Genomic DNA, 56,893 nt, shown 5'->3' on the forward strand with positions numbered 1-56,893 from the left:
AATATTTGTGGAACCAGAAGGATGGAATACAGTAGAAATATACGTGAATGGCTTCTCTACATCTTTACCAGAAGACATCCAACACAAAGCATTAAGATTAATACCGGGCTTCGAAAACGCAAAAATGTTTAGACCTGGATATGCTATTGAGTACGATTTCTTCCCTCCTACACAATTAAGCTTAACCTTAGAAACTAAACTGGTTAAAAATCTATTCTTTGCTGGCCAAATAAATGGAACAACTGGATATGAAGAAGCGGCAGCACAAGGTTTTGTTGCAGGAATAAATGCACACCAAAAAGTGCATGATAAACATGAGCTCATTTTAAAAAGGTCCGAGTCTTACATTGGAGTTCTTATAGATGATTTAGTAACCAAAGGAACTGAAGAGCCTTATAGAATGTTTACTTCTAGAGCAGAGCATAGATTACTTTTAAGGCAAGATAATGCAGATGAAAGACTCTCTCCTATTGGTCATCAACTAGGGTTAATATCCGAGGAACGTTTAAATATTGTAAAAGAAAAAATTAATAATGCACAAAGCATTATAGAACTAGCCAAAGAAATTAAAATAGATAAAGAAATTGCCAATCCTATTTTAGAAGAACTAGGAACAAGCAGTATCAGCCAAAGCTATAAATTACACAATTTACTAGGCAGACCTCAGCTTGAAATGAAAGACCTTAGAAGAATGAGTAAACACTTTGATGAGGCACTAAACAAATACAATAAAGAAACTATTGAACAAGCCGAAATAAAAATCAAATACGAGAGTTATTTTGATAAAGAAATGGAGATTGTAGAGAAAATGAAAAAGATGGAAGACAAGGAAATCAATCCGGAATTTAATTATCATTCGTTAAATTCTATCTCCAAAGAGGCTAGAGAAAAATTGATGAAAATAAAACCGAGAACTTTAGGTCAGGCTTCAAGAATTTCTGGTGTATCACCTTCGGATATATCAGTTTTAATGGTTCACATGAATAAGTAATTGATAATCAATATTTTAAATAAATAAAACTTCGATTTTAAAATATTCGATATAAACGACTTTTTTAAAATTTTAATGATAATCTTCATAAAAATGATAAAATGTCTTAAATCGCATAAAAATGCTTTCAAATAAAAAGATAGTAAAAAATATCCATTTTGTTATTCTTTTATGGGTAACTCTATTTATTCAGGCTTGCGCAAGTATGCAACCTCCGCAAGGTGGACCAAAAGATGAACAGCCTCCAAAGATTTTAAAGGAGACACCTAAAAATCTATCTACAAATTTTATCAATAAAAGAATACTTATAGAATTTGACGAATATTTTAAACTGAATAATGAATATACAGAGATAGCTATTTCACCAGCTCAAGAAATTCCGCCAGTATATAAAATCAAACAGAAAAGTTTAGAGATCGAGTTAAAAGATACTTTGGAAGCCAATACCACTTATACTATAAATTTCGGAAATGCCATAACTGATGTTAATGAAAGTAACAAGTTGGTAAATTACAGTTATGTTTTTTCTACAGGTTCACAAATAGATTCCTTACAAATATCTGGTAAAGTTTTAAGTTCTGATGATAACCTTCCATTTAAAGGGGCAACCGTTTTTATCTTTCCTATTGAACGGGATACTTTATTTGGCAAAAAAAGACCAGCAATTTTTACAACTACTGATTCCTCTGGTGTATTTGCTATCAAAAATTTAAAAGAGGCTACTTACAAACTCTATGCTTTAAAAGAAGAATCAGGAGATAGGATATATAACTCGCCCAAAGAGGAAATAGCCTTTGTAGGCGAACCCATAAAACTTAATAAAGACACTGGAAATATCATTTTAAAACTGTTTAAAGAAATACCTGAAAAATTTAGAGTACTCGACAAAAAGATAGAAAGTGATGGTAGAATAACGCTTATTTACAATAAAGGAATCAAAAATCCATCACTTAAATTTCTAGATAATACCATTAAAAATCCTATTATATCATACTCAAAAAACGCCGATACCACTTTAATATGGTTAAGAGAACTAACTTTTGACTCGCTTAAAATAGTAGTTAACGAAGAAAATAAAATCCTAGATACCATCAAACTAACTCGGAATAAAAAAGAGAATTATACCCGAAATATAAAGTTTGAAAACAACCTATTATCAGGTAAGATAAAACCTGGTACATCTTTAGAATTAACTTCTAACCTCCCTTTGGCTAGTATCAATAAATCTTTAGTACAACTCATGGTAGACTCTGTAGCACAAACAAATTTTAATTTTGAAATTATTGATGCTAACAATAGAGTTGTTAAAGTAAATTACCCTTGGCGTATTAAAAAGCGTTATAGTTTAACGTTTAAAGAGAATGCTATTACAGATATTTATGGTAGCAAGAATAAAGAAATAAACCTTGAAATTGAGTTAGATGAAATAGAGAACTATGGAAACTTAACTTTAAACATAGATAGAGCTGATAGCAGTAAAAGTTATATCATACAGCTATTAAATGAAAAAAAACAAATCTTAAAAGAATCTCCCATTAATGTAAATACCTTACTAAATTATAATACCATTAGTAATGGTAAATACTTTATCAAGGTTATTGAAGACGCCAATAAAAACGAAATCTATGATACTGGGAGTGTTAAAAATAATACACAACCAGAAAAGGTTTGGCTTTATGATAAAGAACTCATCATCAGACCCAACTGGGATAGGGAAGAAAAAATTACTATACCTAAAGAGTTTCCTTAAACCAACTAGAATATAAAATATAATTGTTTGGTAACTTATCTAATAAAGCCTTTTGCTCATTTGTTAAAGGCTTTATTTTCTTTGCTGGCATTCCTGCATATAAATAACCTGATTCGCAAACTGTATTCTCCAAAACAACAGCACCTGCAGCAATAATAACATATTCTTCTACTACAGCATGGTCCATTACAATCGCACCCATACCTACTAAAACTTTATCTTTTAGTGTACATCCATGTACCAAAGCATTATGCCCTATAGAAACTTGATTACCTATGGTAGTTGACGCTTTTAAATAAGTTGCATGTATAACAGCACCGTCTTGTATGTTAGTATCATTTCCTATAGAAATACTACTAACATCACCTCTTATAACCGCATTAAACCAAACAGAACAATTATTACCCATGTTAACATCACCAACTATGGTAGCATTTGGTGCAATAAAACAATTGGTACCCCACTTGGGTGATTTTCCTAAAACTGGTAATATTAATGGTTCCATTATAATATCGTATCTTTTAATTCTTTAGCATGCTGAGGATAATCTGTTGTATAATGCAAACCTCTACTTTCTTTACGTTCTGTTGCAGATTTTATAACAATATAAGCCACTTGAATAAGATTTCTTAATTCGCACAACTTTACAGATAACTTTGTTTTTTTATAGAATTCTTCGGTTTCTTCATATAAAAGACGTAACCTTCTCATGGCCCTTTCTAACCTAAAATCCGAACGAACAATACCTACATAGTCACTCATCATTTTTTGCATCTCACGGATATTATGTGTCACCAAGATATCCTCATTAGAAAGCTGTGTGTTTTGATCATTCCAATCTGGAATATTTGAAGGAATGATAAACTCGTTTAACTTGTCTTTAGCATCTAAATAAATTCTATGAGCATATACCAATGCTTCTAGTAAAGAATTAGAAGCCAATCGATTAGCACCATGCAAACCAGTAGAAGTAACCTCGCCACAAGCATATAAACCTTTTATAGATGACCTTCCAAACTCATCAACCAAAACACCACCACACATATAATGGCAAGCTGGCGTAACCGGTATCATATCTTTGGTCATATCAATACCAATAGATAAACACTTAGCGTAGATATTTGGAAAATGAGAGAGTAAATCTTCCTTTTTACGATGTCTGATATCCAGATAAACAAAGTCATCACCAGACTTTTTCATCTCCGCATCAATAGCTCTAGCAACAATATCACGAGGAGCTAAAGAACCACGCTCATCGTATTCATACATAAATTCTTCGCCGTTTCTTCTTTTTAAAACACCACCAAAACCTCTTACAGCTTCAGAAATTAAAAAAGATGGGTACTCACCAGGATTATATAAAGCAGTTGGATGAAATTGAATAAATTCCATATTTCTAACTTTTGCTTTAGCTCTATAAGCCATAGCTATACCATCACCAGTGGCAATAGTTGGGTTAGTTGTAGAACTATAAATATGACCAGCACCACCAGCAGCTAAAACTGTAATTTTGGATGTTATTTTCTCTATAGTATTATCAGCAGTATTTAAAGCATAAATGCCATAGCACTCAATATTATCAGAATGTCTGTTAACAAACTCTCCTGTATGATGTTGAGTAATTAAATCAACTGCAAAATAATGCGTAAGTATTTCTATGTTAGGATTTTGGTGAATTTCTTCTAGCAAAGAACGTTCAATCTCAAAACCAGTAATATCTTTATAGTGCAATACACGATGCTCAGAATGACCTCCTTCTTTAGCTAAATCATAAAAACCTGTTTTATTCTTATCAAACTTGGCTCCATATTCAATAATTTCTGAAATTCTATCTGGACCCTCAGTAACAACAATCTCTACAATATTTTTATCACATAAGCCATCACCAGCAATCAAAGTATCATTAATATGCTTTTCAAAAGAATCTTCCTTTTTATCCACAACTACAGCAACACCACCTTGTGCATACTTCGTGTTAGATTCATCTTCATTAGACTTTGTAACTATCAGAACTTTACCATGTTTTGCAGCCTTAAGGGCAAAACTTAAACCAGCAATACCAGATCCTATAACCAGGAAATCAACATTTCTCATATTAAAATGGCTATGTTTTAAACAAGCCTTAGTTTTATGTGTATAAAAGTAAAAAAGATGTTAGTTTAATGTATGTAATAAATTAAAAGTATTTCAAAATGTTAACAAAGTAACTAAAACTGAAAGTCAATATTAAATTACCATTTATTTACTGCTAACAAATCAACACTTATTAACGTTTTAAATTTACTTAATAATAAACAGAATAATTTTATAAACTTTTTATTGATATTTATAATACAACTGATAATCAATAAGATAAACACCTACAAATGTTAATAAATTGTTAGTACTATTAAAGTAAATTAAAAATCAATATAAATCTCTTTAAAGATATACACCAAACTAACACCTTAATAAACAATAAGAATTTTATTTATAAATAATTAGTTATTATTAGAAAGTGGAGAAACCATTATTTTGAAATTTATACCTTTGGATAAGGAAAAAAAATGAACGTACTAGAAGAAATTAACATAAAAGGTTTTGTTGATGAATATATTGACCCAACCTTAGATTTATTCGCAGAAATAGAGCGATTAAAAAAAGAGAAAAATGCAGTAATTCTGGCTCATTATTACCAAGAAGCTGATATACAGGATATTGCTGATTATATTGGTGATAGTTTAGGCTTATCACAAGAAGCTGCTAAAACAGATGCTGCTATAATCGTATTTGCTGGTGTACATTTTATGGCAGAAACAGCCAAAATATTATCGCCAAATAAAAAGGTATTATTACCAGATAGTAAAGCTGGTTGTTCTTTATCTGATAGCTGTCCACCGCATTTATTTAAAAAGTTTAAAGAGAAATATCCAGATCATTTGGTTATTACTTATGTAAACTGTACAGCAGAATTAAAAGCTTTAAGTGATATTGTTTGTACATCTAGCAATGCAGTACAAATCGTAGAAAGCTTACCTAAAGACCAAAAAATCATTTTTGGACCTGATAAAAACCTAGGTGCTTATGTGATGAAGAAAACAGGCAGAGATATGGTTTTATGGAACGGTGCTTGTATGGTTCATGAGATTTTTGCACAAGAGAAAATTACCAAGTTAAAAGAGCGTCATCCGCAAGCTAAATTTATTGCACATCCAGAGTGTGAAGACCATATATTAGCTATGGCTGATTATATAGGCTCTACAACAGGTTTATTAAATTATACTGTAAAGAGTGATGGTAAGGAGTTTATTGTAGCTACAGAATCAGGAATTATCCATCAAATGGCTAAAGCAAATTCTGATAAAACTTTTATTCCGGCACCTCCAAATAATACTTGTGCTTGTAATGATTGTCCGCACATGAAGCGTAATACTTTAGAAAAGTTGTATTTATGTTTAAAAAATGAACTACCTGAAGTAGATGTTCCACGTGAAATTATAGAAAGAGCAAGACAACCTATTGAAAGGATGTTAGAAATATCAGCCAAATTAGGCCTTTAAAAATTTATGAAGAGTCAGTATGTATTATTAACTACTGGCTCTTTTTTTCGCTCTCTATTTTAAAAATAATGATGAAAATCTTGAAATTATTGATGCTATCTGTTATAGTCTTAATGGTTTCTTGTACATCAAAGAAAAAGTATAATCAAGCTTTAATTGTTGAACATCCTGTTGAAGCATTAAAAAAAGATTATCAAATTTTAAAAACTTCTTTATTAGAAGCTCATCCTGGTATTTATTGGTATATAGATAGTATTGTTTTAGCACAAAAGTTTGATAGTGTAGAAAACCTCTTGAATAAACCATTAACTTCTTTAGCGTTTTATAGATACGTTGCTCCTTTAATAACAGAAATTAAATGCGGACATACACGTTTAGTTTATCCTAATAAAAAATATACTTTAGCAGAAAAGCAGGCTTTAAAAGCAAAAGGAGTTCATCCCTTTAATCAGTTTAAAATAGCTTTAGACGAAGATAAAGTGTTTATTAAATCTGTAAGGGATTCTTCAAGTCATCCGTTAAAACCTAAGATGCAAATTCTAAGTATTGATGCTTATCCGGTAAATACAATTATTAAAAAAGCCAATCAATTATTTAGTTCTGACGGTTATAATAAAACTTTACAACCCTATATCATTGAAAATAATTTTGGTTATTACTATCAGTTAAACTTTAAAAAAAGCGATTCTATTCTTTTAAAAATTAAACAAGATACATTAATAAAAGATGTCAATTTAGGCTTTAAAAAGATAAAATCATCATCAAAAAAGATAGATAAAAAACTAGTTTATTTAGGTAAAGATGCTGATGGTAAACCCATATTAGATTTAAAAATTGATACACTAACAAAAGTAGCTATCTTAAAAGTCGGCAGCTTTAGTTTTGAGCAAGCTAATTTCAGTAAGTTTTATCGTCAGTCATTTAAAAAGCTTAAAGAACAAAAAATTAACAATCTAATTCTTGATTTAAGAGGAAATTCTGGTGGTAGATTAAGTGCTTGCAATAAATTATTTAGGTATTTATATGATCAGCCAGCGATATTTAACCAAAGGGTTGAGGTTAAAGAAAGGTACATTTCTACGCGTAAATATTTCCAAAATAGCTGGTTTTACAATTTCCCTTTTCCACATTTAACCATAAAAAAAGATAGTTTGGGTTATTATACTCCCTTAAGAACCCATAAATATTTAGAGCCTAAAAATAATGTTTATCAGCAGAATTTATTTGTATTGATAAACGGTTTATCATACTCTGCAACTTCTTTATTAGCAGCAAACTTACAAGGTGTAAAACGTGGTTTTTTTATTGGTGAGGAAACAGGTGGTGCTTATAACAAATGTACAGCAGGTATAATACCCTATGTTAACCTACCAAATACAAAAGTTAAATTGCGTTTACCATTAAAAGTTATGAAACCAAATACGTCACAAAGTATAGTAGGAAGAGGTGTTTTTCCACATCATGAGGTACATTCTAATTTGTTAGATGAGTTGGAAGGAAAAGATAAACAACTAGAAAAAGCTTTACAGCTGATAAAGAGCAGGTAAAACTTAATGAGTAATTTTTTGCACTTTTGTATTTCAAATAGGATTTAAGCATGTTCGAGAATACGCAGAAGACAGAAATAGCAAATTTAGGAGAGTTTGGTTTAATAGACCATTTAACAAAAAATATAAAATTAAACCTTGATACCACTATTAAAGGCGCTGGTGATGATGCAGCTGTTCTAGATTTTAAAGATAAAAAGACCCTAATATCTACCGATTTATTACTAGAAAACATACATTTTGATTTAGCATTTACCCCTTTAAAGCACTTAGGTTATAAGGCTATCCAAGTTAATTTAAGTGATATTTATGCCATGAATGGGATGGCCTCTCATGTAACTGTATCACTAGGTTTTTCTAGTAAATTTCCATTAGAAGCCATAGAAGAATTATATGCTGGGATGTTACTGGCTTGTGATAAATATAATATTGATTTAATTGGTGGCGATACCACTTCTTCAAGACAAGGTTTAGTTATCAGCGTTACCAGTATAGGTTATGCCGATGAAAGTGATATTGTTTACCGTAATGGCGCACAAGAAGGAGATTTAATTTGCGTTTCTGGCGATTTGGGTGGTGCTTACGTAGGTTTACAATTGTTAGAAAGAGAAAAACAAGTATTTTTAGCAAATCCTAAAATACAGCCTGATTTAGAAGGCAAAGATTACATTATTGAACGTCAATTAAAACCAGAAGCAAGACTAGATATTGTTGATTTATTGAAGAAAATGGAAATTAAACCAACTTCTATGATAGATATATCAGACGGTTTAGCTTCAGAAGTATTACACATTACCAAGCAATCTAAAAAAGGTTGTAAGTTGTATGAAGAAAAATTTCCTATAGACCCACAAACTGTAGAAATGGCTCGAGATTTTGGCTTAGACCCAACCGTGTGTGCATTAAATGGTGGTGAAGATTACGAGCTATTATTTACCATTAAACAAGCAGACTACGACCGCTTAAAACACGATGTTGATATTTCTGTGATAGGTTATATTACAGAAGAAAACGCTGGTAATTACTTAATCACGAGGTCTGGAAATGCTCACGAATTAAAAGCACAAGGTTGGAACGCTTTTAAATCTACAGAAAGCTAATGATGTTTATTAGAAAAGGTTCTTTAGCAGACAAAGAAGCACTTTTTAATTTATATCTGGATGTTTCTAAAAACCAAAATGGCATTGCCAGAGCACCAGAAGAAATTGATGTAACCTTTATAGATGATGTTTTTAACAATATCATTAAAAAAGAAGGTTTATTATTTTTAGGAGAAGAAAGAACAACAGAAAAAGTTATTGCTGCTATTCATGCTCATAAATATGGCATAGGAATTTTTGATCATGTCTTAACTCATTTAACCATTTTGGTACATCCAGATTATCAACAACAGGGATTAGGGACTGAACTTTTTCAAAAATTTTTGGGTGAGATAGAAAAGCATCGGCCAGATGTTAAAAGGGTAGAGTTAGAATCAAGAGCATCTAACAAAAAAGCCTTAAGAGTTTATCAAAAACTGGGTTTTAAACATGAGGGTATCTTGTATCAAAAAACAAGAAATATAAATGGTTCTTTTGAGGATAGTTATGTTTTTGCTTGGGAGAATAAAAACTTCTTGTACTAATTTTCCTCTTCTGGTTTAAACATTAAGAGGTTTAATAAATCAGGTTTAAAAACTTCATTGGCTATTTCTAAAATTTCTGATGCACTAACAGCATTTAATTTATCAAATACCTCTTCTAAAGAATCTACCCTATTAAAATCTATTAAACTTTTTGCCATAGATATTAAAACTCCCATACGGTTTTCTTCTCCTAACGCAATCTGACCAATAAATTTTTGTTTAGCTTGTTGTAATTGCAGCGTACCTAATTTTTGTTCTCGTAGTTTCTTTAGTTCTTTATGCACCAGTTTTAAAGCTTTATTTGCTTTTTCCTCATCGGTACCAAAGTAAATAGAAAAGATTCCAGAGTCACTAAAAGCTGTATAATTAGATTCTATGGTATAAGCAATACCATACTTTTCTCTTATTTCCAAATTTAACCGAGAACTCATGCCGTTACCACCAATAAGATTATTTAACAGTAATAAACCATGTTTTTTATCATCATGAAAAGAATAAGCATGGCTACCTAAAATACAATGTGTTTGGTTAATAGGTTTGGCTATAATAAGCTCTTGTTTAGAGTTAGGAATTGGTTTTAAACGCTGTTTTTCTTTTGTATTTTCTTGGATGATACCAAAATATTTATCGCATAGAGCCCAAACTTTAGATGTTTTATAATTTCCACTAACAGCAAAAACTATTTCATGCGTATTATAAGTTCTAGCTATAAAATTTAAAATATCTGTTTTTTTGAAGGCACAAACAGAATCTTTTGTTCCTAAAATGTTTTCCCCTAAAGTATTTCCTTTAAATAATAAGCTTTCAAAATCATCATTTATAGCCTCTTCGGGCTGATCTTCATAGCTTAATATTTCATCGATAATAACGCCTTTTTCTTTTTCCATTTCTTTTTCTGGAAACGTAGAGAAAAAGGCAATATCTTGTAATAAGTCTATAGAGCGCTCTAAATGTTCTTTTAAAAAAGATGCATGTAAGCAAGTATATTCTTTAGTTGTATAGGCGTTTAAATCTGCTCCTACTACTTCTAAACGATTTAAAATCTGATTGGTATTACGTTTTTTGGTTCCTTTAAAGAGTAAATGCTCAATAAAATGAGCTAAACCTGGTTTACCCTCCTCTTCATCTCTTGCGCCAGCATTAATAATTAAACAACAATGCCCAATAGGCGAAACCGTTGGTTTAAATAATATTCTAATGCCATTTCTTAATCTGTAAACTTCGTGATCCATAAAAGAGCCACAAAGATAATTAATAAATAGAGCAATTGATTTTTAAAATGAAACAGCATTTGAATTTTCAAATGCTGTTTAAATACTTACATAGAGTCTGTAGGATTAGTAGTACCACCACCACTTGGGGCAGTTATGGTAGTATCTGTTCCAGACGGATTAGTAGTACCCGTAGAATCTGTTGTGTTTGTCGAGTCTTTGGTAGAGCTACATCCTGTAACTATGGCTCCAATTAATGCAAAGCCCATTACCAGTTTTAAAAATTTGCTTTTCATATCTTCATTAATTTAATAGATATGAAAGCTAGGCTAATTTAATGCCAATTATATAAAATGATATAAGAAAACAGCCTCACCACTATAAGCTGGTTTTTTTTGGTCTTTAACCTCAAGTTCTAATCCAATAGTTGCTTTTGTAACACCACGTAAATTAGCAATATCAACCAATTTAACCACCAACCTTACTTCGCTATTTACGGTAACAGCTTGTGCAAAGCGTAATTTTTCTATGCCGTAATTAATCTCCATTTTCAGGTTTTGGATATCAACAATTTGTTTCCATAAATATGGAATCAAAGATAAAGTAAGGTAACCATGGGCAATGGTGGCCTTAAACGGACTTTCTGTTTTTGCTCTTTCTGTATCAGTATGTATCCATTGATGATCTAAAGTAGCATCAGAGAATAAGTTTATTTGCTCTTGGGTGATGGTATGATAATTAGAAAAACCTAGTTCTTTTCCTAAATGAGACGCAAACTCGTCGTGGCTCTTAATTACTAACATGGTATTATATTTTAGATAAATAAAATTTGAATATACAGATTATATAAAATCTAATAAATGAATTATAAAACAATAATAAATGCTTTTTTAAAATTAAATTTGTTGAAATAAGCCACATCATGAATTTAACCATAGACGATAAAACCTTCGAGCCTTTTATAGATGCTAACATGATAGAAAAACGTGTGCGTTTAATAGGTATACAAATCAATGTTGATTATGAAGATAAAGTGCCTGTTTTTATTGGAGTTTTAAATGGTAGTTTTTTGTTTATGGCTGATTTGATGAAGGAAATCAATATCAGTTGTGAAATGGCTTTTATAAAGGTTTCTTCTTACCATGGCGAAACACAATCTTCTGGCAACATGATAGAAGAGTATCCTTTAAGTATCGATATAGAGAATAGAGATATTATTATTGTAGAGGATATAATTGATACCGGAAGAACCTTAAATTATCTGATAGAAAAGTTTAAAACCAAAAATCCTGCAAGTATTAAAGTTGCCAGTTTACTGTTAAAGCCAGATGCTTTACAAGTTAAAATAAATGAAATTGAATACGTTGGCTTTGAAATAGCTAATGACTTTGTTGTAGGTTATGGTTTAGATTATAAAGGTCTAGGAAGAAACACGAAAGATATTTATAGGTTATGTGGTGAGTTATAATGGAAGAACTCTAATTCTCATTTTATAATCGTCTATAATAATCATTGCGCCTTTCTCTAACCAATTATTATACTCTTTTATAGTAGAAATAACTTTTTCACTTAAATGTTTAACAGTTACATTTTGAGTCCTAACCTGTATAACGCTTGGTTTTTCAGCTTTATTTAAGGCTAATGCTGTACCAAAATCTAAATCATGTGTAAAGATTATATAATCATGAGCCTTAGCCCAATTTATTAATTCTACATCTTGAGCATCAAATTTTCCGACATTAGACCAGTGTACAGCGTGTATATTTTTTAAATTGAATTCATGAACCCATTGAGGGGATAAATTCATATCTATTAAGATTTTCATGCAGTAGCAAGAGGAGCTTCAAATTCTTCAGAACGCCATGCCGCATAAGCAAGAGCTTCTTTTAAATCTTCTTCAACCAAGTAAGGATACATCTCTAAAACATCTTTAAAAGAAAGTCCAGATGCTAAAAGACCGATGAGTGTACCTACAGTAACCCTTAAACCTTTAATACAGGGCTTTCCGCCCATAACGTTAGGATCTAAAACTATTCTTGTTAAATTTTTCATTTGTTTAGAATTTCATAAGTAAATATACGAAATATAAAATTGCTCAAAAACCTTCTTAAACTCTTATATTTTCACTTTAGAGGCTGTAATAAAGTAAACACTTTAATAAGATTTTTTATCTTCGTGTCCTACATTAAAATAAATCAAAGAAAATGCATAGAACTCATACGTGTGGCGAATTAACAATTGCCAATTTGGGAACTCAAGTTGTGTTAAGTGGTTGGGTGCAAAAATCCAGAGACTTAGGAGGCATGACTTTTATTGATGTTAGAGACAGATACGGTATTACCCAATTGGTTTTTAATGCTGATGATAATGCTGAAATGAGAGCTAAAGCCCGCGAGTTGGGGAGAGAATTTGTGATAAAAGTTAGCGGTACTGTTATAGAGAGAACTAATAAAAACCCTAAAATAGCTACCGGAGATATTGAAATTAAAGTTTCTGAATTAGAAATTTTAAACGCTGCAAAGCTCCCTCCTTTTATGATTGAGGATGAGACAGACGGTGGAGATGAGTTAAGAATGAAATATCGTTACCTGGATTTAAGAAGAAATCCAGTACGTAATAACCTAGTGTTGCGCCATAAAATGGCTCAAGAAATTAGAAGATATTTAGATGCCCAAAACTTTTTAGAAGTAGAAACACCTGTTTTAATTAAATCTACTCCAGAAGGCGCCAGAGATTTTGTGGTACCAAGTCGTATGAATCCGGGTGAGTTTTATGCTTTACCACAATCTCCACAAACCTTTAAGCAATTGTTAATGGTTTCTGGTTTTGATAGGTATTTCCAAATTGTAAAATGTTTTAGAGACGAGGATTTAAGAGCAGATAGACAGCCAGAGTTTACTCAAATAGACTGTGAAATGGCTTTTATCGAGCAAGAAGATATCCTAAACCTGTTTGAAGGTTTGGTACGCCACATGTTTAAAAACGTAAAAAATCTAGATATTCAAGATTTCCCAAGAATGTCTTATGATGATGCTATGCGTTTATACGGTTCTGATAAACCAGATACCCGCTTTGGGATGCAATTTGTTGAAGCTACAGATTTTGTAAAAGGAAAGAGTTTCCCTGTTTTTGACAATGCAGGTTTAGTTGTAGGTATCAATGCAAAAGGTTGCGCTTCTTATACGCGTAAACAAATAGATGAATTAACAGACTTTGTTAAACGCCCTCAAATTGGAGCAACAGGCTTAATTTACATGCGCCATAACGAGGATGGTACCTTAAAATCATCTGTAGATAAATTCTTTAACGAAGAAGAATTAAAAAAATGGGCAGCAGCATTTGCTACAGAGCCTGGCGATTTAGTATTAATTCTGGCAGGAGAAAACCCTGATAAAGTACGTAAACAGTTAAACGAATTACGTTTAGAGATGGGTAACCGCTTAGGTTTAAGAGATAAAAATAAATTTGCACCACTTTGGGTATTAGATTTTCCTTTATTAGAGTGGGACGAAGAAACAGAGCGTTACCACGCTATGCACCATCCTTTTACATCGCCTAAACCAGATGATATATCTAAACTAGATACAGACCCAGCCGCTGTTAGAGCCAATGCTTACGATTTAGTTATCAACGGTACCGAAATTGGTGGTGGTTCTATCCGTATACATGATAGAGCGTTACAATCTTTAATGTTTAAGCATTTAGGATTTAGCTCAGAAGAAGCTCAAAAACAATTTGGTTTCTTGATGGAAGCTTTTGAATATGGCGCACCTCCGCATGGTGGTATTGCTTTCGGTTTTGATAGGTTGGTGTCTATATTTGCAGGCTTAGATACCATTCGTGATGTTATTGCATTCCCTAAAAATAATTCTGGAAGAGATGTTATGATAGACTCCCCTTCTACCATAGATGATAAACAAAAGGTAGAGTTGCACATCAAAACAACGGTATAACATAAAAAAGGAGAACTAAACAGTTCTCCTTTTTCTTTTAGCTATTATCTTCTAAATCCTTCTTCACTCTCCGTTCTATCAAAATTTTCTTTTTGCCTATTTCGGCATTGTTTAAAGTATCCAAAGTATTATCGGTTACCATAATTTCGTGGTCTTTTTCCTTTTCGCTGTTGTGTATGGCTACGCTTTCTATATTTTGTAGGGCAACATCGTAAGGACCTTTATCAGACATTAATTTCACAAAAACAGGTAAACATTCTAGTAAGATGAATAAAAAAGAGATAAAAGATATGGCCAAATAAGTATCTACATCTCTGCTACCATCGGGGTTAAAAGAAAGCTGTCCAAGAGCATAATTTCTATCCGCAAAGCCAGCAACATTAGCCAAGCTATCCAGTTGTTTCTCGTTAAAAAGTAGCGTACTATTTAAGCCCTCCATTTCTTTACGCCGGTTAATGATATCATCTATACGTTGTATATCATTTCTTACTTGTATCAAACGAGCTTCTTTTTGATCTATAATAGCCTGCTTTTGCTTGGCATAAGTACCAAAGCCTGTTACACCACTGGTTTGATTGGTTTTATCGCCAAAAACCTCTTGATTCAAAATATATCTAGAACGATTGATATCTTTCTCTAAAGAATCTTTCTCTGATTTTAGCTCTTCAAACTTCGCAAGCTCAATACTATATTTATCAGAGAAGGCTCTGTTTAAAGTATCAATTTTAGAGCGTTGCCCATTTAAATAACTGGTTTTAAGTTTTTGTCTAATTTCTTTATCAAAAATTTTTAGCTCCAAAGGTCTAGATATCACAATACCAATCATGATAGCTAATAATATCCTGGGTAAAGCCTGCAAGATTTGTTGGTTAGCATCTCCGGTTTTTTTGATACTGGCTACTATATAGCGGTCCATATTAAAAATAGCTAAGCCCCAAATAATACCAAACAGCATCGCAAATAAAACGGCGGCACTACTTCCAGAAAACACAAAATACATAGCGTAACCACCAGATAAACAAGCAAATAAAGCAGTAAAGAAAATAGTAGCTCCTATGCCAACGTATTTATTATGTTCTGTAGGATATTTTTTAAGTGTTTCTATGTGTGCGCCAGAGCAAAACCAAAAGAAATCGGTTATTTTTTTCATCTTATAATTATCAATAAATCGTTTTCTCTTATAGCAAAATTTATGCTCAAAATAAACAAGCTATAACGCATATAAGACATGTTTAGGTATAAGCATGTTACAACATAAAAGTTTATAAAGGGTAAACTTTTATTATTAAGTTTTAAAACCTGCTATTTTTACTATTTTTGATAAGCATAAAGTATTTTATTATGAACGAAATAACCGTAGCAGAGCTAAAAAAATGGAGAGATGAAGGTAAAGAATTTCAATTGATTGATGTTCGCGAGCCTTTTGAATATGAAATGTCTAATATCGAGGGAGAAAATATTCCGCTAGCCAGCGTTGTGTTAGAGGCCGATAAAATATCAAAAGATATTCCTGTAATTATGCAATGCCGTAGTGGTGCCAGAAGTGCTGCTGCTTTAAACCAATTGCAAAACTTAGGTTATACCAATCTTTACAATTTAAAAGGCGGTATTTTAGCTTGGGCTGCAGAAATTGAACCTGGCATGAAAGTATATTAATCATGTTTAAAAAGGTATTATTCAACGTTATTTTAAACTTAATCATTATTTGCTCTGCCATTGGAGCTGTAATGGCTTTTAAGGCTGGTAATTATTTCTTGCCCTTACTTTTAATAGCGGCATTTGGCCTAAGCTTATATTATAAAATTAAGTTGATGAAACAGGTACGAGAAGAAATGAAACTAAAGGCAGAAGAAAAGCTTAAAAATAAAAACCCTAAAAAGCGCTCTTAAGGCGCTTTTTTCATAACAAATCTTTTTATTAAATAAGAGAACCAATTTTAAGGCGTTTTTGTAATTTGGTATGAATATGAATCCCTACGAAAGAAAACGTCGCTGGAAATATCTCTTACTTTTTTTCGCAATAGTTATTGCTGTTTCCTCCCTTTGGTATACTGATTTTTTGGTGCAAAATATTGCAAAATCAGAACGTACCAGGGCCGAGCTTTGGGCGCAAAGTCTTAAACGTATGTTTGAAACAGATAACGATGAGATGATGAATTTCCTTTTCACCATTAGGGATAGTTTGCCTGTACCGGCAATTGTAACTAGCGAAAAAGATTCTATCATTACTTATCAAGGCTTAGACACTGCAAAAACATATTTTCAGATAGAAAGCAATAAAAAATACGATCCAAAGTATTTTTTAAAAGAGCTACGTGAAATGAAAAACCAGCATAACCCTATTCCAGTTGAGTTTTACGGTAAGAAGAACCTCATTTACTATAAGGATAGCGATTTACTAAGTCAGCTTAAAGTTTTCCCTTACATCCAACTCAGTTTAATTGCTGTTTTTCTGATGTTGGCATATTTTGCTTTTAATTCGGCAAGAAAATCAGAACAAAATCAGGTTTGGGTTGGTTTAGCTAAAGAAACAGCGCATCAGTTGGGTACGCCCATATCTTCTTTAATGGCCTGGGTAGAGCTTTTGAAAGAAAGGTTTAAAGCCGATGATTCTTTGATATTGGAAATGGAAAATGATGTTAGAAGACTAGAAGTTGTGGCCGATAGGTTTTCTAAAATTGGTTCCAAACCCATCTTAAGCAGTCATTCTGTTTACGATGTTGTTAAAGATTTTGTTGATTATTTTAAAGTTAGGGTATCAGATAAAATTACATTTGAGGTTAACGGAGATGAGCAGCTTGAAGCTCTTATCAATGTACCTTTATTTGATTGGGTGATAGAAAACATTCTTAAAAATGCGGTAAATGCTATTGATGGAAAAGGAATTATCAGCGTTAATATCAAAGAAAACATCGTTAAAGAACAAATTATTATAGACATCACAGACACCGGAAAAGGTATCCCACGCTCAAAGTTTGATACCGTTTTTCAGCCTGGTTTTACTACAAGAAAAAGAGGATGGGGTTTAGGCTTATCATTAACCAAAAGAATGATAGAAAACTACCACGGCGGGCAGGTTTTTGTAAAAGAATCTGAACTGGGTAAAGGCACCACATTTAGAATTATACTTAAAAGCAGCATAAATTATGTACCAACCATTTAGTAACGAATACGCTCCATATTACGAAGGATACATCAAATTAGTATCTGGTCAAAACATCCTCAGAAAATTAAAAAACCAATTGAATGAAGTTGATGATTTCTTAGCAGAAATACCTGCAGAAAAGCATGATTACGCTTACGCTGATGGTAAATGGACCGTTAAAGAAGTTGTTGCCCATTTAATAGATACAGAAAGGGTGATGGCTTATAGAGCTATGCGCTTTTCAAGAAATGATTTTACGCCGCTTCCGGGGTTTGACCAAGATTTTTACATGCAAAATGTTGATGTAAGCAAACGTTCTTTTAGTGATTTGGTAGATGAATTATTGCTTATGAGACAGGCTAATCTTTACTTTTTTAAATCACTAACCGAAGAAGATTACAAGAAAAAAGGTATAGCAAGTGAAAGAGAGGTAAGCGTTGGTGCTTTATTATTTATTATGGCGGGCCATATAGAGCATCATTTTAATGTTTTAAAGGCAAAATACTTAAAATGATTTGGTTTAAAAATTATACACCAGAAGAATTAAATAATAGACCAAAAAACCATATTGGGGCTTTATTAGGAATAAGTTTTACCCAAGTTGGTGATAACTTTTTAGAAGCCACTATGCCGGTTGATGAACGCACCCATCAACCGGTAGGTATTTTACATGGCGGAGCCTCGGTGGTTCTTGCCGAAACATTGGGTAGCGTTGCTAGTAATTTGGTTTTAAACCCCGATGAGAAAATGGGTGTAGGTTTAGAAGTAAATGCCAACCATTTACGTCCAGTTAAATCAGGTTTTGTAAGAGGTGTTTGTACGCCAATACATATTGGCGCAAAAACACATATTTGGGATATTAAAATTTACGATGAAAGAGGTAAAATGAGTTGCATCAGCAGGCTAACGGTAGCTGTAGTTCCGTCTGTTAAATAGCTAAAGCTTTTGTTGTTTTTCTTTTTTCTCTATCATATAAGAAACAAACAGTCCCAAACCACCAAAAAGCGTAATCAAAGAGAAATAAATAGCCTCGTTTTTGGTATTTCCCCACTCGTTAACATTATGTGCAAAAACGGTATTATCTAAAACAAAAGCTAAAAATAAGCCTAAACCAGCTCCCATTAACAATAAAGCTATTTTAAGATAATAATTAGATTTTGATTCTGGCTTTTCTGGTATCGGGTTTAACCCTCTCTCTATTAAAGCCATTCTTTCTTTATTGGTTAAATATCTCCAACCAAAAATTACGGCAAAGCTTCCTATAAATATGGTAAGCGGAATTAAGATGTCTGCATTGTTCATAATCTTCTATTTTAATGTTTAATAATATTGTTAAATCTTATGGTTTGGAAGCTAAGACTATAACATTTTTAAACAGGTTACACCAAAAGTATAATTTTTGTGCTATCTATTTCCTTTAAAGACATTTTGAGTTAGCTGTAACCTAAAGCTTAGATGGCTTGTCTTAACATCAACACATGCAACAAGAACTAACAGACATAGCTATTATAGATGCAGTATTGGCTGGAGACCAACAAGCCTATGCACTTTTGGTTAAACGCTACCAACGTTATGTTTTTACATTGGCTTTACGTTTTACAAAAAGCAGAGAAGATGCCGAGGAAGTAGCTCAAGATTGCTTTGTGAAAGCTTTTAAATATTTATCCGGATACGAGAGAAAAGGGAAGTTTACCACTTGGCTTTATCGTATAGTTTATACTACCGCCATGACTTATTTGCGAAAAAAGCAGGTTGATGTTCTTTCTATTGATGATGAAAATCATCAAAACGTTTTAGATAGCCATCAAGCAAGTACGGATTTAAATACCGAGCGGAAATCCAGAGATTATTATTTAAATTTAGCTATAGAAAGTTTGTTACCTGATTATGCCAGTATCATTACCTTATTTTACAAAGGCGAGCAATCTTTAGAAGAAATAGCTCAGATAATGGGAATTGAAGCCAATACAGCTAAAGTTAAACTACATCGGGCTAGAGGCCGATTAAAAATTAAACTAGAACAACTTTTAAAAAGTGAAGCGGAGGATTTAATATGAAAAGTGCAGAAGAAAAAATTTGGAATTATATAGATGGTTTATGCAGTAAAGAGGAGGCTCTAGAAATAGAGCGATTACTGCGAGAAGATATTTCTTTTCAAAACCTATATCAAGAAATTTTAAGTTTTGATGAACATCTTAAATCAACAGATTTAGAAGAGCCTTCTATGGGTTTCAGCTTTGCGGTGATGGATAAAATAAGGCTACAAGCGCAACCACTATCTCTTAAAGCACAAGTTGATAAAAGAATAATCTACGGTATAGCGGCATCTTTTATACTGATACTGAGCGTTATTATGGCTGTAGCTATTGCGCAAACCAATTGGTCTGCTTCAAGCGGTTCTTTTGATTTTAATATGAACTACGATGCTTTTAAAATTAGCGAAGGATTTTCTAGAACGGCTATTCAAGCTTTCTTGTTTTTTGATATCATCATCATGCTTTTAACAGTAGATTATTTTCTTAGGAAAAGGAGCAAATTAAGCTAAAAACCTTTCTTTTAATTCTGGAGTAGGGATCATACAATGGGTGTCTTTCCCAAACCATTTATAGCGGTTTTTAGCGATGATATCATAAACAAAGTCTCTTATAAATTTAGGGATGATGATGAAAATATAAGCGGCTTTCCAAAAACCATTTAATTGCGATGCTATTTTTAAAGCTGCGGTAGATTTAGTAAAAACACCCTTTTCTGTAAGTAGTATAACTGAGCTTAATTCCTCAACAGTAATATTCTTTTTTGAAAGTTCTTGTTTGGCAAAAACTGATTGTAAGGTAGCGAATCTAAAATTAGCTTTTTTATCATGCTTGATGATAAACTGTACAAAACCATTGCAGAGGTTGCAAACACCATCAAAAAAAATTACAGGTTTATCAGTCATATCAAAATCTAAAACAACAAACCTGTAGAGATTCTCTCTGATTAAGAAAGTGTAGCTAAAACGGTTACACCGCCTTTAACTTTATCTCCAAGGTTTACATTAACTTGGGTTCCAACAGGTAAGAAAACATCAACCCTCGAACCAAATTTTATAAAGCCAAACTCTTTGCCTTGTTCTACTTGATCTCCTTCTTTTACGTACCAAACAATTCTACGAGCCAAAGCACCAGCTATTTGTCTAAATAACACTGGTACGCCATTACTGTTTTCAACAACAACCGTAGTACGCTCGTTATCTGTAGAAGATTTAGGATCCCAAGCAACCAAATATTTTCCTGGGTGGTATTTAAAAAATTTTACGATACCGCTTATTGGGTTTCTGTTTACATGCACATTAATGGGCGACATAAAAACAGATATTTGAAGTCTTTTATCTTTAAAATACTCGTTTTCTTGAGCTTCTTCTATCACAACAACTTTACCATCTGCCGGGCAAATAATTTGGTTTTCTCCTAAAGTTAAGTTCACCACTGGATTTCTAAAGAACTGTAGAACAGTGATAAATAAAAGTAAAGAAACTAGATACCACAACCATACAAACCAGGTAACATGTGGCAGGTAATAATTGATGAGGGCATTAGTAACAAAAACAAACAGAACAGTTAATGCAATAGAGGTATATCCTTCTTTGTGGATGGTCATTTTTTTAAATTTTTACCAAAACTACTAATAAGTAATCAAATATATGTAAACGAAAACAACAGGTGCCGAAAGTAGTAAACCGTCAAAGCGGTCTAACAAACCGCCGTGGCCAGGTAATATTTTTCCAGAATCTTTAATTTCTATACTTCTTTTGAACATAGATTCAACCAAATCGCCCATGGTACCAAAGCAAGAGATAAGTGTTGCCATGGTTATCCAATTTAAAAGACTGTATGAAGTAAAATATTGAGCTAGTATACAAGCAACAGCTATACTTGTGGCAACACCACCAAAAAAGCCTTCCCAGGATTTCTTTGGTGAATGTCTTTCAAAAAGACGCTTTTTACCAAACTTAACTCCAAAAATATAAGCGCCAGTATCATTAGCCCAAAGCATCAGAAAAAAGCCCAAAGCTAGTTGATAATTATAAGATCCAGAAATAAAGGCAATACTATGGAAAAATATAAAAGGTACTATGGTATAAAACAAGCCTAGAAAAGTATAAGCGATATTACTAAATGGTATTTTAGACTTTTTATAGAGTTCTCTTACAAAAATCCCAAAAAACAAAGGAATGTTTATCAATAACCATTTGGTCTCAAACTGAATGAAATATCTACCCGCAACTGATGCAAAGATGATTAATGCAGCTACATAACCAATAGATCTGTGTGGTCTAATTCCTGTGGTTTTAACCAAAGCAAAAAACTCCATCAAACAAATTAAGCTTAAAAATATATAAAACCCTGTAAAAACATAAGGTCCTAAAAATATGGAGCATAGCATGATAAGGATAAAAATAACTCCAGTTATAGCTCTGGTTTTCATAATCTTTTAGGGTGGTTTAAATTAAAGGTCGTTTTGGATAATAATTTCTAAAGCTTTATCAAAGTTAGATTGATGAATATAAACCTCAACCCCGCCAAATTTATAGGCTGTATCTTGCTTATTCATCAAAACAGCTTCTATTTCGTGGTCCACTAGCACTTGCCTCACAATCTCAGACTTCATGAACTGATGTGAAGTATAAATTTTTACCCAAGTACTATTCATAAATGTCTGCTTGTTTATCCTTTTTACTATTTTGATAAAACTTAATCAGCAAAACTAAGGTAATTATCGCACTTAATAAATATCCCCATATTTGAAAGGTGTCTGTTTTTTCAATTTCATCAATACTTTTACCTTGTAATTGTAGTATATAAGCCATAGTTACAGCTAAACCATTATTAAGAAAATGTGCCCAAACAGCTAACCACAAGCTTTTACCCCACCATAAAAAGTATCCAAAAAGTACGCCCAAAAGCATCCTTGGGAAAAAGCCAAAAAACTGTACATGTATAGCACTAAATATAATGGCGCTTATCCAAATGGCAACATGTGGGTTATAAAACCATTTGTAAAATATGTTCTGTAAAGCTCCTCTAAACAAAAGCTCTTCACCTATGGCGGGTATAATAGCAATCATCAATAAGTTAAGTAAATAATCGCTAAAGCTTTTCATCTCCAAAAGCTGTTTGGTTAAAACGGCGGCTTGTTGTTCTTTTTCTCGCATCCATTGTTCTAAACCTTTTAAAAATTCTGGTAAAACCATTTTTTGGTTAGCATCGTTTATCAATTCAAGAAAAGGTAAACCTACAAACATAATAGCCGTTACAATAAGGATTAATTCTGGAGCTTTTAGTGGGTTGTATAAGTGATAATAAGATTTTAAAGGTTGTTTTGTGGCTAAAGCAAAAGTTAACGGGCCGGCTATAAAAATGCCTAAAGAGCTTGAGATTTGTATTGTTCTGATGAAATTGATATCCATATTGGTTTCATCACCAGTTAAAAGCGCAGAGAAATTATTACCAGTTAAGCTGTATATAAAAAGGCCAATAATACTAAATACAATACCACCAGCTATAACATAAAGTAGCAAATAAATTAATTGTAGAGTTGGGTGTTGATGTGTTGACTTTTGCATGTCACTCATAATTAAGGATATTTAGTAAATTTGCGTTCAATTTAATGATTTGATTTTTAAATGTCTGTTAAAATAGGAAATATAGATTTAGGTGATTTTCCCTTGTTGCTTGCGCCGATGGAAGATGTGAGTGATCCACCTTTTCGTTTTGTTTGTAAACAAAACGGAGTGGATATGATGTATACGGAGTTTATTTCCTCAGAGGGTTTAATACGTGATGCCGCAAAAAGTAGACAAAAATTAGATGTTTTTGAGTACGAGCGTCCTATCGGGATTCAAATTTTTGGTAGCGATATAGAGCACATGCGTGAAGCTACAGAAATAGCAACACAAGCAAAACCCGATTTAATAGACATCAACTACGGTTGCCCGGTAAAAAATGTGGCCTGCCGTGGTGCTGGCGCTAGCTTATTACAAGACATAGATAAAATGGTAGCCATGACGGCTGCTGTTGTTAAAGCAACGCATTTACCGGTTACAGTTAAAACTCGTTTAGGTTGGGATGATAACACTAAAAATGTTTACGAGGTTGCAGAGCGCTTACAAGATGTTGGTATACAGGCTTTAACGATACATGGGCGTACCCGTTCTCAAATGTATAAAGGTGTTGCTGATTGGACTTTGATTCGTGAAATTAAAAGAAACCCTAGGATTCAAATTCCAATTTTTGGTAATGGCGATGTTGATTCTCCTGAAAAAGCCGCTAACTGGCGTTTGGAGTACGAAGTAGACGGAATTATGATTGGTAGGGCTGCCATTGGTTACCCTTGGATTTTTAGAGAAGTAAAACATTTTTTTGAAACAGGTACTTTCTTAGAAGGACCAACCATAAACGAAAGAGTTGATGTTTGTGCCACGCACCTAAGAAAATCTATAGAGTGGAAGGGACCAAAAACAGGTATTTTTGAAATGCGAAGACATTACGCTAACTATTTTAAAGGCATACCAAATTTTAAAGAATACAGAATGAAACTGGTAAGCTTAGAAAGCGTAGAAGACATAGAAGACGTACTACATGAAATTAGAAACAAATTTGATACAGTAGCGGTCTGATTTTTGATTTTATATTTTTAATCTCTAAATTGTTAAAAAATTAAAGAAATGGTAGCGCAAATAACCGACGGAGTAAAAGTTTCTGTTGAAACCACCTACCAGCCAGAATACTCAAATCCGGCTAATGAGCATTTTATGTTCGCTTATAAAATTAAGATTGAAAACCTAAGCCATTATAGCGTTCAGCTGATGAGCAGACATTGGAATATTTTTGATTCTAATGGTACAAAAAGAGAGGTAGAAGGAGAAGGTGTAGTTGGGCAACAGCCCATTATAGAGCCAGGAGGCATGCATGAATATGTATCAGGATGTAACTTACAAACAGATATGGGAACTATGCATGGTAGTTATGAAATGAGAAGATTGGTTGATGATGAAGCTTTAACAGTTTTAATCCCAAAATTTGCATTAATTGCCCCTTTTAAACTGAATTAATTTTAATCGTTAATAAATAGTCGAAGCCTCTTCATTTTTGGAGAGGCTTTGTTGTTTAGAGGGTTTTGTAAAGTGTCGTGAATTGATTTTTGGTTAAAACCTTTGTTCTTGTAAAAGGGTTGTATTTTTAGGATTTTGCTTGTTTTAAAAATTTTGGGGGATAGGATTTTCATGTCCCAAAATGTCCCATGTTTTAATAACGTGTCCGTTTTTTCGATTTTTTTACCCACGTTAATAGAACATGGGAGTTTTTTACCCACATCTTATTACCCCTTTTTTAGAAGCTCATAAAGCTTCAAATTGATATAAATAACCTCTTTCCCCTTATTCTCAGAAGCTAAAATCCCTAAATCTTCTAAAGACTTCAAATAATTACCCGATGTTTTCCTGTTCAGATGCAGATTTTCCACCAAAAACTCAATCTTGCAGTATGGGTGGATAAAAAGCTGCTCTATCAAATCTTTCGAATAGATTCTAGGCAACTTCTCCTGTACCAATTTTTGTGTTTCGTTGAACAGTAGATTGATTTTGATGATTTGCTCAATGGTACTTTGGGCTGTCTGTTCTATGCCTTTAAGCATATACAGAATCCATCCTTCCCAGTTATTTTTAGTACGTACTTCTTGTAATAATCGGTAGTAATCTCCTTTATTTTGAATGATATAAGAACTCAAATATAATACAGGTTCGTTTAACAATCCTTTCAATATTAAATACAGGACATTGATAATTCTTCCGGTTCTACCATTTCCATCATAAAAAGGATGAATGCTTTCAAATTGATAATGTTGAATGGCTAACTTGATTAAAGGTGAAATATCATCTGCATCATTATTCAGATATTCTTCCAAATTTTTCATCAAATCACTAATCGTATCGAAATTATCAGGAGGAGTGTAAATTACTTCATTAGTCAAATCATTGATCAAAGCTGTTCCAGGTAGTTTTCTCAATCCAGCATTATTTTCTTCCAATTCTTTCTGGATGGTAATTATTCCGTTTGTATTAAGAAATCCCTTCTGTTTGATTAAGCGTGTTCCCATCAAAAGAGCTTCTCTATACCGCAGAACCTCTTTAGTTGCTACATCAGGTTTAGCCGACTTGGCATATAAAGCTTGGTAAAGTTTGTCTTGAGTTGTAATCACATTTTCAATTCCAGAACTCGCTTGAGCTTCTTTTAAAATAACCGCATTGATAAGAATATTTGGATTAGGTAAGGTGTTTGTAAGACCCTTTAATTCTGCCAAAGCAACTGCTGATTTACTTTCTTGTTTTAGAATAGCAATTGTCTCCACCAAAGATTCTTTTGGAGGAAGAAAAGGTAAATCGTTAAATGCTGTGTTTGATTTTGTTGTCATACTCTAATTTAAATTACATATTCAGCAATACCATTAGGCAATTTTTCATCAAACCAATGCCAAATATCAAAACGGTAGGTACCTTTTTCCCACCAATAAAAATCAACTTCAATTTCATCGTGTGAATTGATTGGAATGTCAAATTATGAAAAGATTTTTAATTTCCAACTTCACTATAATAGATTAGTTGATTTTAGGATATTCTGATTAGTTAAACACCTTTGTTATCCTTAAAAATAAAAGATATCCTTTATAAATAGTTTTTTTATCGTAGTATATTTCAGCAATTCTAAAAAACAAAAAAGGCCATCTTTCAAAAAAGACAGCCTTTCTACGTAAGAATTTTTTATAAAAATTATCCTTTGATAAACTCTGCATTAAAGTACTCTCTGTTCATACGAGCAATGTTGGTTACTTTAATCTCTTTAGGACATTGTGCTTCACAAGCATACGTATTGGTACAGCTTCCAAAACCTTCATCATCCATTTGGTTTACCATAGCTTTAGCTCTTTCATAACGCTCTGTTTGTCCTTGTGGCAACATCGCATATTGAGAAACTTTAGCAGAAACAAATAACATAGCAGAGGCATTTTTACATGCCGCAACACAAGCGCCACAACCTATACAAGTTGCAGAGTTAAATGCTTCATCTGCAATAGTTTTAGGGATTAAAATTTCGTTAGCATCTGGCACACCACCAGTACCTACAGAAACATATCCACCGGCTTGTTGTATTCTATCAAAAGCACTTCTATCAACAGCTAAATCCTTAACTACTGGAAACGCAGCAGCTCTCCAAGGCTCAATAACAATGGTTTCACCATCTTTAAAGCTACGCATGTGAAGCTGGCAAGTAGTGGTTGCTCTTTTTGGGCCATGTGGTTCTCCATTAATCATTAAAGAGCACATACCGCAAATACCTTCGCGGCAATCATGGTCAAATTGAATTGGGTCTTCTTGAGTTTTAACCAATTTCTCATTAACCACATCCAGCATTTCCAAGAAAGACATATCAGGAGATATTTCTTCTGCCTTATAGGTTACAAACTTTCCTGGGGTTTGACTATTTTTTTGACGCCAAACTTTTAACGTCAGATTCATATGTCCACTCATATATTTTTAGTATTGGGTATTGAGTATTGAGTATTGAGACGCAAATCTCTTTACTCAATACGCTATACTATTTATAACTACGTTGTGTTAATTTAACATTCTCGAATACCAATTCTTCTTTATGAAGCTCTTCTGGTTGGTTTTTACCTTTATACTCCCATGCTGCTACATAAGCATAATCATCATCGTTTCTTAAAGCCTCGCCTTCTGGTGTTTGATACTCTTCTCTAAAGTGTCCACCGCAAGACTCGTTACGGTTTAAAGCATCGTCTACCATAAGCTCACCAAGCTCGATAAAATCTGCTACACGACCAGCTTTTTCTAATGATTGATTTACTTCTTCGCCTTCACCTAACACAATAGCATTTTTCCAGAAGTCTTCTCTTAAATCAGAAATAAGTTTCTTAGCTTTTTTCAGGCCTTCCTCGCTACGAGACATACCGCAGTATTCCCACATGATTTTTCCTAAATCTCTATGATACTCGTCAACTGTTTTGTTGCCTCTTAAAGAAAGTAAGGTTTTGATGTTTTCCTCAACTTCTTTCTTGGTTTGCTCAAAAGCAGGGTGGTTAGTATTGATAGGTGCTGGTCCTATGGTAGCTAAATAATCACCCACAGTGTAAGGAATTACGAAGTAACCATCTGCTAAACCTTGCATTAATGCTGATGCACCTAAACGGTTAGCACCATGGTCAGAGAAGTTTGCTTCACCTAAAGCATATAAACCTGGTACAGATGTCATTAAGTTATAATCAACCCAAAGACCACCCATAGTATAGTGCACCGCAGGATAAATTCTCATAGGTTGCTCATACGGGTTTTCATCTGTAATTTGATAATACATATCAAATAAGTTTCCGTATTTAGCTGCTACAGTATCCTTTCCTAGTCTGTTGATAGAATCAGAAAAATCTAAAAATACGGCTAAGCCTGATTTTCCTACACCACGACCTTCATCACAAACTTGTTTAGCATTTCTTGAAGCCACATCACGAGGAACAAGGTTACCAAATGATGGATATTTACGCTCTAAGAAATAATCTCTGTCTTCTTCTTTAATATCTTTAGCTTTTATCTCTCCGTTACGTAATTTTTGAGATAAATCTACCGTTTTAGGAACCCATACTCTACCATCATTTCTTAATGACTCAGACATCAGCGTAAGCTTAGACTGGTGATCTCCGGTTACCGGGATACAAGTTGGGTGAATTTGCGTATAGCAAGGGTTGCCAAAGAATGCACCGCGTTTGTGTGCTCTCCATGCCGCTGTAACGTTAGAACCCATAGCATTGGTTGATAGATAGAATACGTTTCCGTAGCCACCAGTGCATAAAAGTACTGCATGTGCGGCATGTGTTTCTATTTTACCGTTAACCAGATTACGAGTTACAATACCTTGGGCTTTACCATCTACCACAACTAAGTCTAACATTTCTGAGCGGGTATACATCTTCACTTTACCCTCATTAATTTGACGGTTAAGTGCTGAGTATGCACCTAAAAGTAACTGCTGTCCGGTTTGCCCACGAGCGTAAAATGTTCTGGAAACTTGCGCTCCACCAAAAGAACGGTTATCTAATAAACCACCATATTCACGAGCAAAAGGAACACCTTGAGCTACGCATTGGTCAATAATATTTACTGAAACTTCTGCTAAACGATAAACGTTTGCCTCTCTAGCTCTGTAGTCTCCACCTTTAATGGTATCGTAAAATAAGCGGAAGACAGAGTCTCCATCATTACGGTAATTTTTTGCTGCGTTGATACCACCTTGAGCCGCGATAGAGTGTGCTCTTCTTGGGCTATCTTGGAAACAAAAAGCTTTTACATTGTAGCCTAACTCTGCCAATGAGGCAGCAGCTGATGCACCTGCTAAACCTGTACCTACTACTATAATATCGTATTTACGTTTGTTTGCAGGGTTTACCAGTTTTAGATTGAATTTGTGTTTACTCCACTTTTCGGCCAAAGGGCCTTCTGGAATTTTTGCATCTAACTTCATCTTTATCTATTTTTTTCAGGAATATGTATGTATTCCTGTGTTATCTACTTATTTAAAAAAGAAATATAAAGGCATTGCAGCAAACCCTATTGGGACTAATACTGAAAACACCCAAACACCAAGAAAGTTTATCAATGGTCTATATTTACTGTGGTTCCACCCTAAAGTTTGGAAAGCACTTTGGAAACCATGTAATAAGTGGAAAGCAAGTGCCGCCATAGCAACAACATATAATGCCACTATCCAAAGTTGTTGGAAAGAAAAAGCAACTGCTTTGTATAAATCTTTCGCTTTAATGATTTGAACACCATTTTCTACATAAGATACATGGCCCGTAAACTCAGCCTCAGTAAGCTCTTTAACTTGTGTAATGCCTGTGTTTAAATCTGTACGGTACTCTATATAAGGTGTAGTACCCCAGTGGTAGTTATACCAGAAATTGCTCATGTGTACCACTATGAAAATAAAAATCATAGTACCTAAAATACCCATGTTTCTAGATGACCATATACTGCCATTACCAGCTTTTTTTGCATAAGGAACAGGACGAGCAGCTTTGTTTTTTTGTGTTAAAATGATGGCCCAAATGGTGTGTACCAAAATAGAAAGGTAAAGTAAGTACGATACAACCTTTATCGGGGCGAAATTTGTCATGAAATAAGCGTATTCATTAAATGCTAATCCGGCATCGTCTTTAAATAATTGAAAATTTCCAATTAAGTGGATGATGAGGAAAGAACATAGAAATAAACCGGTTAAACACATGATCAGTTTCTTCCCTAAGGTTGAGGAAAAAGTTTTAGAAAAATTGCTCATTATATTGTATTTAAGGTTTTTTGTTTGCAAAAGTATTTATTAAATGCTGAAAATTAGAAATGGTTTTGACTATTTAAAATGTAAATACTTATTTAGAACCATTCTAATTTTTTTTATTTATAGCAATGTAAATAATTCATTAAAAATCTATTTTAATAAAACTATCCATAATTAAACAGTTAAATATTTGATAAATTATTAAAGGCAAACGTGTGTACTAAAAATATTGTTTTATACTTTAAAGATTTTTGAGCCTCCTATAGCAAAAATTTGTGCCTCTTCGCTCTTTTTTAAAGTATATTTTCCAGTAAACTTACCAAATGCAGGCAAAATACCCTCGTTTTCCTTAAAATAGAAACAAGGGAGACTTATTTTTTGTTTTCCTTTACCTGAAATGGTGATTCCTGGGTGTAGATGTCCATAAAGTATAAATTTGTTGGATTTTTCTTTAGGTAAATCATGTAAGAATAATAAAAAACCTAGGTTATAATCTTTAACTACTGTAATATCAAGTTGTTTATATAAAGTATCCGGTAAAATATCATGATTTCCTTTTACTAAAATTAGTTTTATGTTGAGATGTAGCTCTCGCCAAAGCTGAAACCATTCCCAATCCTGATTAAAATCGCTATGAAATAAATCGCCTAAAAAAATAATAGTCTCTGGCTGATGTTTATCTATCAAGTCTGATAAAGTTGCCAAATCTTCTTGCGCTAATTGCTTAGGTATTGGAATTCCCGATTTTCTAAAATGGCCACCTTTACCTAAATGCACATCGGCAAGTAATAGCGTTCTATATGTAGGTAGTAAAATCGCTTTCTCGGGTAATAACACTAAATCTTCATTAGCGATTTTAACGCTGTAAAAATGGTTTGGCATAGTTACAAAAATAGCAAGTCCTGAAGAATTTCTTCAGGACTTGCTATTTATTAGTATATGTTATCAAAAATTATTTTACTGGGAAAGTAAAGCGGAACTGACCGCCATCTGGGGTGATACCTTGGATAGATAGCATATTGTTTTTAGTAGCGCTTAATGCAGCGTTTACTTGGTCTGTATTATTTACGCCTCTACCATTAATACCGGTAATAATGGTCCCTTTTGGTACCTCGTACATGTCAAAAGCTTTACCTGGGGCAACACTATTTACAATAACACCCGAGCTTACACCGTATTTTTTCTTATCAGCATCTTTTAAAGGTGAGAATGTTGCACCTAAAGTGTTCATAATTTCTGATGAAGCTACTGATGAATTGTTAGATGCTAATTTGTTAGCTTCTGCACCTTTAAGGGTTAAATTAAAGGTTTTTAAATCTCCGTCTCTTAAAACAGTTAATTGTACTTTATCTCCAGGGCGCATTCTACCTATTTTTTCTTGCAACTCAGAAGAAGTGATAACATTATCTCCGTTTAATTTTTTGATGATGTCTCCCTTCTTAATTCCGGCAGTAGCTGCTGCACCACCATCTACAGTAGATGATACATATAAACCATTTATTTCTTTAATTTTTAAACTTTCAGCAACATCAGCGTTAAGCTCTTGGAAAGTTACACCTATAAAGCCACGTTTAACTTCACCGTATTTGATAAAGTCGTCCATTACTTTTTTAGCTAAATTAACTGGGATGGCGAAACCGTAACCTTCATATACCCCAGAACGTGATGCAATAGCAGAGTTGATACCAATAAGTTCGCCTTTAGCATTTACCAAAGCACCACCGCTATTTCCTCTATTGATAACTGCATCTGTTTGGATAAATGATTCTATAGAAGAGTTAACTGGAGGATTTTCTGGGTCATAATCTCTAGGATTAATTTGATCTTGAGCTAAAATTCCAATAGATCTTGCTTTAGCACTTACAATACCCGCAGTTACAGTTGATTCTAGCGTAAGCGGATAACCTACGGCTAATACCCATTCTCCTACTCTTACATCATCAGAGTTGCCTAACTTTACGATTGGTAAATTATTAGCATCTATTTTTATAAGGGCTAAATCGGTATTTTTATCACGACCGATAACTTTAGCTTGTAAAACTCTTTTATCTGTTAAAATAACTTCTATTTTGTCTGCATCTTCTACCACGTGGTTATTGGTCATGATGTAACCATCGCCGGTAACAATTACGCCAGAACCTTTACCCATTGCAGGGGTATTGGATTGTGGGCGACTTCTTCTGCCAAAAAAATCTTCAAACATATCTCCAAACGGATCGGCGTAACCTCCTGATGAAGCCGAGCGGTTATAAGTAGTTCTTACGTGTACTACACCTGGTGAAACAGCCGCCGCTGCTTGTGTAAAATCTAATGCACCGGTTGAAGATATAACTTCTGAACTTGGGTTGTTTGCGAAATAAACTTTTTGTCTATCATCAAGACCCATGCCTTGGAAAGATTTATCTTCCAGTAATTTATAAGCACCTACAGCAATTGCTCCGCCAACAAAAGCTGTAAGGAGGCTCATCCCAATTTTCTTCATATTGTTTGTCATGCTTTCTAATTTTTGTCTATAACTTAATCCCAAAAATAATACCATTAAGACGTAGCTTGCAAGTATATGTTATCTGTTTTGATGTTAAAAAATGTTAAAACTTTAAATATAAATTATAAAAATTAACAATATTTTGCTTGTGAGCTATTGTTTGCACAACATTTATTATTTACCGATGTTTGTGTAATCATGGAATTAAATTTTTATAAATACCAAGGTGCCGGAAATGATTTTGTTATGGTAGATAACAGAAAAACGGGCTTCAATCATCATCATCCGGCATTATTAGCTAAAATATGCGATAGAAGGTTTGGTGTTGGTGCAGATGGTATTATGTTCCTTGAAGATAAAGAAGGCTATGATTTTGAGATGATTTATTACAATGCTAATGGTTACCCAAGTAGCATGTGTGGTAATGGCGGAAGGTGCATGGTAGCTTTTGCTAAATTTTTAGGAATCATTAATCAAGAGACTGATTTTTTGGCAGTTGATGGACCTCATTATGCAAAAATTTCAGAAGAAGGAGATTGGGTAAGCTTACAAATGATTGATGTTGATGTCATAAAAATGGATGGACATGATTATGTCATAAACACAGGCTCTCCGCATTTTGTACGTTTAGAAACATCAGACATATCTAAAAAAAATGTTTTTGAGGAAGGTAGAAACATCCGGTACAATGAAACTTACCATAAAGAGGGTATTAATGTAAATTTTGTTGAGGATAAACAAGACCACTTGTTTGTAAGGACTTATGAAAGAGGTGTAGAAGATGAAACTTACGCTTGTGGAACTGGTGTTACCGCTGTTGCATTAGCTATGGCTAAACATAAAGGTTTAAGTGGACATATCTCAACACCCATTAAAGTTTTAGGTGGAGATTTAACCATCAAGTTTGATTATGATGGAGTACATTATCGTAATATATTTTTAGAAGGCCCTGCAAAGCAAGTTTTTAAAGGCTTAATAAACCTTTAATATCTGGAGTTTAATCTTCTTCAAATTCTGTAATGTGTATAGCGTTTTTAATAGCTAAGTCTAATTCTTGACTGCATTTTTCCAGCAATTTTAAAAGATGCTTATTTACAGACTCTGAGTTTTCATATTGTAGCAATTCTATAATCCCTAGAACAGATGCTAAAGGTTTTCTAACTTGATGAGCATTAAACCAGGCTGTTTTTTTAAGAATTTCGTTTTGCTCCTTAATTTTTGCTTCTCTAATTTTTCTTTCTGTAATCTCACTTTCAATAGCTATATAGCCAATATGATGATTTTGGTCGTCAAAAATTGGCCCTCCGTCTATTTGAAGCCAATATTTTCTGCCAGTCTTAGAAAAATTGGCTACTTCAACATTAAAAAATTCTTTATTCTTTAATGCTTCATTTAATTTATCAACTGCTTCTTGACTTTCTTCTGGATAGAGAATAAAATCCCAAGGCGTTTTCCCCAAAATTTCATTTTCTTGATATCCGGTAAGTTCTATAAATGCAGCATTTACCCATTCTATTTTTCCTTCAACATCTGTAATTACAATAAGACTTTTTACTTTGCGTACAATTTCTTCTAGGCGTTTATTTTTTCTATTTACAAAAGTTATTTCTTCTATATCTTGTATAGAGCCTATAACCTTTTCTAAAGTACCTGCTGAATTATATTTTAAAATTGATTGGTCGTAAATAAGTTTAAAATCTCCATTAATAGTCTTAAACCTATACTTTCTTTTAATTGTTTGATACTTTTGTTCTACTGCTTCTCTAAAAATGGTATCGTTTTCAATAAAATCTGATGGGTGCATACGCTCTACCCACCAAGAATCTGGGTGATTAGCTTCTTTTACACCATAACCCATAATAGAATTTATGTTGCCTGTTAATCTAATGCGGGCATTTTTAATGTCCCATTCATAAAGTGCATCATTGGTTAATAATGCGAGTTGCTCAAAACGTTCAAGTGTTTTATGGATAAGTTGGTCTTTAAGGGTTATTTCGCTAACATCTTTTATATAACCTTCTACTGTAAACTTTTGCTTTTTAGGGTCTTTTAAAGTTCCGGCAAATAAAATATATCTTAACTCGTTTTCTTTTTTAAATCTTATAGTACATTCATTAATGGTAAAGCCCATTTTAAACGAGCATAAAAAGTGCTCTAATTTATTTTGGTCTTCTTTAACGACACTATTTTTTAAAATATTAAGCGGAGAAAAATTTTCTAAGTTATGGATGTTAAGTAGTTCAAAAAATCCTGCACTAGGTTCTAAGTGTTCCGTTTCTAAATTAAACTCCCAGCCTGCAATTTGTGCTATCTTTTGTGTATTAAAAAGTTTATTCTTATTGTACTCTATTACTTCTAAACTTTGTAACAACTTATTGTTTTGGATTTCAAGTTGTTGTTGATGATGTTTAAGTTCTTCTTTGATTTTCAATTGCTCGGTAATATCTACAGCTAAAACCAAACGGGCTGATTTTCCTTTGTAATTAATTTCATACGCATGTACATTAACCTTTATTTGTTCGCCATTTTTTAAAATGTGTATCCAAGGCTCATCGTATGAAATTCTTTTCGGAGATGATAAAATATCATTTAATAATCTTTCTTTTTCAGTATCTGGTCTTATATCTAAAATTGTTTTTGATAAAAACTCTTGTTTGCTATAACCATAATTTTTTATTGCAGCTTTGTTAACCTCTATAAATTTTAAACTTTTTAAGTCGTAGATATACATGGGGTTAGGATTAGCATCAAACATATTACGATAATCCTTTTCAGACTTGCTTAGCTTATCAAAATATTTGTTGATAAGTTTATAAAGTAATAAGCTGGTTATGGTAACAAATAACAATCCTTTTATGGTATTGGCCCAATTGTTATCGCATAAAACATGGTCTTTAAAAAAATAATCTAGGGCCCTATCACTAAAATATATCCATGAAATACCTAAGACAAAATAATAAAGCGTTATTTTTTTTTGGCTATTCATGCTGTTTTCAAACTTTTTAAAAGAATAGCAAAAGGTACTAATAATTATTTTACTTATAACTTATTAATGGTAAAGGATAAGAAAAAAAGAGTCGCTCTAAACTGGAAGAACGACTCTTAAACCTAAACAAATTTTGTGATACTGAAGGTATCAGGACCTAAACTGATGTAAATGTAAAGGCTAAATATTATTTTAACATTAACTTATGATGATTTTAAATACATTTCTAAACACTATCTACAAACCATTTTTATCATCAAAAAAGTGTTTAAAAGGTTTAAAACCAGTTTTTTTACCATATTTTCTGTTTCTTCAAGATGGTATTTTTGAGATATTTCTATCGCAATGTATTCATAATCATCATCTAAGTATTATAAAAACAAAAAATCCCAGACTCTTTTGTAAGCCCAGGATTTACACACATCTTTTTTATTACTGATATTATTTAAATACAGAATTTACTTCCGTAATTTTCCAAGCGTCTTTAATTTTTGATAAGCTAACAATGTTTTCTCTGGTAAAATTTTCATACTGCATACTTACCGTAACCAGTGCATAGTTATCACTTGCAGTAATTATTTTATAACTAATCTTACAGTTTTGAGTAGCAGCATTATTTTTATTGTTATTAAATTTTAACTCATCTGCTTTATAATGTGTAACCGTATTTCCATTTCTATTGATGTTAAATTTAGCGTCATAGGCAATTATAGAAGCATAATCTGCATGATAGCCAGATTTTAATACTTCGATATAAGTTCCGATACTAAAGCTCATGCTTTTTTTATCGATGTTTTTCTCATCTGCCATTATAGTGCTTGACACACTCAAAAGAACAAAACAAACAATTGCGGTTAAAAAGTTTTTAGTTTTCATGATTTAATTTTTTTAAGGTTAATTTTTAAGTTTTTATATTTCTAAGACTGTGGCTTAAAGAGGAATGTTACAATTAAAATGAAATTTTTTTTAAAACCACTGATGTTAAAAATAGCTGAGGATAATTTTTAAAATTTTTTGCTTAAAATACCTACTATATATTATATTTATTAAAATTTAAGCTAACACTTTTAATAATGGACGATGTAAATGCTCGGTTAGAGGAAAGTATTGTTGAAATTAGTCGTAAGCAGTTTGAGAAATTTCTTCAATTAGAAACTTTTTTTAATTGCACACCAGATTTACTTTGTATTGCCGGTTTTGATGGCTATTTCAAAAGAATAAATCCGGCTGTGGCTAATTTATTAGAGTTTACAGAAGAAGAGTTATTACAACATCCTATACAAAGCTTTATTTATGCGGATGATATATTAATTACTAAAACAGAAAGAGATAAGCTAAAAGATGGTCAAAGGTTATTAAATTTTGAAAATAGGTATATTACCAAAACCGGAAAAATAATTTGGCTTTCCTGGACATCTATTTTAGCTAGTGATAAAAACCACATTTACGCCATTGCAAAAAATGTAACTACCAAAAAGAAATTAGAAGAAGAAAAAAATACTTTATTAAATGAAATTGCTAAAGCTAATCAAGATTTAAAGCACTTTGCCAGAGCTACTTCGCATGATTTACGCTCGCCAATTAATAATTTAATTGCTTTATTTGAACTTTTGGATACAGAGAAAATTACAGATGAAGAAACCAAACAATTTGTTCAAATCTTACAATCATCTACTTATCAATTAAAAACTACTTTTGATAATTATGTGGAAGACTTAAAATCAAAAGATGGTCTTTTTGTTAGTAAAGAAACACTTATACTTGATGATGTTTTAACCAAAGTATTAGGTTCTGTACAACATTTATTAAATCAAGCACATGCAAAAGTTGAGATAAATTTTTCGGCTTTTTCTAACGTTTATTTTAATAAAACCTATTTAGAAAGCATTTTTTTAAACCTTATTACCAATGCTATAAAATATGCTAAGGCAGATGATTATCCGCTAATAAATATTTATACGCAAGTAGAAAATCAAATAAAACAAATCATCATTCAGGATAATGGAATTGGGTTTGATGCTGATAAAGTAAAAGATAAGATTTTTAGAATTCATCAAACCTTTCATAACCACCCTGATGCAAAGGGAATAGGTTTATACTTGGTACACACACATGTTTTAGAGATGGGTGCAAAAATAACTGTACATAGCGAGATTAATAAAGGCACTACTTTTAAAATACACTTAGGCAATTAAATTCTTCTTTTAAGCTCTATTATTTTTCGGTGATGTTCTTTATCTCTTACCACATCTAATAATACGCCACGCCCATTTCTAGATCTTAATACTTCGGTAATCTCATCTAAAGTCATGATGCTGGTGGGTTTAAAATTAATAGCAATAATTTCATCGCCTACCAAAAGTTCAGCATCAGAGGCTGGCGAGTTTTCATCAATTCTGTTAATGATATAACGGTTGTAAGCATCGCCAGCGGCAACAATGTCCATTCCGCTCATATCATGCTCTAAATCTGGAAAATTTTTGCTTATTTTCTTGAGATAGATATAGCCTTCATGATAATTAAAAATAACATTAAACTGCTTTAAAAACCTATTACCAATACTTCCGTTACGAGGTACAGTTAAAATTTTGGCCGCCACATCATCATAATGTGGAAATGAGGTAAGCAGGTTTTGAAACATTAAACCCTCCAAATTAAATATGTTTACACGAGCAATAGAACCATTAATTTTGCCGCCTAAACCTACTCCTAAAATAGTTTTTAAATGCTTATTTGGAACGGGAAAACTATAACCATTTAATGATTCTAAAGCTAATGTATGCCCTGCACCACTATCAATAATTAATTTTAAAGGGTAAATAGTATCTAAAAGTTGGGCTTTTGCTTGGCAGTAAGGTTTATTTTGCTCTATGGTTATGGGTATTTTATAACCATTTTTAAGCTTAGGCTTAAATGTCTTTTGTTGTATAATTAGATATTTAGCCTGGTAATATATTTTAATGATAAAACTATTAAAAAAATCATAACCAATTAAACCATGTATGGGCACACCAGCATGTTGCGATAAATTAAGCAAATCTTTTTCTAGGATTGCTGCGCCTAAACTTTTAGCCTCTGTGTTGCCTATATTAACTTTTAAAGAAGGGACTAAATAAGCAGATAGCTCTTCTATTTCTCCTAAACCAGATATTTTTATTTTTCTGAACGATTTAAGCCGAAGCGAGTCTTTTAAAACAGGATCTGTTATCACCATTAAACCCACACCAGAGTCTAATATAAAGTTAAATGGTCCTTTTTGGTTGATATAAGTTTTAACAACAATTAAGCCCCCAGCTTTAATAAAGAACAGTTGTTCCTTTTTTCTTTTACCTTTGAAACCAAATGCCTCATCAGCAAAATTTGGCTCGATAAATGAGAAAAAAGCAAGTATAAATATTACTAGAAGCCTTACGTTTAAAATGGATATCATCAGTAATAAGCAATTTAGTAATTAAAAACTAATGATAATAGATGTTGAGCCTTTAATATGCGATGTATTTTATCTCTAAATCTTCTTAAAAATATGATAAGATTTATATATATTTTTTTTCTATACGCTTTTATAACAGCTTGTACAGCTAAAAAATCTGTAACCACTACTAAACAACAAATAGATCATCAATTTGATTTACTTGCACAGAAAAACCATCATATTGGCTTCGTACTAAAAGATTTAGAAAAAAATCAAGTTGTTTATGAGCTTAACGCCGATAAACCTTTTATAGCAGCATCTACCATTAAATTGCTTAATTTTTATACCGGACTGCATTTCATGGCAGACTCTGTACCAAGTTACCAATATATCATCAAAGGCGATTCTTTAATTATTTGGCCCATGGCCGACCCTACTTTCCTTAATCCCGATTTTAAAGATCAACCGGCTTTTGATTTTCTAAAAAACTCAGGGAAAAATATTTATCTGGTAAGTGGCCGTTACAAAGGCGAAAAATTTGGTAAAGGGTGGTTTTGGGATGATTATAACGAAAGCTACCAAGCAGAAATTACCGACTTCCCGATGTATAAAAATATGGTTACATGTAGCCAAAATACCGATGGAACATTTAGCATGTCGCCAGACTTAGCTTCACTTTATTACAGCGAAAAGAGCGTTCATAAATCTTTAAAAAGCATCAAAAGAAACGCGTTTAATAATAATATTTTTGTTCCAGAGCAATTAAATCTGGGATATAAACAGCTTATTCCTATCAGCTTTAATAGTAATATAAAAGAAAGCTTGTTAACCGATACTTTGTTAGCTACAGGTTTAATCACATCATCTGTAAGTACTTTACCGTGGAGACCAGTGTCTGCTAATGCTAAAATCATTTATAATACCCAAGCAGATTTGGTTTATAAAAAAATGTTGCAAAACAGCGATAATTTTTTGGCAGAACAACTGCTATTAAATTATGCTGCGCAACAACAACTAAATATGGATGCGAGTCTTATCATCCAAAAAGCACAACAAGAGCTTTTTAATGATGTTGACAAAAGCAGTTATCATTGGGTTGATGGTTCTGGCCTATCCAGACTTAACTTAATAAGCCCAAGCTTTGGCATTACTCTTCTTGAAAAGTTAAGACAACAAGTAAATAATGATAAACTTTTTGATTTATTAGCTGCCGGTAACAAAAGCGGAACGTTAAAAAATATGTTTAAAACCAGCTCTAATAGCTTTGTTTATGCAAAATCAGGCAGTTTATCTAATAATTATAATTTAGTTGGGTATTTGGTAGGCAAATCAGGTAAAAAATACGCTTTCTCTTATCTCAATAACAATTTTATTGCGCCAGTATCAGCCGTACGTACCGATGTTGAGCAACTTTTAACTTTTATACATCAAAACTACTAACATGAAAAGGTTTTTGTTTTTTATAAGTTGCTTATTAATGTTGCAGCAAGCGTTTGCACAACATAGCACTACAGTTTATTTGGTTAGACATGCAGAAAAGCAAACCCAAGATAGGAAGAATCAAGACCCATCTTTAAACCAATTAGGTAAACAAAGAGCAGAAGATTTAAAAACTTATCTGGCAAAAGAAAAAATCGGGCATATTTTTACAACTCCTTATAAAAGAAACCAAGAAACTGCAGCACCTTTAGCTAAACATTTAGATTTGGGTATCGAGTTTTACGAGGCACATGATACAGCTTTTTTAACCAAAAGAGTCAAGCAAGAATTGGTAGGTAAAAGGATATTAATTGTTGGCCATAGCAATACCGTTATTAAAATAGCCGAAGCTTTGGGGGCAAAATTATCTTTAAAAGAATTACAAGAAGAAGATTACGATTTCATTATCCAACTAAAAATTAAAGGAGATAAGGTAAAATCGCAAATCAAACATTTTGGTAAAGTACATCATAGCAGTAGTATTTAATTTTCCTCTTTAGGGATGTACTTTACATGCTGTTCTTCCTCTATCATTTTAATATAAACAGCATGTGATGATGGTTTTATCCTTTCGCCCTTTTCTTCAGCATAAACTTTGGTAAACTCGGCACCAAAAAATAAAATTGCTGCCGAATAGTAAACCCAAACAGCAATAACTACCAAAGTACCAGCCGCACCATAAACAGAGCCTACAGCTGTATATCCTATATAAAGTCTTATTAAGTATTCGCCTAACATAAAAAGTAAGGATGTAAAAATAGCTCCTGTTCTTACGCCTCTCCAAGGAATTTCTGCATCTGGCAAAACTTTATAAATAATGCTAAACAGGAAAACAAGTACTAGAAAAGTAATCATCAGATTAACAATATCAAATAAAAATAAAATGTCCTGTGGTAAATGGTTACTTAAAACGGCACTTACAGCAGACACCATACCATTAATAATTAGTGAAACAATGAGTAAAAAGCCCAAGCTACCCACCATAGATAGCGATAAAAATCTGTCTTTTAATAATTTAAGCCAGCCTTTTTTTGGTACAGCTTTTACTTTCCATATTTGGTTGATAGAATCTTGTATTTCTATAAAAATACCGGTAGCACCTATTAGTAAGGTAATAACACCAATAATAATGGCAACTAAACTATCTCCTGAAAGGGCAAGATTTTTTAAAAGGGATTGAACTTGTAAAGCGGCCTGGTTACCAATAAAACCTTGAATTTCTTCAAATACTTTATCTTGTAAAACCTGTTTCTCCTGGTAAAAAAAGCCAGCTACTGAAAGTAAAACAACCAGCATAGGGCCTAAAGAAAATATGGTATAATAAGATAAAGATGCACTAAGTTTTAAGCCTTTATCAGCCATAAAAGCATTAAAACTTTTGATAATGATTTTAAAAATAAATTTAGCTTTAATAGTAATTTTCATCATCATTTATCATTTTTTTAAATGATTACAAAAAATAAGCCCCTTTTTTATCGATTAGAAACAAGCAGTAAATCTAAATCCTTAACAGGTAAATTAAAACGCTCTGCTAAATCTTTATTAGTCATAGAACCTTGGAAGATGTACACAGCATTTCTGATTCCGTGTTTTTCCCAAATGAGGTTATTAATACCACCTAAATCTCCAATATCTATTAAAATTGGCGTAAAAATGTTGGTAAGTGCATAAGTTGCTGTTCTACTTACTCTTGATGCTATATTAGGCACACAATAATGTATCACATCGTATTTTCTAAACACAGGGTTTTTATGATTGGTAACTTCTGATGTCTCAAAACAACCACCTTGATCAATACTTACGTCTATAATAACAGAATTAGGTTTCATTTTAGCTACTGTTTCTTCGCTTACTATACATGGGCTTCTGCCATGTGATGCTCTAATAGCGCCAATGGCTACATCACAAGTTCTGATAGCTTTTTCCAAAACAATAGGTTGTATAACGGATGTAAAAACCCTACTTCCAATATTGTTTTGAAGTCGTCTCAATCGGTATAAAGAAGAATCAAAAACCTTAACCTCGGCACCTAAGCCAATAGCGGTACGGGCAGCATATTCGCCAACGGTACCAGCACCTAAAATCACAATTTCTGTAGGCGGCACTCCCGTTACACCACCTAGCATTAAACCTTTGCCACCATAAACATTACTTAGATATTCGGCAGCTATTAAAATAGAGGTTGCACCTACAATCTCGCTCATAGCTCGCACTACGCTTAAAACATTTCCATCATCTCTGATATACTCAAAAGCTAAAGCTGTAATTTTTTTTGCCATTAAAGCCTGTATATCTTCTTTGTTGATGGTAGCCATTTGCAATGCAGAAAAAATAATCTGCGAATGCTTCATCATTTCGATATCGCTTTTTGTTGGTGGTGCAATTTTTAAAATAATATCTGCCCGGTAAACCTCTTTGGTATCATAAACAATATGGGCACCTTGTTCGCAATAATCTTTATCAGAAAAATTTGCGGCCAAACCGGCACCAGCTTCAATAACTACTTTATGACCATTATTAACCAGTAGGGCTACTGATAATGGCGTTAAAGCTATCCTGTTTTCTTGGAAAGAGGTTTCTTTAGGAATACCAATAAAGAGTTGGTTTTTTTTACTTTTAATTTCGGCCATAGCCTCTTGAGGCTGGTAAAGGGCCTGTTTGGCCACTTCAGAAAAACCGCTCATCAGGGTTGAACTCATATCAGGAGATTTTCTGGATATCTATTAATCTTTCTGTTTCTGTAACAGGATAAATTTTAATTCTTACGTGATGGTACGGAATTAAATCGGCTATTTTTTCTGGCCATTCTATCATGCAATATTGTCCAGAGTAAAAGTAGTCTTCATAACCTAAATCAAAAGCTTCACTTTCATTTTTAATACGATAAAAATCAAAATGATAAATGGTATTATGGCTTCCTTTATACTCGTTTACAATAGAAAAAGTAGGGCTAGAAGTATGTTCTACTACGCCCAAATGCTTGCATAAATGGTTTATCAAAGTTGTTTTACCGGCTCCCATATCCCCATAAAAAGTAAAAATTTTCTCTTCGCCTGCAGCTTCTATAATTTGTTTTGCTGCTTCTGTAAGTTCTGATAAACTCTTAACGCTTATTTGCATATCGTAAAAATAAGCGATAATTTATTTATTCTTATATGTTACAAACGGAATTATCATTTCTTCTAAAGAAATGCCACCGTGTTGGAACGTTTCATTATAAAAGTTAACAAATTGGTTATAATTGTTTTGATATACAAAATAACTGTCTTCTTTAGCGAAAATAAAGCTAGAACTTACATGCAATTTTGGTAACTGTATCTCATGCGGGTTTTTTACATGATACACTTCTTTGCTGTTATAGTTTAAGTTTTTGCCTTGTTTGTAGCGTAAGTTGGTATTGGTATTTCTATCGCCAATAACTTTGCTGGGATGTTTTACCCTTATGGTACCATGGTCAGTGGTAATCATTACTTTCACTTTCTTCTGCGAAAGTTTTTTCAAAAGGTCTAATAATGGCGAGTGCTCAAACCAGCTTAATGTTAAAGAGCGGTAAGCAGCATCATCATTAGCCAATTCTTTAATCATTTGCATATCTGTTCTGGCATGCGATAGCATATCCACAAAATTGTAAACAATGGCGTTTAAATCATTATCCAGCAGGTTAGACAAAGAATCGTTTAAGTCTTTTCCTTGGTCTTGATTTAATATTTTATGGTAAGAGAATTTAATATCTTTACGGAGTAAGCGTTTAATTTGGTCTTGTAAAAACTCTTCTTCATGTAGATTTTTACCACCTTCATCTTCATCATTTTGCCATAAGTTTGGAAAACGTTTTTCCATATCTAGCGGTAAAAGTCCAGAAAAAATGGCATTTCTGGCATATTGTGTTGCTGTTGGCAGGATACTGAAATAGCTATCTTCTTCTTCTAACCTAAAATACTCAGTAATTAAAGGATTGATAACTTTCCATTGATCATAACGCAGGTTATCTATCACAATAAAGAAGGTTGGAATATGCTCGTTTAAAGCCGGAAAAACTTTTTTCTTAAATAATTGGTGTGAAAATGTTGGTCCGTTATCTTGGTCATTTATCCATGTAGCATAATTTTTTTCCACAAACTTGCAAAACTGGGCGTTTGCTTCTGCCTTTTGCATGGTTAAAATTTCATGCATACCGGCATCTTCTAATTTTTCTAGTTTAAGCTCCCAAAACAGTATTTTTTTGTATACATCAATCCACTCCTGATAGTTTAAATTATCATTCAAGGTCATACCAAGTGTTCTAAAATCTTGTTGGTAAGCCATAGATGTTTTTTCGCTAATCAAACGCTTATTATCAATCAACTTTTTAATAGTTAATAGTATTTGTTTAGGATTTACAGGCTTGATTAAATAATCATCTATGGTTGCACCAATGGCGTCTTCCATCAAGTATTCTTCTTCGCTTTTGGTAATCATCACTACCGGAATATCTGGATTAATACTTTTAATAGAGGTTAAAGTCTCTAAGCCAGTTAAACCAGGCATATTCTCATCTAAAAAAACCAAATCAAAATCTTTTGATTTAAAAATTTCTAAAGCGTCATTTCCGTTGGTTGCAGTATCAATATGGTATCCTTTTTCGTTAAGAAATAAAATGTGTGGTTTTAAAAGATCTATTTCATCATCTGCCCATAAAATATTGGCTGTTTGCATATCTTTATTTTCTATTATCAGTTAAAATATAAAAATGCTGTAAATATTGTATATTAATGCATACAGCATCAATAAAAATAACAAAATTTGTGCCTTATATAATTTCCTTTGAATAAGAATAAAATTATCAACGATCCGGTTTACGGTTTTATCAGCATCAAAACAGATTTAATTTTTGATTTGATAGCGCATCCTTATTTTCAGCGCCTGAGATATATCAAGCAATTAGGGATGACACATTTGGTATATCCAGGAGCTTTACATACACGCTTTCACCATGCTTTAGGGGCTATGCACTTAATGCAATTGGCAGTAGAGCATTTACAAACTAAAGGGCATGATATTACACCAGAAGAAGCAGAAGCTGCTTGTATAGCAATTTTACTTCATGATATTGGCCATGGACCTTTCTCACACGCTTTAGAGCATTCTTTGGTCCCAAATGTTTCTCACGAGCGCATAAGCCGCTTATTTATGTCTCGTTTAAACCAAGAGTTTCATGGTAAGTTGGATATGGCTTTAGCTATTTTCAATAATAGTTATCCTAAAAAATTTTTATCACAACTTATTTCAGGACAATTAGATTTAGACCGTTTAGATTATTTAAACCGCGATAGTTTTTTTAGTGGCGTAACTGAGGGTATGGTAAGCTCAGACCGTATCATAAAGCTTTTGAATGTAAAGGATGGGTATTTAGTGGTAGAAGAAAAGGGTATTTATTCTATAGAGAAGTTTTTAATAGCCCGTAGGCTGATGTATTGGCAGGTTTACTTACATAAAACGGTGGTTGCAGCAGAGCAATTATTGGTTAAAATTTTAAAAAGAGCAAGAGCATTGGCTAAGGCAAATGTAAACCTTTTTGCAACACCAGCTTTAAGTCATTTTTTATATCATGACATACTAGCCCGTGAATTTACAGAAGATAGTGAGCATGTTTCTTACTTCGCAAAATTAGACGACCATGATATGATGGCGGCAGTGAAAGTATGGCAAAATCATGATGATTTTATTTTAAGTACCCTTTGTAAAAATCTTATCCAAAGAAACCTTTATAAAGTAGAAATAGATAATGCTTTGCCAGATGAAGCTAGAGTTGCTACCATAAAAGCTCATATAATAGAAAAATTGGCTATCAGTGATGAAGAATCTGAGTATTTTATTTTTAGTGATACCATCAATAATATGGCTTATAAAATAGGGAATGGTAGTATAAAAGTTTTGTTAAAAAGTGGGCTTATAGAAGATATAGCGGCGGTTTCTGATAATTCTAACCTAGAGGCCTTATCAAAAGTGGTTACAAAAAATTTCCTTTGTTATTTAAAAGTATAACTTTGTTAGCTTGTATTTTAACCTAACAATTTGTTCATTTCATATTATCAGTTAATTTTGCCAAATGCAATTTACCGCAAAAGAGGTTAGTTTATTGCTAAATGGAACCATAGAAGGTAATCCAGAAGCAGTAGTTTTTAAGTTAGCAAAAATTGAAGAAGCCAATGAAGGTAGTCTTTCTTTTTTAGCTAACCCTAAGTATGAATCTCATCTTTATACTACCCAAGCTTCTGTGGTAATTATAAATAAAGATTTAGAGTTAACCCAACCAGTTAAAACAACGGTTATCAGGGTTAATGATGCTTACAGCAGTTTCTCTGTTTTACTAGAGAAATACAATACTCTTAAATTAAATAAAGTAGGTATAGAAGAGCCATCTTTTATTCACCCAGATGCTGTTATTGGGAAAGATGTGTTTATTGGTGCCTTTACTTATATTGGTGCCAATGCAAAAGTTGGTGATGGCGCAAAAATCTATCCCCATTCCTTTTTAGGAGATAATGTAGAAGTAGGTACTTTTTCTACTTTATTTTCTGGGGTAAAAGTTTACCACGATTGTATCATAGGAAATAATGTTATCATCCATAGTAATGCCGTAATAGGCAGTGATGGCTTTGGTTTTGCTCCACAAGCAGATGGTTCTTACCATAAAATAAGTCAAATTGGTAATGTTATTATTGAAGATTGGGTAGAAGTTGGTGCCAATACTTGTATAGATAGGGCAACCATGGGTTCTACCATCATCCGTAAAGGTGTTAAATTAGATAACCTTATACAAATTGCACATAATGCAGAAATAGGTTCAAACACCGTAATTGCTTCGCAAACGGGAGTTTCTGGCAGTACCAAAGTTGGCGAAAACTGTATTATTGGTGGGCAAGTGGGTGTTGTAGGGCATATCAGCTTAGCTAAGGGTACACAAATACAAGCAAAATCAGGTATCAATAAATCCATAGAAGAAGAGAATAAAAAATGGGGAGGTGCGCCAGCAACCACCTATCAAAATTATATGCGGTCTCAGGTAATTATCCAAAGGCTCCCAGAAATGGAGAAAAAAATTGAAGATTTACAGCGTATGCTTAAAGAACTTCAGGATAATACCATTAATAAATAACACTACAGTATGAATCTTAGGCAAAGAACTATTAAATCAGATATTAGCGTAAGCGGAGTAGGATTACATACTGGTGCAAAAGTTACCTTAACTTTTAAACCAGCTCCTGAAAATCATGGATACAAATTTAAAAGAGTTGATTTACCCGGCCAACCTATCATAGATGCAGATGTTGATAATGTTACTGATACAGCAAGAAGCACCACACTATCACAAAACGGAGCCAGCGTAAGCACTACAGAACATGTTTTAGCGTCTTTAGTGGGTTGTGATGTAGATAATGTGATGATAGAACTAGATGGGATAGAAGTTCCTATCTTAGATGGTAGTTCTATAGCATTTGTAAAAGCATTAGAATCGGTAGGTTTTGTAGAGCAAGACGCAGATAGAGAGTATTACCATATTCCTCATAACATCCATTATTCTGAGGATGATAGAAAAGTAGAAATGGTGGCTATGCCTTTGGATGATTATAGATTTACCTGTATGGTAGATTATAACTCTCCGGTATTAGGCAGTCAACACGCAACCATTTCAAGTATAGGCGAGTTTAATGATGAGATTGCTTCTTGCAGAACTTTTGTTTTTTTACACGAGCTTAAAATGCTTTTAAAGCATAACCTTATTAAGGGTGGTGATATTAACAATGCAATTGTTATTGTAGACCACGAAATAGAAGATAACGAGCTTAAAGAATTAGCAGCAGCTTTTAATCGTGATGAGATAAAAGTAGCCAGAGAAGGGATTCTAAACAATATAGAATTACGTTACCAAAACGAGCCTGCCCGACATAAACTATTAGATATGATAGGCGATTTAGCTTTAATAGGTACACCTATCAAAGGGCATATTATGGCTGCTCGTCCGGGCCATGCTGCAAACGTAGCTTTTGCAAAGAAGATAAAAGCAGCCATCAAAAAAGAAAAAAAGAAAAAAGCGCAACATGTGTATGATCCACAAGCAAAACCGCTTTATGATATTACCAAAATCATGGAGATTTTGCCACACAGACAACCGTTTTTATTCATCGATAAGATATTAGAACTTACCAAAACTTATGTTGTGGGGGTAAAAAATGTTACCATGAATGAAGAGTTCTTTAAAGGACACTTCCCAGGTGCACCTGTTTTACCTGGAGTAGTTCAAATTGAAGCCATGGCGCAAACAGGAGGTATCTTAGTATTAAGTACAGTAGAAGACCCCCAAAATTACCTTACCTATTTCTTAAAAATAGATAAAGTGAGATTTAGAGCACAAGTTTTACCAGGAGACACCATAGTTTTTAGATGTGATTTAATGGAACCTATTAGAAGAGGCATTGCACAAATGAAAGGTATTGGTATGGTAGGTGAAACCGTTGTGGTAGAAGCCGAAATGATGGCGCAAATTAGTAAAGTTAGAGAAACCAATACAGCTTCATGATACAACCATTAGCTTACATACACCCACAAGCAAAAATTGCTAACAGTGTAGTTATAGACCCTTTTGCGGTTATACACAAAGACGTAGAAATTGGCGAGGGAACCTGGATAGGTTCTAATGTTACCATTATGGATGGTGCTAGAATTGGTAAGAATTGTAAAATCTTTCCCGGTGCCGTTATTTCTGCTATTCCGCAAGATTTAAAATATGCTGGCGAAGAAACCCTAGCCATTATAGGTGATAATACCACCATAAGAGAATATGTTACCATTAACCGCGGCACTAATGATAAATGGGAAACAAAAGTAGGTAAAAACTGCTTATTAATGGCTTATTGCCACGTAGCGCATGATTGTGAAGTTGGAGATAATTGTATTTTCTCTAATAATACAACCCTTGCTGGGCATATCACCATTGGTGATAATGTAGTGCTTGCTGGCATGGTAGCTATACATCAATTCTGTAAAGTTGGTTCTCATGCTTTTGTTACTGGCGGCTCTTTGGTACGTAAGGATATACCGCCGTACGTAAAAGTTGCTCGCGAACCACTTTCTTATACAGGTATAAACTCCGTTGGCTTAAGAAGAAGAGGATTTACATCAGAAAAAATTAACGAAATACAAGAAATTTATCGCGTACTTTTTGTTAAGCATAACAATGTAACCAAAGCTTTAGACATTATTGAAGCTGATTTCAAACCAACAGAAGAGCGTGATGAGATTATAAATTTCATCAGAAACTCTAATAGAGGGGTCATGAAAGGCTTCGGAAATTCTTAAAATCTCTTTCATGGAGATTATTCTTAACCAAGTAAGCAGGCGCTTTAACCGCGAGTGGATTTTTAAAGAAATCAACTATACCTTTTCCTCTGGTAATGCCTATGCTTTTTTGGGAATTAATGGTTCTGGAAAATCAACTTTATTGCAAATTATTTCTGGATCTTTAGCTCCTAGTGCTGGCATCATTAGTTATAAAGATAGTGAAGGAAAACCGATAGAGGTAGAAAATATTTTCGAGCATATCAGTATAGCAGCACCCTATTTAGAATTGATAGAAGATTTCACCCTACAAGAAATTATAAAATTCCATTTCTCTTTCAAAAAGCGGTTCTTACATCAATCTGATGATGAGGTTATAGCCATCTTAAATATGGCGGCTAATAAAAATAAAGCTGTAAAATATTTTTCCTCGGGGATGAAACAAAGGGTAAAATTGGCATTAGCATTTTTATCTGATACACCTATTTTAATTTTAGATGAACCAACTGCCAATTTAGATGAGCAAGGAAGCAATTGGTATCTGGAAATGATTAAAAAATACTCACAAAATCGTTTAGTATTGATAGGTTCTAACCAGCCGCAAGAGTATTCTTTCTCTGAAAACCATTTATACTTAGCAAATTACAAATCATAAAGCTTAAAACAGAAACACAGCATTATTGTTGCTATATACAATATTTAATTATACCTTTGCACACCCAAAAATAAGCATTACAACATGGCAAAAGCATCAGAAATTAAAAACGGTAATATCTTAAGATTTAACGGTGATTTAGTGACTGTTGAAGAATTTATTCATCGTACACCAGGTAACTTAAGAGCATTTTATCAGGCAAGAATGAGAAACGTAAAAACCGGTAAATTGGTTGAGTATCGTTTCCGTACTGATGAGGAGGTTGAAATTTGCCGTGTTGAAACCAATGACTATCAGTATTTATATGATGATGCTGATTTCTTTGTAGTGATGGATAACCGTACTTATGAGCAATTTAATATTCCTAAATTCTTATTTGGAGAAGCTGCTCGTTTCTTAAAAGAAGGTATGAATGTTATCATCGCTTTTGAAAGCGAAGAGCCTATTATGGCACAAGCACCACATTCGGTAGAGTTAGAAATTACTTATACAGAGCCAGCTGTAAAAGGCGATACATCAACAAACGCTACTAAATTAGCTACAGTTGAAACCGGAGTAGAAATTAGAGTGCCTTTATTTATTAACCAAGGTGATAAAGTTAAGGTTGATACTGCAACAGGAAGTTATATAGAAAGAGTAAAAAATTAAGATTTCATATTTAGGTTTAGGTTGATTACGGTCTCGTTTCTTTGAAACAGAGGCCGTTTTTTATTTGTAATCTTTATATTAGAGCTTTAAATAGCCATGCAGAATTTGAAAAAAGAAATTCGAAGTCAAATGAGGTTAAGGCGTTTGAGCCTCAGTAAAGCAGAATTTTGGGATTTAAATGATCAAATTTTAGAGCATATTAAAACCATAAACTGGGCTACTTACCAATATGTACATATCTTCCTCCCTATCAAAGAAAATAACGAGGTTGATACTTTTGAGATACTTTCCTTTTTTAAGCATCAATACCCCCATCTTAAAATCGTTGTTCCGAGAACTAATTTTAAAGAGTCTAAATTAGAAAACGTAGTTTTTGATCATTATCAAACAGTTTTGCGTAAAAACGAGTACCATATACCAGAACCTGTTTATGGTCATATTATTCCAAGTGATTTAATAGATGTTATTTTTGTTCCGCTTTTAGCTTTTGATGAAGATGGAAATAGAATTGGCTATGGCGGAGGTTTTTATGACAGATTTTTAAGTACCTGTAAAAAGGATGCTTTAAAAATAGGACTATCTTTATTTCCACCATTAAAAGAAAACCTCGTAGCAGATGAGTTTGATATTCGCTTAAACCAATGTATTACGCCAGAAAGGCATTATTTCTTTAGCAATAAAGCGAGAAAGTAAATACTTTTTAAAAAATTTAAAATGATAATTTCATAATTTTTGTAACTTTTTTTCATAAAATATTGCAACTTTTATAAAAATACGTATATTTAAATATTAAACTATCCAACTATAGCCTATTTGCCCTCTCCAACCGGACGAGGGCTTTTTTATTTATGCAACATTATTATTACTGTATTATCAAAATGTTAAATAATGTTAACGTTGTTTGAGATAATGATAATAAACCTATATTTGTAACAGGTTTATAATTGGTTAGTATAAAGGTCTTCATTCTCCCCGTTTGAAGACTTTTTTCGTTTAAAACCCTTTTAAAAATTATTTTTTCTCAACAATCTGTTTAATAACTTCTTGTGCTTTAAGTATAATTTCTTCAAGAGGCGCTTCTTTAGGTTCTATAGGGTTAAGAACTGTAAATTTTAGGTGCTCAAACGCATTTAAAGGAAAAGAGCCATGTTGTACAAGTTTCCAGGAGTTTTCTATAGCAATAGGTACAATTAAAGCATCAGGTGCTTTTTTTAAAAGTGTGGCTATACCGCCAATTTGGAAATCTTTCATTTTTCCGTTTTTACTTCTGGTGCCTTCCGGAAAAATTACTGCTCCCCAAGTATTTTTTTTCATCCTTTCGCCAAGTCTGGCTATTTCAATGATAGATTGTTTAGAGTCTTTCCTATCTATATTGGCGCCCCCACCATATTTTAAGTTAAATGATATAGAAGGAATGCCTTTAGTGAGTTCTATTTTAGAGATAAACTTTGCATGATACTTTCTTAAAAACCAAATTAAAGGAGGTATATCATACATACTTTGATGGTTGGCTACAAAAATAATGGGCCTGTTTGTAGGTAGATTTTGAGGGTTATAAAAACTCACTCTTATTCCCAACAAATAATATGAGCTCACTAAAAAGAAATTTAAAATATCAACAGATTTTTTGTGAGCACCATAACCACCCAATTTTAAACTTAACCATTGTATAGGTTGAAAAATTACTAGTGCTAAGAAAAAAACAAAGTAATGGATAGGGCTTAGCAAATAGCCAAATAATTTATTCATCTTATTTTATCAAAAATCAAATTTAGAGGATTAATTTAAATTAAGAAGAACGCTTTATTTACTTATTTCCACCTGTTTTATTTGGAAAATAGCTGGTAAAGCGTTTTCGTCTAACTTACCCACCCAGCTTTCATGCTTGCTTATCCAAATGTTAAAAACTAGGTGCATACTTCTTTTTGGGATAAAATTCTGAGTTCTATAAAGCTCTTTTCCATCTACATACCAGGCAATAAAATTTTTTCTCCATTCTAAATGGTATTCATGAAATCCATTCTGGAAAGCAAAAGGAATATCTACGTTTTTACCATTATCTTGTTTATTTGTCCAATGGTTGAGGTAAACTTTACAGGTATCTTTACCTAGAAATTCAAAATCTATCTCTTTAAATTTTGAGCTATGCGGAAAGTACAAAAAAAAGCCAGATACGATACCACTACCTTTTGGCGCTTTTAATAGAACTTTAAAATCACCGTATTTATATTTACGACGAGTTCTAATTTCTGCTCCTTCGTAGCTTTTAGATGATGTTTTACTACTATCTGTCTGGTTAAGCTTTAGCTCTAAAAGATTTTTATTTTGGATATTATCCGGATTAAAAACAGCTAAATTATTAGCGAAAGTATGGCTTTTAATTAGCCAGATTTTGTTAGTATCCAGATTTGAAAAATCTTCTTTTAAAAGTACACGCTGACTGCTTTTTTGTAAGCTGCAAGAGCATAACATCATACATAAACACAAAAGAAACAGGTTTTGCATTACAATTTGGCTTTAATCAATTTTAGTCTTAAAATGGCTGCAACACTCATAGAATCTGTAATCTCGCCACGTAAAACCATTTGGTAAGCCTCTTCAAAAGGTATTTTTTTTACTAAAAGTTCTTCTGTTTCCTCAGGTTGGGCTTCAAACTGTTCAAAATCTCGAGCTAAATAAATAATAGCCAATTCATCAGAAACAGAATTAGAAAGATGCATGCGTAAAAGTTCTTCCCAGTGTTGTGCAACCAAACCAGTTTCTTCTAGCAATTCTCTTTTTGCTGATGTTAAAGGGTTGGTATTTAATGGTCCGCCACCTTCTGGTATTTCCCAACTGTAAGCTTTTAACGGAAACCTGTATTGGCCTACCAACCATATTTGATCATCCTCATCTAAAGCAATAATGCCTATAGCATAATTTTTAAAATGGACCTCGCCATAAATGCCTTTTCCACCAGTTGGGTTTATCACCTGATGCTCGGTAATCTCAATCCAAGGATTATCGTAAATAGCTTTGCTCTCTAATATTTGCCAAGGATTTTCTTCCATAAAAATGTCTTATTTGTAAAGGTAGCTGATTTTATTTTAGCAGTAAATTTAAAAACAATTAACAGGTTTATTCTCTTATATTTGGTAGTTAAAAATTTAAATATGTATACCGGATTAGTACACACCCACTCTTTATTAAGATACGTTGTCTTAATTTTAATTTTAGTTGCCATTGTTCAATCTTTAACAGCAGGCAGCAAGCCTTATACAGAGGGAAATAGAAAAATCAATTTATTTACTTTGATATCGGCACACATACAATTGGTTTTAGGTTTGGTATTGTATTTCATGAGCCCAAGCGTAGATTTCTCTCAAATGAGTAATCCTGTTACCAGATACTGGAATGTAGAACACATCAGCATGATGATTATTGCTATTGTTTTAATTACCGTTGGGCACTCTAAATCTAAAAAAGCTGTTGAGGCTAAAGCAAAACATAAAGCTATTGGAGTTTTCTACTCTATTGCCTTGCTGATTATTTTAGCGGCTATCTTTACCATGAAAGATAGAAACCCTTGGTGGAATATGTAAGTTTGGGTAAATCAGTTTTTTGAAGAAAAAATTTTGTAATTCAAATTTCTTTATATTTTTGCTGCGCAATGATTATAAAAACAAATACTTTAAAGTGGTGGTGGTACAGTAATATGTAGCATCGGTTATTGTATTTGAAGAAAAATTGAATTTCAACCCAAACCTAAACAAATATCAAAACCTGACGCTAAACTGTCGGGTTTTTTTGTTTCATCAGGTAAAAGCATAAAAATGGAAAAATATAAAATCAACATTGTTCATCATAAACTACTGGCAGATACTACAACGCCTGTTAGTATCTACTTAAGGCTAAGAGATGTTTTCCCAAACACCTTACTGCTAGAGAGCTCTGATTACCATAGCAAAGAAAATAGCATGAGCTACGTTTGTTGCGACCCTATAGCAGGTATCAAACTAGAAAATGATGTTTTTACAGTAACTTTTCCAGATGATAAATTCATCAGAAAAGAAAAAGGAACATTTAATTTGGTTGATGAGGTTAGTGCATTTAGAAATAGCTTTGAAAGCAATGCAGATGCTAGCTTAAAGTTTATTACCGATGGTTTATTTGGCTATTTTACGCATGAAGCGGTTACTTATTTTGAAGATATCCAGCTTAAAGCTGATACTAGAAAAGACCGTTCTATCCCTACCATGCAATACCATGTTTACAGGTATATTATTGCTATAGACCACTTTAAAAACGAGCTTTATATCATCAAAAACGAAACAGATTTTGATAAAGAAAGTACTGGTTTAGAAAAAATAGAATATCTCATTAAAAATAAAAACTTCCCAGAGTATAAGTTTTACGTGGATGGCGAGGAAACATCAAACCTAAAAGATGAAGAGTTTAAAGCTTTGGTAGAAAAAATGAAAAAGCACATCTACAGAGGTGATGTTTTTCAAATTGTACCTTCAAGAGCTTTTCAAACACCATTTAGGGGCGATGAATTTAACGTTTACAGAGCTTTAAGATCTATTAACCCGTCTCCTTACCTCTTCTATTTTGATTACGGAAGTTTTAAAATTTTTGGTTCATCGCCAGAAGCACAATTAACCATTAAAAACCGTGTAGCAAGTATTTTTCCAATTGCCGGAACTTTTAAAAGATCTGGTAATGATGTGGAAGATAAAGCCATTGCAGAGAAACTCATGAACGACCCTAAAGAGTCTGCGGAGCATGTGATGCTGGTAGATTTGGCCCGTAATGATTTAAGCAGACATTGCGAAAATGTAGAGGTTAAGGCCTATAAAGAGGCTCAATTTTATTCGCATTTAATTCACTTGGTTTCTAAAGTTAGCGGAACTTTAAAGGAAGGTGTTAATTCTTTCAAAATTGTAGCTGATACTTTCCCAGCTGGTACGCTTAGTGGCGCACCTAAATACAGGGCCATAGAAATCATCGATGAAAATGAAAATATAAAACGTAGTTTTTATAGCGGAGCCATTGGTTTCTTAGGTTTCAATGGAGATTTCAACCACGCCATCATGATTAGGTCTTTCTTAAGTAAAGACAAACAATTACACTATCAGGCAGGTGCAGGCATTGTTGCAGATTCTGATGCAGAGAGTGAGTTGAATGAAGTTAACAATAAAATTGCAGCGTTAAGAAAAGCCATTTTTATGGCTAAAGAAATTTAAGTTATGAAGATTCTTGTTATTGATAATTACGACTCGTTTACCTATAATTTGGTGCATTTGCTTCATGAATTGGGGCATGATGCAACGGTTTGGAGAAACGATAAGTTTAAATTGGAAGATGTAGAACAGTTTGATAAAATTTTATTATCGCCAGGGCCTGGCATACCATCAGAGGCTGGTTTGCTTTTAGAGGTTATCAAAAATTATGCAGCCAAAAAAAGTATCATGGGTGTTTGTTTAGGTCAGCAGGCTATAGCCGAGGTTTTTGGTGGCGAGTTGTACAACTTGAGTAGACCGGTGCATGGTACGGCAACAAAAATTCAAGTAACTGCAGAAGACAGCACTTTTGAGGGCTTGCCAAAACAGTTTAAAGTTGGTAGATACCATTCTTGGGCAGTAAAATCAGAAAATTTACCTGCCGATTTAGAAATTACAGCGGTAGATGAGCATGGTGTTGCGATGGCGCTTAAACATAAAAATTTAGATGTTAGAGGGGTTCAGTTTCATCCAGAATCGGTTTTAACCGAGTATGGAAAAGAAATGATT

61 protein-coding genes (2 of these 61 cut by a window edge) are annotated in these 56,893 nt (G+C 33.1%); 31 read left to right on the forward strand and 30 right to left on the reverse strand.

The features are described 5' to 3' along the window. Together mnmG and B2745_RS08515 are read left to right on the forward strand one after the other, a co-directional pair. Positions 1-991: the 3' portion of a tRNA uridine-5-carboxymethylaminomethyl(34) synthesis enzyme MnmG gene (mnmG, locus tag B2745_RS08510; RefSeq protein ID WP_304065348.1), read on the forward strand. It extends 872 nt beyond the left edge of the window; the window shows 991 of its 1,863 coding nt (coding positions 873-1,863); the start codon falls outside the window, past its left edge; its stop codon occupies positions 989-991. Positions 992-1,112: 121 nt separating this feature from the next. Next, a complete protein-coding gene (locus tag B2745_RS08515) occupies positions 1,113-2,741 on the forward strand; it encodes an Ig-like domain-containing protein (protein ID WP_304065350.1) in 1,629 nt (542 codons plus the stop codon). On the opposite strand, the gene B2745_RS08520 is transcribed toward B2745_RS08515, so the two are convergent. Both B2745_RS08520 and nadB read right to left on the reverse strand, forming a co-directional pair. Continuing rightward, the gene (locus B2745_RS08520) at positions 2,725-3,246 is read right to left on the reverse strand and encodes a gamma carbonic anhydrase family protein (protein WP_304065352.1); all 522 of its coding nucleotides are present in this window, start codon (positions 3,244-3,246) and stop codon (positions 2,725-2,727) included. The two genes, B2745_RS08515 and B2745_RS08520, sit on opposite strands and share 17 nt — an antisense overlap. Then, complete coding sequence (nadB, locus tag B2745_RS08525; protein ID WP_304065355.1) at positions 3,246-4,835, reverse strand: L-aspartate oxidase; 1,590 nt, start codon at positions 4,833-4,835, stop codon at positions 3,246-3,248. Before nadB ends, B2745_RS08520 begins: the two co-directional genes overlap by 1 nt. A 452-nt stretch (positions 4,836-5,287) precedes the next feature. Between nadB and nadA the strand changes: the two genes are divergently transcribed. The 4 genes from nadA (at position 5,288) to B2745_RS08545 (ending at position 9,451) form a co-directional block, all read left to right on the forward strand. Further along, on the forward strand, positions 5,288-6,280 hold the full coding sequence (gene nadA, locus B2745_RS08530; RefSeq protein ID WP_304065357.1) for a quinolinate synthase NadA: 993 nt from the start codon (positions 5,288-5,290) through the stop codon (positions 6,278-6,280). A gap of 68 nt (positions 6,281-6,348) precedes the next feature. Next, positions 6,349-7,827, forward strand: coding sequence for a S41 family peptidase (locus tag B2745_RS08535; RefSeq protein ID WP_304065360.1), 1,479 nt, complete (start codon positions 6,349-6,351; stop codon positions 7,825-7,827). Positions 7,828-7,877: 50 nt separating this feature from the next. Beyond that, the gene (gene thiL, locus B2745_RS08540) at positions 7,878-8,927 is read left to right on the forward strand and encodes a thiamine-phosphate kinase (RefSeq protein ID WP_304065363.1); all 1,050 of its coding nucleotides are present in this window, start codon (positions 7,878-7,880) and stop codon (positions 8,925-8,927) included. Next, positions 8,927-9,451 (forward strand): GNAT family N-acetyltransferase, encoded by a 525-nt coding sequence (locus B2745_RS08545; RefSeq protein ID WP_304065365.1) that lies wholly within the window; start codon positions 8,927-8,929, stop codon positions 9,449-9,451. Before thiL ends, B2745_RS08545 begins: the two co-directional genes overlap by 1 nt. Here the strand turns inward: B2745_RS08545 and B2745_RS08550 are convergent. The 3 genes from B2745_RS08550 to B2745_RS08560 form a co-directional block, all read right to left on the reverse strand. Next, positions 9,448-10,683, reverse strand: a complete 1,236-nt coding sequence (locus B2745_RS08550) for a M16 family metallopeptidase (RefSeq protein WP_304065368.1) — start codon at positions 10,681-10,683, stop codon at positions 9,448-9,450. The two genes, B2745_RS08545 and B2745_RS08550, sit on opposite strands and share 4 nt — an antisense overlap. Positions 10,684-10,769: 86 nt before the next feature. Beyond that, on the reverse strand, positions 10,770-10,958 hold the full coding sequence (locus B2745_RS08555) for a hypothetical protein (RefSeq protein WP_304065370.1): 189 nt from the start codon (positions 10,956-10,958) through the stop codon (positions 10,770-10,772). A gap of 48 nt (positions 10,959-11,006) precedes the next feature. Next, positions 11,007-11,465 carry a MaoC family dehydratase gene (locus tag B2745_RS08560; RefSeq protein ID WP_304065371.1) on the reverse strand — a complete coding sequence of 153 codons (459 nt, stop codon included), beginning with the start codon at positions 11,463-11,465 and terminating at the stop codon, positions 11,007-11,009. 119 nt (positions 11,466-11,584) lie between these two features. Here B2745_RS08560 and hpt point away from each other — a divergent pair, with 119 nt between their 5' ends. Further along, positions 11,585-12,130, forward strand: coding sequence for a hypoxanthine phosphoribosyltransferase (hpt, locus tag B2745_RS08565; RefSeq protein WP_304065373.1), 546 nt, complete (start codon positions 11,585-11,587; stop codon positions 12,128-12,130). Here hpt and B2745_RS08570 read toward each other — a convergent pair. Further along, positions 12,125-12,469 carry a DUF5615 family PIN-like protein gene (locus B2745_RS08570; protein WP_304065375.1) on the reverse strand — a complete coding sequence of 115 codons (345 nt, stop codon included), beginning with the start codon at positions 12,467-12,469 and terminating at the stop codon, positions 12,125-12,127. The genes hpt and B2745_RS08570 overlap by 6 nt on opposite strands. A 14-nt stretch (positions 12,470-12,483) precedes the next feature. Further along, positions 12,484-12,714 carry a DUF433 domain-containing protein gene (locus B2745_RS08575; protein WP_026904239.1) on the reverse strand — a complete coding sequence of 77 codons (231 nt, stop codon included), beginning with the start codon at positions 12,712-12,714 and terminating at the stop codon, positions 12,484-12,486. 152 nt (positions 12,715-12,866) lie between these two features. Here B2745_RS08575 and aspS point away from each other — a divergent pair, with 152 nt between their 5' ends. Next, the gene (gene aspS / locus B2745_RS08580) at positions 12,867-14,615 is read left to right on the forward strand and encodes an aspartate--tRNA ligase (RefSeq protein ID WP_304065376.1); all 1,749 of its coding nucleotides are present in this window, start codon (positions 12,867-12,869) and stop codon (positions 14,613-14,615) included. Between the two features lie 37 nt (positions 14,616-14,652). Here aspS and B2745_RS08585 read toward each other — a convergent pair whose 3' ends face one another. Next, entirely contained in the window at positions 14,653-15,765 is a 1,113-nt protein-coding gene (locus B2745_RS08585; protein ID WP_304065377.1) for a DUF4407 domain-containing protein, read from the reverse strand. Positions 15,766-15,956: 191 nt separating this feature from the next. Between B2745_RS08585 and B2745_RS08590 the strand changes: the two genes are divergently transcribed. The 5 genes from B2745_RS08590 (at position 15,957) to B2745_RS08610 (ending at position 18,695) form a co-directional block, all read left to right on the forward strand. After that, positions 15,957-16,271, forward strand: a complete 315-nt coding sequence (locus B2745_RS08590) for a rhodanese-like domain-containing protein (RefSeq protein ID WP_304065378.1) — start codon at positions 15,957-15,959, stop codon at positions 16,269-16,271. A gap of 2 nt (positions 16,272-16,273) precedes the next feature. Beyond that, positions 16,274-16,504, forward strand: coding sequence for a DUF6358 family protein (locus B2745_RS08595; protein WP_304065380.1), 231 nt, complete (start codon positions 16,274-16,276; stop codon positions 16,502-16,504). Positions 16,505-16,580: 76 nt separating this feature from the next. Continuing rightward, a complete protein-coding gene (locus B2745_RS08600) occupies positions 16,581-17,777 on the forward strand; it encodes a sensor histidine kinase (RefSeq protein ID WP_304065510.1) in 1,197 nt (398 codons plus the stop codon). Beyond that, positions 17,761-18,273: a DinB family protein gene (locus B2745_RS08605; protein ID WP_304065383.1), complete on the forward strand. Its 513-nt coding sequence runs from the start codon at positions 17,761-17,763 to the stop codon at positions 18,271-18,273. Before B2745_RS08600 ends, B2745_RS08605 begins: the two co-directional genes overlap by 17 nt. Beyond that, positions 18,270-18,695, forward strand: coding sequence for a hotdog fold thioesterase (locus B2745_RS08610; RefSeq protein ID WP_304065385.1), 426 nt, complete (start codon positions 18,270-18,272; stop codon positions 18,693-18,695). Before B2745_RS08605 ends, B2745_RS08610 begins: the two co-directional genes overlap by 4 nt. On the opposite strand, the gene B2745_RS08615 is transcribed toward B2745_RS08610, so the two are convergent. Next, positions 18,696-19,061 carry a DUF6249 domain-containing protein gene (locus tag B2745_RS08615; protein ID WP_304065387.1) on the reverse strand — a complete coding sequence of 122 codons (366 nt, stop codon included), beginning with the start codon at positions 19,059-19,061 and terminating at the stop codon, positions 18,696-18,698. It lies immediately after the preceding gene. Positions 19,062-19,237: 176 nt separating this feature from the next. Here B2745_RS08615 and B2745_RS08620 point away from each other — a divergent pair, with 176 nt between their 5' ends. Both B2745_RS08620 and B2745_RS08625 read left to right on the forward strand, forming a co-directional pair. Beyond that, positions 19,238-19,816 (forward strand): RNA polymerase sigma factor, encoded by a 579-nt coding sequence (locus tag B2745_RS08620; RefSeq protein ID WP_304065389.1) that lies wholly within the window; start codon positions 19,238-19,240, stop codon positions 19,814-19,816. Further along, a complete protein-coding gene (locus B2745_RS08625) occupies positions 19,813-20,304 on the forward strand; it encodes a hypothetical protein (RefSeq protein ID WP_304065392.1) in 492 nt (163 codons plus the stop codon). The genes B2745_RS08620 and B2745_RS08625 overlap by 4 nt, the downstream gene beginning before the upstream one ends. Here B2745_RS08625 and B2745_RS08630 read toward each other — a convergent pair. The 5 genes from B2745_RS08630 to B2745_RS08650 are packed head-to-tail and all read right to left on the reverse strand — an operon-like array spanning position 20,296 to position 23,364. Then, a complete protein-coding gene (locus B2745_RS08630) occupies positions 20,296-20,697 on the reverse strand; it encodes a thiol-disulfide oxidoreductase DCC family protein (protein WP_304065394.1) in 402 nt (133 codons plus the stop codon). The genes B2745_RS08625 and B2745_RS08630 overlap by 9 nt on opposite strands. 41 nt (positions 20,698-20,738) lie before the next feature. After that, positions 20,739-21,398 carry a phosphatidylserine decarboxylase family protein gene (locus B2745_RS08635; protein ID WP_304065398.1) on the reverse strand — a complete coding sequence of 220 codons (660 nt, stop codon included), beginning with the start codon at positions 21,396-21,398 and terminating at the stop codon, positions 20,739-20,741. Between the two features lie 24 nt (positions 21,399-21,422). Then, positions 21,423-22,226: a phosphatidate cytidylyltransferase gene (locus B2745_RS08640; RefSeq protein ID WP_304065401.1), complete on the reverse strand. Its 804-nt coding sequence runs from the start codon at positions 22,224-22,226 to the stop codon at positions 21,423-21,425. Between the two features lie 21 nt (positions 22,227-22,247). Continuing rightward, a complete protein-coding gene (locus B2745_RS08645; RefSeq protein WP_304065403.1) occupies positions 22,248-22,451 on the reverse strand; it encodes a putative signal transducing protein in 204 nt (67 codons plus the stop codon). Next, a complete protein-coding gene (locus B2745_RS08650; protein ID WP_304065406.1) occupies positions 22,444-23,364 on the reverse strand; it encodes a CPBP family intramembrane glutamic endopeptidase in 921 nt (306 codons plus the stop codon). Before B2745_RS08650 ends, B2745_RS08645 begins: the two co-directional genes overlap by 8 nt. Positions 23,365-23,424: 60 nt before the next feature. On the opposite strand from B2745_RS08650, the gene dusB reads away from it, so the two are divergent. Both dusB and apaG read left to right on the forward strand, forming a co-directional pair. Further along, on the forward strand, positions 23,425-24,417 hold the full coding sequence (dusB, locus tag B2745_RS08655; RefSeq protein ID WP_304065408.1) for a tRNA dihydrouridine synthase DusB: 993 nt from the start codon (positions 23,425-23,427) through the stop codon (positions 24,415-24,417). A gap of 48 nt (positions 24,418-24,465) precedes the next feature. Further along, a complete protein-coding gene (apaG, locus tag B2745_RS08660; protein ID WP_304065410.1) occupies positions 24,466-24,852 on the forward strand; it encodes a Co2+/Mg2+ efflux protein ApaG in 387 nt (128 codons plus the stop codon). 266 nt (positions 24,853-25,118) lie between these two features. On the opposite strand, the gene B2745_RS08665 is transcribed toward apaG, so the two are convergent. From B2745_RS08665 to B2745_RS08690, 6 genes are all read right to left on the reverse strand, one after another. After that, complete coding sequence (locus B2745_RS08665) at positions 25,119-26,210, reverse strand: Fic family protein (RefSeq protein WP_304065412.1); 1,092 nt, start codon at positions 26,208-26,210, stop codon at positions 25,119-25,121. A gap of 355 nt (positions 26,211-26,565) precedes the next feature. Next, a complete protein-coding gene (locus B2745_RS08670) occupies positions 26,566-27,324 on the reverse strand; it encodes a succinate dehydrogenase/fumarate reductase iron-sulfur subunit (protein ID WP_304065414.1) in 759 nt (252 codons plus the stop codon). Between the two features lie 67 nt (positions 27,325-27,391). Continuing rightward, complete coding sequence (locus B2745_RS08675; RefSeq protein WP_304065415.1) at positions 27,392-29,326, reverse strand: fumarate reductase/succinate dehydrogenase flavoprotein subunit; 1,935 nt, start codon at positions 29,324-29,326, stop codon at positions 27,392-27,394. Positions 29,327-29,374: 48 nt separating this feature from the next. After that, complete coding sequence (locus tag B2745_RS08680; protein WP_304065417.1) at positions 29,375-30,142, reverse strand: succinate dehydrogenase cytochrome b subunit; 768 nt, start codon at positions 30,140-30,142, stop codon at positions 29,375-29,377. A 231-nt stretch (positions 30,143-30,373) separates the two neighbouring features. Then, positions 30,374-31,021 (reverse strand): ligase-associated DNA damage response endonuclease PdeM, encoded by a 648-nt coding sequence (gene pdeM / locus B2745_RS08685; RefSeq protein WP_304065420.1) that lies wholly within the window; start codon positions 31,019-31,021, stop codon positions 30,374-30,376. A 70-nt stretch (positions 31,022-31,091) separates the two neighbouring features. Then, positions 31,092-32,633: a Do family serine endopeptidase gene (locus tag B2745_RS08690; protein ID WP_304065422.1), complete on the reverse strand. Its 1,542-nt coding sequence runs from the start codon at positions 32,631-32,633 to the stop codon at positions 31,092-31,094. A 189-nt stretch (positions 32,634-32,822) separates the two neighbouring features. On the opposite strand from B2745_RS08690, the gene dapF reads away from it, so the two are divergent. Then, positions 32,823-33,611 carry a diaminopimelate epimerase gene (gene dapF / locus B2745_RS08695; RefSeq protein ID WP_304065424.1) on the forward strand — a complete coding sequence of 263 codons (789 nt, stop codon included), beginning with the start codon at positions 32,823-32,825 and terminating at the stop codon, positions 33,609-33,611. A 10-nt stretch (positions 33,612-33,621) separates the two neighbouring features. Here dapF and B2745_RS08700 read toward each other — a convergent pair whose 3' ends face one another. Together B2745_RS08700 and B2745_RS08705 are read right to left on the reverse strand one after the other, a co-directional pair. After that, complete coding sequence (locus B2745_RS08700; protein WP_304065426.1) at positions 33,622-35,610, reverse strand: PAS domain S-box protein; 1,989 nt, start codon at positions 35,608-35,610, stop codon at positions 33,622-33,624. Positions 35,611-36,051: 441 nt separating this feature from the next. After that, a complete protein-coding gene (locus B2745_RS08705) occupies positions 36,052-36,486 on the reverse strand; it encodes a nuclear transport factor 2 family protein (protein WP_304065428.1) in 435 nt (144 codons plus the stop codon). 197 nt (positions 36,487-36,683) lie between these two features. Here B2745_RS08705 and B2745_RS08710 point away from each other — a divergent pair, with 197 nt between their 5' ends. Further along, the gene (locus B2745_RS08710; RefSeq protein WP_304065430.1) at positions 36,684-37,805 is read left to right on the forward strand and encodes a sensor histidine kinase; all 1,122 of its coding nucleotides are present in this window, start codon (positions 36,684-36,686) and stop codon (positions 37,803-37,805) included. Here the strand turns inward: B2745_RS08710 and B2745_RS08715 are convergent. Continuing rightward, the gene (locus tag B2745_RS08715) at positions 37,802-39,040 is read right to left on the reverse strand and encodes an aspartyl protease family protein (RefSeq protein ID WP_304065433.1); all 1,239 of its coding nucleotides are present in this window, start codon (positions 39,038-39,040) and stop codon (positions 37,802-37,804) included. The genes B2745_RS08710 and B2745_RS08715 overlap by 4 nt on opposite strands. Positions 39,041-39,133: 93 nt before the next feature. On the opposite strand from B2745_RS08715, the gene B2745_RS08720 reads away from it, so the two are divergent. Beyond that, positions 39,134-40,462: a D-alanyl-D-alanine carboxypeptidase gene (locus tag B2745_RS08720; RefSeq protein WP_304065435.1), complete on the forward strand. Its 1,329-nt coding sequence runs from the start codon at positions 39,134-39,136 to the stop codon at positions 40,460-40,462. Between the two features lie 37 nt (positions 40,463-40,499). After that, the gene (locus B2745_RS08725) at positions 40,500-40,988 is read left to right on the forward strand and encodes a SixA phosphatase family protein (RefSeq protein WP_304065438.1); all 489 of its coding nucleotides are present in this window, start codon (positions 40,500-40,502) and stop codon (positions 40,986-40,988) included. Here B2745_RS08725 and B2745_RS08730 read toward each other — a convergent pair. Genes B2745_RS08730 through B2745_RS08745 form a run of 4 tightly spaced genes read right to left on the reverse strand, consistent with a single transcriptional unit; the run spans position 40,985 to position 45,196 of the window. Continuing rightward, positions 40,985-41,932 (reverse strand): YihY/virulence factor BrkB family protein, encoded by a 948-nt coding sequence (locus tag B2745_RS08730; protein WP_026902864.1) that lies wholly within the window; start codon positions 41,930-41,932, stop codon positions 40,985-40,987. The two genes, B2745_RS08725 and B2745_RS08730, sit on opposite strands and share 4 nt — an antisense overlap. A 41-nt stretch (positions 41,933-41,973) precedes the next feature. Further along, positions 41,974-43,200 (reverse strand): alanine dehydrogenase, encoded by a 1,227-nt coding sequence (locus B2745_RS08735; RefSeq protein ID WP_026902863.1) that lies wholly within the window; start codon positions 43,198-43,200, stop codon positions 41,974-41,976. A gap of 1 nt (position 43,201) precedes the next feature. Next, entirely contained in the window at positions 43,202-43,621 is a 420-nt protein-coding gene (tsaE, locus tag B2745_RS08740; RefSeq protein ID WP_026902862.1) for a tRNA (adenosine(37)-N6)-threonylcarbamoyltransferase complex ATPase subunit type 1 TsaE, read from the reverse strand. A 21-nt stretch (positions 43,622-43,642) separates the two neighbouring features. After that, positions 43,643-45,196, reverse strand: a complete 1,554-nt coding sequence (locus tag B2745_RS08745; RefSeq protein ID WP_304065442.1) for a PglZ domain-containing protein — start codon at positions 45,194-45,196, stop codon at positions 43,643-43,645. A gap of 108 nt (positions 45,197-45,304) precedes the next feature. Here B2745_RS08745 and B2745_RS08750 point away from each other — a divergent pair, with 108 nt between their 5' ends. The 7 genes from B2745_RS08750 (at position 45,305) to B2745_RS08780 (ending at position 51,815) form a co-directional block, all read left to right on the forward strand. Then, entirely contained in the window at positions 45,305-46,525 is a 1,221-nt protein-coding gene (locus tag B2745_RS08750) for an HD domain-containing protein (protein ID WP_304065444.1), read from the forward strand. A 64-nt stretch (positions 46,526-46,589) separates the two neighbouring features. After that, the gene (gene lpxD, locus B2745_RS08755; RefSeq protein ID WP_304065447.1) at positions 46,590-47,639 is read left to right on the forward strand and encodes a UDP-3-O-(3-hydroxymyristoyl)glucosamine N-acyltransferase; all 1,050 of its coding nucleotides are present in this window, start codon (positions 46,590-46,592) and stop codon (positions 47,637-47,639) included. A gap of 9 nt (positions 47,640-47,648) precedes the next feature. Then, positions 47,649-49,061 (forward strand): bifunctional UDP-3-O-[3-hydroxymyristoyl] N-acetylglucosamine deacetylase/3-hydroxyacyl-ACP dehydratase, encoded by a 1,413-nt coding sequence (locus tag B2745_RS08760; RefSeq protein ID WP_304065450.1) that lies wholly within the window; start codon positions 47,649-47,651, stop codon positions 49,059-49,061. Continuing rightward, positions 49,058-49,840 (forward strand): acyl-ACP--UDP-N-acetylglucosamine O-acyltransferase, encoded by a 783-nt coding sequence (gene lpxA, locus B2745_RS08765; RefSeq protein ID WP_026902857.1) that lies wholly within the window; start codon positions 49,058-49,060, stop codon positions 49,838-49,840. Before B2745_RS08760 ends, lpxA begins: the two co-directional genes overlap by 4 nt. A 10-nt stretch (positions 49,841-49,850) precedes the next feature. Next, positions 49,851-50,474, forward strand: a complete 624-nt coding sequence (locus B2745_RS08770; RefSeq protein WP_304065453.1) for an ABC transporter ATP-binding protein — start codon at positions 49,851-49,853, stop codon at positions 50,472-50,474. Between the two features lie 84 nt (positions 50,475-50,558). After that, positions 50,559-51,122 (forward strand): elongation factor P, encoded by a 564-nt coding sequence (gene efp, locus B2745_RS08775; RefSeq protein ID WP_304065455.1) that lies wholly within the window; start codon positions 50,559-50,561, stop codon positions 51,120-51,122. 96 nt (positions 51,123-51,218) lie between these two features. Further along, the gene (locus B2745_RS08780; protein ID WP_304065458.1) at positions 51,219-51,815 is read left to right on the forward strand and encodes a 5-formyltetrahydrofolate cyclo-ligase; all 597 of its coding nucleotides are present in this window, start codon (positions 51,219-51,221) and stop codon (positions 51,813-51,815) included. Between the two features lie 318 nt (positions 51,816-52,133). Here B2745_RS08780 and B2745_RS08785 read toward each other — a convergent pair whose 3' ends face one another. The 3 genes from B2745_RS08785 to B2745_RS08795 are packed head-to-tail and all read right to left on the reverse strand — an operon-like array spanning position 52,134 to position 54,172. After that, a complete protein-coding gene (locus B2745_RS08785; protein WP_304065459.1) occupies positions 52,134-52,871 on the reverse strand; it encodes a lysophospholipid acyltransferase family protein in 738 nt (245 codons plus the stop codon). Positions 52,872-52,925: 54 nt separating this feature from the next. Continuing rightward, the gene (locus tag B2745_RS08790; RefSeq protein WP_304065461.1) at positions 52,926-53,627 is read right to left on the reverse strand and encodes a family 16 glycosylhydrolase; all 702 of its coding nucleotides are present in this window, start codon (positions 53,625-53,627) and stop codon (positions 52,926-52,928) included. Next, the gene (locus tag B2745_RS08795) at positions 53,627-54,172 is read right to left on the reverse strand and encodes an NUDIX hydrolase (protein WP_304065463.1); all 546 of its coding nucleotides are present in this window, start codon (positions 54,170-54,172) and stop codon (positions 53,627-53,629) included. Before B2745_RS08795 ends, B2745_RS08790 begins: the two co-directional genes overlap by 1 nt. A 102-nt stretch (positions 54,173-54,274) precedes the next feature. On the opposite strand from B2745_RS08795, the gene B2745_RS08800 reads away from it, so the two are divergent. The 3 genes from B2745_RS08800 to B2745_RS08810 all read left to right on the forward strand — a co-directional run. Beyond that, on the forward strand, positions 54,275-54,703 hold the full coding sequence (locus tag B2745_RS08800) for a hypothetical protein (protein ID WP_039452318.1): 429 nt from the start codon (positions 54,275-54,277) through the stop codon (positions 54,701-54,703). Positions 54,704-54,934: 231 nt separating this feature from the next. Beyond that, on the forward strand, positions 54,935-56,347 hold the full coding sequence (locus B2745_RS08805) for an anthranilate synthase component I family protein (RefSeq protein WP_304065465.1): 1,413 nt from the start codon (positions 54,935-54,937) through the stop codon (positions 56,345-56,347). Positions 56,348-56,350: 3 nt separating this feature from the next. After that, a protein-coding gene (locus B2745_RS08810) for an anthranilate synthase component II (protein WP_304065467.1) crosses the window boundary here: on the forward strand, positions 56,351-56,893 show its 5' portion. It continues 21 nt past the right edge of the window; only the first 543 of its 564 coding nucleotides appear in the window; the start codon lies at positions 56,351-56,353; its stop codon lies beyond the right edge, outside the window.

The organism is Pedobacter glucosidilyticus (genome assembly GCF_002483235.1).
Taxonomy (GTDB): domain Bacteria; phylum Bacteroidota; class Bacteroidia; order Sphingobacteriales; family Sphingobacteriaceae; genus Pseudopedobacter; species Pseudopedobacter glucosidilyticum_B.

Excerpts from the sequence above, each read along its gene's own strand:
- B2745_RS08515 (WP_304065350.1), top strand. The coding sequence starts at position 1,113 with ATGCTTTCAAATAAAAAGATAGTAAAAAATATCCATTTTGTTATTCTT.
- B2745_RS08520 (WP_304065352.1), bottom strand. The coding sequence starts at position 3,246 with ATGGAACCATTAATATTACCAGTTTTAGGAAAATCACCCAAGTGGGGT.
- nadB (WP_304065355.1), bottom strand. The coding sequence starts at position 4,835 with ATGAGAAATGTTGATTTCCTGGTTATAGGATCTGGTATTGCTGGTTTA.
- nadA (WP_304065357.1), top strand. The coding sequence starts at position 5,288 with ATGAACGTACTAGAAGAAATTAACATAAAAGGTTTTGTTGATGAATAT.
- B2745_RS08535 (WP_304065360.1), top strand. The coding sequence starts at position 6,349 with ATGATGAAAATCTTGAAATTATTGATGCTATCTGTTATAGTCTTAATG.
- thiL (WP_304065363.1), top strand. The coding sequence starts at position 7,878 with ATGTTCGAGAATACGCAGAAGACAGAAATAGCAAATTTAGGAGAGTTT.
- B2745_RS08545 (WP_304065365.1), top strand. The coding sequence starts at position 8,927 with ATGATGTTTATTAGAAAAGGTTCTTTAGCAGACAAAGAAGCACTTTTT.
- B2745_RS08550 (WP_304065368.1), bottom strand. The coding sequence starts at position 10,683 with ATGGATCACGAAGTTTACAGATTAAGAAATGGCATTAGAATATTATTT.
- B2745_RS08555 (WP_304065370.1), bottom strand. The coding sequence starts at position 10,958 with ATGAAAAGCAAATTTTTAAAACTGGTAATGGGCTTTGCATTAATTGGA.
- B2745_RS08560 (WP_304065371.1), bottom strand. The coding sequence starts at position 11,465 with ATGTTAGTAATTAAGAGCCACGACGAGTTTGCGTCTCATTTAGGAAAA.
- hpt (WP_304065373.1), top strand. The coding sequence starts at position 11,585 with ATGAATTTAACCATAGACGATAAAACCTTCGAGCCTTTTATAGATGCT.
- B2745_RS08570 (WP_304065375.1), bottom strand. The coding sequence starts at position 12,469 with ATGAATTTATCCCCTCAATGGGTTCATGAATTCAATTTAAAAAATATA.
- B2745_RS08575 (WP_026904239.1), bottom strand. The coding sequence starts at position 12,714 with ATGAAAAATTTAACAAGAATAGTTTTAGATCCTAACGTTATGGGCGGA.
- aspS (WP_304065376.1), top strand. The coding sequence starts at position 12,867 with ATGCATAGAACTCATACGTGTGGCGAATTAACAATTGCCAATTTGGGA.
- B2745_RS08585 (WP_304065377.1), bottom strand. The coding sequence starts at position 15,765 with ATGAAAAAAATAACCGATTTCTTTTGGTTTTGCTCTGGCGCACACATA.
- B2745_RS08590 (WP_304065378.1), top strand. The coding sequence starts at position 15,957 with ATGAACGAAATAACCGTAGCAGAGCTAAAAAAATGGAGAGATGAAGGT.
- B2745_RS08595 (WP_304065380.1), top strand. The coding sequence starts at position 16,274 with ATGTTTAAAAAGGTATTATTCAACGTTATTTTAAACTTAATCATTATT.
- B2745_RS08600 (WP_304065510.1), top strand. The coding sequence starts at position 16,581 with ATGAATCCCTACGAAAGAAAACGTCGCTGGAAATATCTCTTACTTTTT.
- B2745_RS08605 (WP_304065383.1), top strand. The coding sequence starts at position 17,761 with ATGTACCAACCATTTAGTAACGAATACGCTCCATATTACGAAGGATAC.
- B2745_RS08610 (WP_304065385.1), top strand. The coding sequence starts at position 18,270 with ATGATTTGGTTTAAAAATTATACACCAGAAGAATTAAATAATAGACCA.
- B2745_RS08615 (WP_304065387.1), bottom strand. The coding sequence starts at position 19,061 with ATGAACAATGCAGACATCTTAATTCCGCTTACCATATTTATAGGAAGC.
- B2745_RS08620 (WP_304065389.1), top strand. The coding sequence starts at position 19,238 with ATGCAACAAGAACTAACAGACATAGCTATTATAGATGCAGTATTGGCT.
- B2745_RS08625 (WP_304065392.1), top strand. The coding sequence starts at position 19,813 with ATGAAAAGTGCAGAAGAAAAAATTTGGAATTATATAGATGGTTTATGC.
- B2745_RS08630 (WP_304065394.1), bottom strand. The coding sequence starts at position 20,697 with ATGACTGATAAACCTGTAATTTTTTTTGATGGTGTTTGCAACCTCTGC.
- B2745_RS08635 (WP_304065398.1), bottom strand. The coding sequence starts at position 21,398 with ATGACCATCCACAAAGAAGGATATACCTCTATTGCATTAACTGTTCTG.
- B2745_RS08640 (WP_304065401.1), bottom strand. The coding sequence starts at position 22,226 with ATGAAAACCAGAGCTATAACTGGAGTTATTTTTATCCTTATCATGCTA.
- B2745_RS08645 (WP_304065403.1), bottom strand. The coding sequence starts at position 22,451 with ATGAATAGTACTTGGGTAAAAATTTATACTTCACATCAGTTCATGAAG.
- B2745_RS08650 (WP_304065406.1), bottom strand. The coding sequence starts at position 23,364 with ATGCAAAAGTCAACACATCAACACCCAACTCTACAATTAATTTATTTG.
- dusB (WP_304065408.1), top strand. The coding sequence starts at position 23,425 with ATGTCTGTTAAAATAGGAAATATAGATTTAGGTGATTTTCCCTTGTTG.
- apaG (WP_304065410.1), top strand. The coding sequence starts at position 24,466 with ATGGTAGCGCAAATAACCGACGGAGTAAAAGTTTCTGTTGAAACCACC.
- B2745_RS08665 (WP_304065412.1), bottom strand. The coding sequence starts at position 26,210 with ATGACAACAAAATCAAACACAGCATTTAACGATTTACCTTTTCTTCCT.
- B2745_RS08670 (WP_304065414.1), bottom strand. The coding sequence starts at position 27,324 with ATGAGTGGACATATGAATCTGACGTTAAAAGTTTGGCGTCAAAAAAAT.
- B2745_RS08675 (WP_304065415.1), bottom strand. The coding sequence starts at position 29,326 with ATGAAGTTAGATGCAAAAATTCCAGAAGGCCCTTTGGCCGAAAAGTGG.
- B2745_RS08680 (WP_304065417.1), bottom strand. The coding sequence starts at position 30,142 with ATGAGCAATTTTTCTAAAACTTTTTCCTCAACCTTAGGGAAGAAACTG.
- pdeM (WP_304065420.1), bottom strand. The coding sequence starts at position 31,021 with ATGCCAAACCATTTTTACAGCGTTAAAATCGCTAATGAAGATTTAGTG.
- B2745_RS08690 (WP_304065422.1), bottom strand. The coding sequence starts at position 32,633 with ATGACAAACAATATGAAGAAAATTGGGATGAGCCTCCTTACAGCTTTT.
- dapF (WP_304065424.1), top strand. The coding sequence starts at position 32,823 with ATGGAATTAAATTTTTATAAATACCAAGGTGCCGGAAATGATTTTGTT.
- B2745_RS08700 (WP_304065426.1), bottom strand. The coding sequence starts at position 35,610 with ATGAATAGCCAAAAAAAAATAACGCTTTATTATTTTGTCTTAGGTATT.
- B2745_RS08705 (WP_304065428.1), bottom strand. The coding sequence starts at position 36,486 with ATGAAAACTAAAAACTTTTTAACCGCAATTGTTTGTTTTGTTCTTTTG.
- B2745_RS08710 (WP_304065430.1), top strand. The coding sequence starts at position 36,684 with ATGGACGATGTAAATGCTCGGTTAGAGGAAAGTATTGTTGAAATTAGT.
- B2745_RS08715 (WP_304065433.1), bottom strand. The coding sequence starts at position 39,040 with ATGATATCCATTTTAAACGTAAGGCTTCTAGTAATATTTATACTTGCT.
- B2745_RS08720 (WP_304065435.1), top strand. The coding sequence starts at position 39,134 with ATGATAAGATTTATATATATTTTTTTTCTATACGCTTTTATAACAGCT.
- B2745_RS08725 (WP_304065438.1), top strand. The coding sequence starts at position 40,500 with ATGTTGCAGCAAGCGTTTGCACAACATAGCACTACAGTTTATTTGGTT.
- B2745_RS08730 (WP_026902864.1), bottom strand. The coding sequence starts at position 41,932 with ATGATGATGAAAATTACTATTAAAGCTAAATTTATTTTTAAAATCATT.
- B2745_RS08735 (WP_026902863.1), bottom strand. The coding sequence starts at position 43,200 with ATGAGTTCAACCCTGATGAGCGGTTTTTCTGAAGTGGCCAAACAGGCC.
- tsaE (WP_026902862.1), bottom strand. The coding sequence starts at position 43,621 with ATGCAAATAAGCGTTAAGAGTTTATCAGAACTTACAGAAGCAGCAAAA.
- B2745_RS08745 (WP_304065442.1), bottom strand. The coding sequence starts at position 45,196 with ATGCAAACAGCCAATATTTTATGGGCAGATGATGAAATAGATCTTTTA.
- lpxD (WP_304065447.1), top strand. The coding sequence starts at position 46,590 with ATGCAATTTACCGCAAAAGAGGTTAGTTTATTGCTAAATGGAACCATA.
- B2745_RS08760 (WP_304065450.1), top strand. The coding sequence starts at position 47,649 with ATGAATCTTAGGCAAAGAACTATTAAATCAGATATTAGCGTAAGCGGA.
- lpxA (WP_026902857.1), top strand. The coding sequence starts at position 49,058 with ATGATACAACCATTAGCTTACATACACCCACAAGCAAAAATTGCTAAC.
- B2745_RS08770 (WP_304065453.1), top strand. The coding sequence starts at position 49,851 with ATGGAGATTATTCTTAACCAAGTAAGCAGGCGCTTTAACCGCGAGTGG.
- efp (WP_304065455.1), top strand. The coding sequence starts at position 50,559 with ATGGCAAAAGCATCAGAAATTAAAAACGGTAATATCTTAAGATTTAAC.
- B2745_RS08780 (WP_304065458.1), top strand. The coding sequence starts at position 51,219 with ATGCAGAATTTGAAAAAAGAAATTCGAAGTCAAATGAGGTTAAGGCGT.
- B2745_RS08785 (WP_304065459.1), bottom strand. The coding sequence starts at position 52,871 with ATGAATAAATTATTTGGCTATTTGCTAAGCCCTATCCATTACTTTGTT.
- B2745_RS08790 (WP_304065461.1), bottom strand. The coding sequence starts at position 53,627 with ATGCAAAACCTGTTTCTTTTGTGTTTATGTATGATGTTATGCTCTTGC.
- B2745_RS08795 (WP_304065463.1), bottom strand. The coding sequence starts at position 54,172 with ATGGAAGAAAATCCTTGGCAAATATTAGAGAGCAAAGCTATTTACGAT.
- B2745_RS08800 (WP_039452318.1), top strand. The coding sequence starts at position 54,275 with ATGTATACCGGATTAGTACACACCCACTCTTTATTAAGATACGTTGTC.
- B2745_RS08805 (WP_304065465.1), top strand. The coding sequence starts at position 54,935 with ATGGAAAAATATAAAATCAACATTGTTCATCATAAACTACTGGCAGAT.